Annotated in this window: 53 protein-coding genes; 29 read left to right on the plus strand and 24 right to left on the minus strand. The window is 56.7% G+C overall.

Annotation, left to right across the window (positions count from 1 at the left end; all coding sequences use genetic code 11):
• From HK23_RS11905 to HK23_RS11930, 5 genes are all read left to right on the plus strand, one after another.
• A partial coding sequence (locus tag HK23_RS11905; RefSeq protein ID WP_306300690.1) for a His/Gly/Thr/Pro-type tRNA ligase C-terminal domain-containing protein occupies positions 1-345 on the plus strand: 345 nt, incomplete at its 5' end.
• Complete coding sequence (locus HK23_RS11910; protein WP_025829281.1) at positions 342-545, plus strand: hypothetical protein; 204 nt, start codon at positions 342-344, stop codon at positions 543-545. The genes HK23_RS11905 and HK23_RS11910, both read left to right, overlap by 4 nt.
• 262 nt (positions 546-807) lie before the next feature.
• A complete protein-coding gene (locus tag HK23_RS11920; protein ID WP_020936718.1) occupies positions 808-1,197 on the plus strand; it encodes a hypothetical protein in 390 nt (129 codons plus the stop codon).
• 70 nt (positions 1,198-1,267) lie between these two features.
• Positions 1,268-3,598: a TonB-dependent receptor family protein gene (locus HK23_RS11925; RefSeq protein WP_086654130.1), complete on the plus strand. Its 2,331-nt coding sequence runs from the start codon at positions 1,268-1,270 to the stop codon at positions 3,596-3,598.
• A gap of 11 nt (positions 3,599-3,609) precedes the next feature.
• Positions 3,610-4,962 carry a PepSY-associated TM helix domain-containing protein gene (locus HK23_RS11930; RefSeq protein WP_086654131.1) on the plus strand — a complete coding sequence of 451 codons (1,353 nt, stop codon included), beginning with the start codon at positions 3,610-3,612 and terminating at the stop codon, positions 4,960-4,962.
• Between the two features lie 2 nt (positions 4,963-4,964).
• On the opposite strand, the gene HK23_RS11935 is transcribed toward HK23_RS11930, so the two are convergent.
• From HK23_RS11935 to HK23_RS11955, 5 genes are all read right to left on the minus strand, one after another.
• The gene (locus tag HK23_RS11935) at positions 4,965-5,666 is read right to left on the minus strand and encodes an SCO family protein (protein WP_086654132.1); all 702 of its coding nucleotides are present in this window, start codon (positions 5,664-5,666) and stop codon (positions 4,965-4,967) included.
• A 234-nt stretch (positions 5,667-5,900) separates the two neighbouring features.
• Positions 5,901-6,958, minus strand: a protein-coding gene (locus HK23_RS11940; RefSeq protein ID WP_143217558.1) for an IS630 family transposase whose coding sequence is annotated in 2 segments (ribosomal slippage) — positions 5,901-6,466 and positions 6,466-6,958 — 1,059 coding nt in all. Because the reading frame shifts where the segments join, the coding sequence is not laid out codon by codon here.
• A 100-nt stretch (positions 6,959-7,058) separates the two neighbouring features.
• Positions 7,059-8,261 (minus strand): tyrosine-type recombinase/integrase, encoded by a 1,203-nt coding sequence (locus HK23_RS11945; RefSeq protein WP_063908848.1) that lies wholly within the window; start codon positions 8,259-8,261, stop codon positions 7,059-7,061.
• A gap of 179 nt (positions 8,262-8,440) precedes the next feature.
• Positions 8,441-9,181 carry a helix-turn-helix transcriptional regulator gene (locus tag HK23_RS11950; RefSeq protein ID WP_086654133.1) on the minus strand — a complete coding sequence of 247 codons (741 nt, stop codon included), beginning with the start codon at positions 9,179-9,181 and terminating at the stop codon, positions 8,441-8,443.
• Positions 9,182-9,244: 63 nt separating this feature from the next.
• A complete protein-coding gene (locus HK23_RS11955) occupies positions 9,245-9,823 on the minus strand; it encodes an acyl-homoserine-lactone synthase (protein ID WP_179193897.1) in 579 nt (192 codons plus the stop codon).
• Positions 9,824-10,172: 349 nt separating this feature from the next.
• Here HK23_RS11955 and HK23_RS11960 point away from each other — a divergent pair, with 349 nt between their 5' ends.
• On the plus strand, positions 10,173-10,496 hold the full coding sequence (locus HK23_RS11960) for a hypothetical protein (RefSeq protein ID WP_086654134.1): 324 nt from the start codon (positions 10,173-10,175) through the stop codon (positions 10,494-10,496).
• A gap of 50 nt (positions 10,497-10,546) precedes the next feature.
• On the opposite strand, the gene HK23_RS14380 is transcribed toward HK23_RS11960, so the two are convergent.
• A complete protein-coding gene (locus HK23_RS14380) occupies positions 10,547-10,744 on the minus strand; it encodes a hypothetical protein (protein WP_143217559.1) in 198 nt (65 codons plus the stop codon).
• A gap of 390 nt (positions 10,745-11,134) precedes the next feature.
• Between HK23_RS14380 and HK23_RS11970 the strand changes: the two genes are divergently transcribed.
• On the plus strand, positions 11,135-11,635 hold the full coding sequence (locus HK23_RS11970; protein ID WP_086654136.1) for an RcnB family protein: 501 nt from the start codon (positions 11,135-11,137) through the stop codon (positions 11,633-11,635).
• Between the two features lie 130 nt (positions 11,636-11,765).
• On the opposite strand, the gene gabT is transcribed toward HK23_RS11970, so the two are convergent.
• Entirely contained in the window at positions 11,766-13,052 is a 1,287-nt protein-coding gene (gabT, locus tag HK23_RS11975) for a 4-aminobutyrate--2-oxoglutarate transaminase (protein WP_086654137.1), read from the minus strand.
• Positions 13,053-13,197: 145 nt separating this feature from the next.
• On the minus strand, positions 13,198-14,133 hold the full coding sequence (locus HK23_RS11980; RefSeq protein WP_086654138.1) for a LysR substrate-binding domain-containing protein: 936 nt from the start codon (positions 14,131-14,133) through the stop codon (positions 13,198-13,200).
• A gap of 477 nt (positions 14,134-14,610) precedes the next feature.
• Between HK23_RS11980 and HK23_RS14800 the strand changes: the two genes are divergently transcribed.
• The 4 genes from HK23_RS14800 (at position 14,611) to HK23_RS11995 (ending at position 17,614) form a co-directional block, all read left to right on the plus strand.
• Entirely contained in the window at positions 14,611-14,742 is a 132-nt protein-coding gene (locus tag HK23_RS14800; RefSeq protein ID WP_256940178.1) for a hypothetical protein, read from the plus strand.
• A gap of 287 nt (positions 14,743-15,029) precedes the next feature.
• Positions 15,030-15,584, plus strand: coding sequence for a DUF1643 domain-containing protein (locus HK23_RS11985; protein WP_086654139.1), 555 nt, complete (start codon positions 15,030-15,032; stop codon positions 15,582-15,584).
• Positions 15,585-15,734: 150 nt separating this feature from the next.
• Entirely contained in the window at positions 15,735-17,012 is a 1,278-nt protein-coding gene (locus tag HK23_RS11990) for an aminopeptidase (protein ID WP_086654140.1), read from the plus strand.
• Between the two features lie 47 nt (positions 17,013-17,059).
• Complete coding sequence (locus tag HK23_RS11995; RefSeq protein WP_256940179.1) at positions 17,060-17,614, plus strand: hypothetical protein; 555 nt, start codon at positions 17,060-17,062, stop codon at positions 17,612-17,614.
• Positions 17,615-17,662: 48 nt separating this feature from the next.
• Here HK23_RS11995 and shc read toward each other — a convergent pair whose 3' ends face one another.
• The 5 genes from shc to HK23_RS12020 form a co-directional block, all read right to left on the minus strand.
• On the minus strand, positions 17,663-19,744 hold the full coding sequence (gene shc / locus HK23_RS12000; protein WP_086654141.1) for a squalene--hopene cyclase: 2,082 nt from the start codon (positions 19,742-19,744) through the stop codon (positions 17,663-17,665).
• A 43-nt stretch (positions 19,745-19,787) separates the two neighbouring features.
• Positions 19,788-20,354 (minus strand): TetR/AcrR family transcriptional regulator, encoded by a 567-nt coding sequence (locus HK23_RS12005; RefSeq protein ID WP_063907188.1) that lies wholly within the window; start codon positions 20,352-20,354, stop codon positions 19,788-19,790.
• Positions 20,355-20,496: 142 nt separating this feature from the next.
• On the minus strand, positions 20,497-21,411 hold the full coding sequence (locus HK23_RS12010) for an EipB family protein (RefSeq protein ID WP_179193898.1): 915 nt from the start codon (positions 21,409-21,411) through the stop codon (positions 20,497-20,499).
• Between the two features lie 64 nt (positions 21,412-21,475).
• Positions 21,476-23,272 carry an aspartate--tRNA ligase gene (gene aspS, locus HK23_RS12015; protein ID WP_086654143.1) on the minus strand — a complete coding sequence of 599 codons (1,797 nt, stop codon included), beginning with the start codon at positions 23,270-23,272 and terminating at the stop codon, positions 21,476-21,478.
• A 71-nt stretch (positions 23,273-23,343) separates the two neighbouring features.
• Positions 23,344-24,402 carry a threonine aldolase family protein gene (locus HK23_RS12020; RefSeq protein ID WP_373270331.1) on the minus strand — a complete coding sequence of 353 codons (1,059 nt, stop codon included), beginning with the start codon at positions 24,400-24,402 and terminating at the stop codon, positions 23,344-23,346.
• A gap of 196 nt (positions 24,403-24,598) precedes the next feature.
• Between HK23_RS12020 and HK23_RS12025 the strand changes: the two genes are divergently transcribed.
• From HK23_RS12025 to HK23_RS12055, 7 genes are all read left to right on the plus strand, one after another.
• The gene (locus HK23_RS12025) at positions 24,599-25,219 is read left to right on the plus strand and encodes a 50S ribosomal protein L25/general stress protein Ctc (protein ID WP_086654168.1); all 621 of its coding nucleotides are present in this window, start codon (positions 24,599-24,601) and stop codon (positions 25,217-25,219) included.
• Between the two features lie 85 nt (positions 25,220-25,304).
• Positions 25,305-25,886: an aminoacyl-tRNA hydrolase gene (pth, locus tag HK23_RS12030; protein ID WP_086654145.1), complete on the plus strand. Its 582-nt coding sequence runs from the start codon at positions 25,305-25,307 to the stop codon at positions 25,884-25,886.
• On the plus strand, positions 25,886-26,980 hold the full coding sequence (gene ychF, locus HK23_RS12035; protein WP_086654146.1) for a redox-regulated ATPase YchF: 1,095 nt from the start codon (positions 25,886-25,888) through the stop codon (positions 26,978-26,980). The genes pth and ychF overlap by 1 nt, the downstream gene beginning before the upstream one ends.
• A gap of 85 nt (positions 26,981-27,065) precedes the next feature.
• Entirely contained in the window at positions 27,066-28,334 is a 1,269-nt protein-coding gene (locus HK23_RS12040; RefSeq protein WP_086654169.1) for a glutamate-5-semialdehyde dehydrogenase, read from the plus strand.
• A gap of 8 nt (positions 28,335-28,342) precedes the next feature.
• On the plus strand, positions 28,343-29,005 hold the full coding sequence (locus tag HK23_RS12045) for a nicotinate-nucleotide adenylyltransferase (protein ID WP_086654147.1): 663 nt from the start codon (positions 28,343-28,345) through the stop codon (positions 29,003-29,005).
• An 89-nt stretch (positions 29,006-29,094) separates the two neighbouring features.
• Entirely contained in the window at positions 29,095-29,547 is a 453-nt protein-coding gene (rsfS, locus tag HK23_RS12050) for a ribosome silencing factor (protein WP_063907192.1), read from the plus strand.
• Between the two features lie 89 nt (positions 29,548-29,636).
• Entirely contained in the window at positions 29,637-30,092 is a 456-nt protein-coding gene (locus HK23_RS12055) for a 23S rRNA (pseudouridine(1915)-N(3))-methyltransferase RlmH (protein ID WP_061491445.1), read from the plus strand.
• Between the two features lie 24 nt (positions 30,093-30,116).
• On the opposite strand, the gene HK23_RS12060 is transcribed toward HK23_RS12055, so the two are convergent.
• The 5 genes from HK23_RS12060 to HK23_RS12080 are packed head-to-tail and all read right to left on the minus strand — an operon-like array spanning position 30,117 to position 35,479.
• Positions 30,117-31,031, minus strand: coding sequence for an N-acetylmuramic acid 6-phosphate etherase (locus HK23_RS12060; protein WP_086654149.1), 915 nt, complete (start codon positions 31,029-31,031; stop codon positions 30,117-30,119).
• 18 nt (positions 31,032-31,049) lie between these two features.
• Positions 31,050-32,354, minus strand: coding sequence for an exo-beta-N-acetylmuramidase NamZ family protein (locus HK23_RS12065; RefSeq protein WP_086654150.1), 1,305 nt, complete (start codon positions 32,352-32,354; stop codon positions 31,050-31,052).
• Complete coding sequence (locus tag HK23_RS12070) at positions 32,351-33,838, minus strand: sodium:solute symporter (protein ID WP_086654151.1); 1,488 nt, start codon at positions 33,836-33,838, stop codon at positions 32,351-32,353. Before HK23_RS12070 ends, HK23_RS12065 begins: the two co-directional genes overlap by 4 nt.
• A complete protein-coding gene (locus HK23_RS12075) occupies positions 33,835-34,566 on the minus strand; it encodes a copper homeostasis protein CutC (RefSeq protein ID WP_086654152.1) in 732 nt (243 codons plus the stop codon). Before HK23_RS12075 ends, HK23_RS12070 begins: the two co-directional genes overlap by 4 nt.
• Positions 34,553-35,479: an ROK family protein gene (locus HK23_RS12080; protein ID WP_086654153.1), complete on the minus strand. Its 927-nt coding sequence runs from the start codon at positions 35,477-35,479 to the stop codon at positions 34,553-34,555. Before HK23_RS12080 ends, HK23_RS12075 begins: the two co-directional genes overlap by 14 nt.
• Positions 35,480-35,662: 183 nt before the next feature.
• Here HK23_RS12080 and HK23_RS12085 point away from each other — a divergent pair, with 183 nt between their 5' ends.
• From HK23_RS12085 to HK23_RS12105, 5 genes are all read left to right on the plus strand, one after another.
• A complete protein-coding gene (locus HK23_RS12085; protein ID WP_086654154.1) occupies positions 35,663-36,802 on the plus strand; it encodes an ROK family transcriptional regulator in 1,140 nt (379 codons plus the stop codon).
• A 197-nt stretch (positions 36,803-36,999) separates the two neighbouring features.
• Positions 37,000-39,426 carry a TonB-dependent receptor gene (locus tag HK23_RS12090; RefSeq protein ID WP_086654155.1) on the plus strand — a complete coding sequence of 809 codons (2,427 nt, stop codon included), beginning with the start codon at positions 37,000-37,002 and terminating at the stop codon, positions 39,424-39,426.
• Positions 39,427-39,515: 89 nt separating this feature from the next.
• A complete protein-coding gene (gene gluP / locus HK23_RS12095) occupies positions 39,516-40,817 on the plus strand; it encodes a glucose/galactose MFS transporter (protein WP_306300691.1) in 1,302 nt (433 codons plus the stop codon).
• Between the two features lie 6 nt (positions 40,818-40,823).
• The gene (gene nagB / locus HK23_RS12100; RefSeq protein ID WP_086654156.1) at positions 40,824-41,618 is read left to right on the plus strand and encodes a glucosamine-6-phosphate deaminase; all 795 of its coding nucleotides are present in this window, start codon (positions 40,824-40,826) and stop codon (positions 41,616-41,618) included.
• Between the two features lie 63 nt (positions 41,619-41,681).
• Complete coding sequence (locus HK23_RS12105; RefSeq protein ID WP_256940180.1) at positions 41,682-43,877, plus strand: beta-N-acetylhexosaminidase; 2,196 nt, start codon at positions 41,682-41,684, stop codon at positions 43,875-43,877.
• A 43-nt stretch (positions 43,878-43,920) separates the two neighbouring features.
• Here the strand turns inward: HK23_RS12105 and HK23_RS12110 are convergent, their stop codons facing one another.
• Positions 43,921-44,856 carry a LysR family transcriptional regulator gene (locus HK23_RS12110; RefSeq protein WP_062248457.1) on the minus strand — a complete coding sequence of 312 codons (936 nt, stop codon included), beginning with the start codon at positions 44,854-44,856 and terminating at the stop codon, positions 43,921-43,923.
• 116 nt (positions 44,857-44,972) lie between these two features.
• Between HK23_RS12110 and budA the strand changes: the two genes are divergently transcribed.
• From budA to HK23_RS12140, 6 genes are all read left to right on the plus strand, one after another.
• Complete coding sequence (gene budA, locus HK23_RS12115; RefSeq protein ID WP_086654157.1) at positions 44,973-45,755, plus strand: acetolactate decarboxylase; 783 nt, start codon at positions 44,973-44,975, stop codon at positions 45,753-45,755.
• A 57-nt stretch (positions 45,756-45,812) separates the two neighbouring features.
• The gene (gene alsS, locus HK23_RS12120; protein WP_086654158.1) at positions 45,813-47,501 is read left to right on the plus strand and encodes an acetolactate synthase AlsS; all 1,689 of its coding nucleotides are present in this window, start codon (positions 45,813-45,815) and stop codon (positions 47,499-47,501) included.
• A 277-nt stretch (positions 47,502-47,778) separates the two neighbouring features.
• Positions 47,779-49,476 (plus strand): thiamine pyrophosphate-dependent enzyme, encoded by a 1,698-nt coding sequence (locus tag HK23_RS12125; RefSeq protein WP_086654159.1) that lies wholly within the window; start codon positions 47,779-47,781, stop codon positions 49,474-49,476.
• Between the two features lie 27 nt (positions 49,477-49,503).
• Complete coding sequence (locus HK23_RS12130; protein WP_063907202.1) at positions 49,504-50,247, plus strand: (Fe-S)-binding protein; 744 nt, start codon at positions 49,504-49,506, stop codon at positions 50,245-50,247.
• Complete coding sequence (locus HK23_RS12135; RefSeq protein WP_063907203.1) at positions 50,244-51,653, plus strand: lactate utilization protein B; 1,410 nt, start codon at positions 50,244-50,246, stop codon at positions 51,651-51,653. Before HK23_RS12130 ends, HK23_RS12135 begins: the two co-directional genes overlap by 4 nt.
• Positions 51,653-52,240, plus strand: a complete 588-nt coding sequence (locus tag HK23_RS12140) for a LutC/YkgG family protein (RefSeq protein WP_061506107.1) — start codon at positions 51,653-51,655, stop codon at positions 52,238-52,240. Before HK23_RS12135 ends, HK23_RS12140 begins: the two co-directional genes overlap by 1 nt.
• A 94-nt stretch (positions 52,241-52,334) precedes the next feature.
• Here the strand turns inward: HK23_RS12140 and HK23_RS12145 are convergent, their stop codons facing one another.
• From HK23_RS12145 to HK23_RS12165, 5 genes are all read right to left on the minus strand, one after another.
• Entirely contained in the window at positions 52,335-53,405 is a 1,071-nt protein-coding gene (locus HK23_RS12145) for a hypothetical protein (protein WP_086654160.1), read from the minus strand.
• Positions 53,406-53,630: 225 nt separating this feature from the next.
• Positions 53,631-54,893: a UDP-N-acetylglucosamine 1-carboxyvinyltransferase gene (gene murA, locus HK23_RS12150; RefSeq protein ID WP_062141957.1), complete on the minus strand. Its 1,263-nt coding sequence runs from the start codon at positions 54,891-54,893 to the stop codon at positions 53,631-53,633.
• Positions 54,894-54,897: 4 nt separating this feature from the next.
• Complete coding sequence (gene dcd / locus HK23_RS12155; RefSeq protein ID WP_043550190.1) at positions 54,898-55,452, minus strand: dCTP deaminase; 555 nt, start codon at positions 55,450-55,452, stop codon at positions 54,898-54,900.
• Positions 55,443-55,721 (minus strand): hypothetical protein, encoded by a 279-nt coding sequence (locus tag HK23_RS12160; RefSeq protein ID WP_086654161.1) that lies wholly within the window; start codon positions 55,719-55,721, stop codon positions 55,443-55,445. Before HK23_RS12160 ends, dcd begins: the two co-directional genes overlap by 10 nt.
• Positions 55,722-55,880: 159 nt before the next feature.
• A complete protein-coding gene (locus HK23_RS12165) occupies positions 55,881-57,602 on the minus strand; it encodes a carbohydrate porin (RefSeq protein WP_086654162.1) in 1,722 nt (573 codons plus the stop codon).
• Positions 57,603-57,671: the final 69 nt, after the last annotated feature.

Raw genomic sequence — 57,671 nt, forward strand, 5'->3', positions numbered from 1 at the left:
CATGCAGGCCATCTGCCGTTCTGGCTCGCACCGGTGCAGGTCGTTGTCGCGACGATCACAGAGGAGGCTAATATCCATGCCGGAGACCTCATCAAAACACTCGAAGACCATGATATCCGGGTTCTTCCTGACCTGCGCAATGAGAAGATCTCCTATAAAATCCGGGAACATAGTCTCGCCAAAATACCTGTCATGCTGGTCATCGGGAAAAAAGAAAAAGAAAACGGAACCGTCTCCATCCGGGAATATGGAAATCCGGCTCGACCAACAATGCAGGACGAAGAAGTCGTCAAAGTGTTGGCAACCGCCTCCCGTGATCGACTGCTACGGGTCTTTGACGCATGAAGAACGTTCGCGCCGCTTTCGACGATTTATGGTATCTCAGCCGGCCCTATTTCACGTCTGAAGAAAAGAAGTCCGCGTGGGTGTTACTGACTGCGGTGCTGCGTCTGACCCTGCTGCTAGTTGGAGTGGGCGTCCTGCAAAAGCAGATTTACCAGTCCGGTGTTTTTGTCGCTTTCAAACACCTCTCAATGCTCTCATAATGTTGTCCACACATCAGATTTTTGATGGGTTGGTAATGACGTGCTTCCCGAAAACACGTTCGTTTGGAATTGGATTTTTCCACGCAGGACTCCGTAAGCTGGACGAGGAGAGTTTCATGACAGCGGCTGCAATGCTTGAAGACGTGAAGGCCAGTCTTAAACGGGTTATAACGGGGCTGTTTTTCGATAAGGCTGTGCTGTGGGACGTGGCATTAAAAAACATAGACTGGTTAACAGAGAGAACTTGTTGTAACGGTGACACATGACTCCACGTGCTCACAGTCCAACTTACCTGCTGGCCTTCTGGCCTCTCGTATTGCTTGCACTGATTGCACGCCTGACATTTGGCGGAATTGCTTCCCCTGCGACACTAATCGACGATCCCCTCAACACCCTTACAAAGCTGAGCATTCTTTGCGACGATCTAAGCACTTCGTCTGATCCAGACGGACAGCACCATCGCTCAACTGCCCCCGATGATGACGGCTTTCTTCTGTCCGAAGCATTGGACCTGCTCGTTGTAGGCATCGTTTTCTGTCTTTTTGTGGGATTATGTGTTGCTGCCATTCGTCAGTCATGGATGTTCACATTCATCCGGGGGCCGCCAACACCAAAACGGACTTCTCTCTGCCCGCAGGGACCTCCTGCCTGATCTGAATTGAAAGAGCCGCTGACCTGCCATGCAGGTGAGCATTTTGTGCTGTCTCTTCAGGTCCCTTCACATGTTTCGTATTGTTTATTTTTCACTCCCGTTTTACGGGACAATGGTCGCTGCCGCCATTTTCTCGGCTACCACTACCTACGCTGCCGTCGGCACAGAGAAGCCTCGCCCACCTTTGAGCAACCGTGTTCTTCCTGCGTCCAGAACCAAAAAAAATCCCGTCAAAACAGAACAGATTCTTGTAACGGGATTAAGTCGATCCTCTGCCCTTACGCGTCCCGCGGGCCAGACGACTTATAGTTCCGACAGAAATAGTTTCGCGAACCAGGTTAGCCAAAGTGTTGCCGATATGGTGGTGACTATTCCTGGCGTCAGCTTCACTCAAGGGAATGGCCCTCGCGATACGAACGTGTCCATTCGTGGCTCAGGAGATCGTCAATCATGGGGACTTAAAAATATTCAGGTTCTGGAAGATGGGTTCCCCATGACCCAACCCGATGGGACCGCCCGGGCCGATTTGATTGATCCTCATGCCTATCAGGGTGTGGATGTTTTCGAGGGGCCTGCCTCAACGCTGTATGGTAATTACGCCATTAATGGTGCCATCAATTTCCGCACGCGAAAGGGCACAGACATCCACGGACTGGAACTGGGCTCCGATTTCGGCAGTTTCGGGATGTTCAACAATTATGCAACGCTCGGTTTTGGCAATAGACACTATGATCTGATGATCTTTGGCAGCGATGTGCGTGGAAACGGCTTCATTGCCAATAGCCGTTATAATACCTCGACAGAAAATATGCGGCTGCGTGTCAATCTGACGTCATCGGATCGTCTTATCCTGAAATTCGTCAACAACGTCACGGATGCTTTTCTGCCAGCAAGATTGTCACTCAACCAGTATCGGGCCAATCCCTACCAGCGGGGGTGCACCAATGCGTCCAGTGCGGCGGCCGGTTGTGCGTCTGTCAATCTGTTGGCCAATGGCCGCTATGGCGCGAAGGTTGCCATGAGCCCTGAAGAGGCAGGGTTGGGGCGCTTTGACCGGCGCACGGTGGTTGGTTTGCGCTGGGAGCATGATTTCAACAGCTACACAACGTGGCGAAACCAGTTTACCTACGATCAGCGCCATATCGACCAACCGACGTCGCCTATGGCGTATGTCGGTCCTTATAATTCCTATAATGTCAGTAGCGACATCACCAACCACGCCGAACTTGCTGGCAGAGCATTGGAAACGTTTGCTGGCGTCAGTTTTGACTATCTCGATTTTGGTTCGCAGACTTACAACGTCATGCCCCTTGGCGGAGCAACACGAGGGGCAATGAGTTCCGAAAGCTACGGGCACCAGTGGAATCTTGGCGCGCGCTTTCAGGAAGACTGGCATTTTGCACCCGACTGGCACATCGTCGCAGGGCTTGGCGGCACATATTCCGATATTGGCGCAACCGAAACACTCTATGGCTACTCCGCGATGGGCAGAAGCCAGCGGGCCATCACAGCCAACCGTTTCTATTTCAATCTCGCGCCAGAAGGCGCGTTGATTTATACGCCGTCAAAAAACTGGACACTGCATACCCGTGTCGGCACAGCCTATGGCACCCCATCCTCTCCCAATCTTTTCATTACCCCACAGGGGGAATACGGGAACAATACACAGCTGAAAAGCCAGACAAGCGTCGGCATTGATCTGGGCGCTGACTGGCACCCATCTTCTGCCATCAGCATTCAGGCAACAGGTTTTTACGAGTTTTATAAAAACGAGTTGGTCAGCCAGTCTGCCGGGGTCAACACCGTTGGCTCCTACACTTTCAACGCACCTGCGTCTGAACATCGTGGTGTTGTTCTTGGTGTGGAGTGGAAGCCGTTGCCAAAAATGCTTCCTGGTGGTCGGGTTAAGCTGAGTTATACCTATGATAATCAGGTTTATACCAACTACACCGAGGTTCTTTCCAATAGCACGCTTTCACGCAGCTTCAGCCGTAAAGGGCATTATATCCCCGGGGTCATTCCCAATTTCCTTAATGCCCGCTTTCTCTATGATCAACCTGACGGCCTACTGGAAGGGCTGGGCGGATATGCGGAAGTCACGTGGCGTGATTCTTACTGGCTCGATAACGCCAATCGCCTGAAAGCGCCGGGATATGCGTTGCTTAATCTTGAAATGCATTATGATCCACCGGCCAGGTTCGGCTGGGCACATCGTCTGCACTGGTATTTCGAAGTACAAAACGTGGCTAACCAGACCTATATCGCGGGGGCCACTAACATCAGCGACAAGCTGCAATCAGATGGACAACAGGCTGGTGCAGCCACACTCATAAACAGCACAGGTTCCATCTACGCAGGTTCGCCCCGTGCGTATTTCGGTGGTGTGCGGATCAGGTTTTGAGGACTATTACCATGACCATACACAGTGCCACTCTCTGGCCAGACCGTCGCACGCTCTGGCGCTGGCATTTCTTCTCAGGGCTATTCTGCCTGCCTTTTGTGGCTTTTCTCTCGCTGACCGGGGCTGTTTATCTCTTCAAACCTCAGATTGATGACTGGATTGACTGGCGATATGACCATTTGCCCATAGTCCTGTCGCCCTCTCCCGAGCAGGACGTTCAGACAGCCGTAGCAGCCGTGCCGCAGGGGGCTTTTCTGGCTTATGAACTTCCCCGGACTGTGCAGAGTGCTGCGCGTGTTCTTGTTAGTAGGCCAGACGGCGAAGCTGTGCGGGTCTATGTGAACAGGAACACCCACACTGTTGTGAAAACTGTTCTGGAAGAAAGCAGATTTGAGCGGCTGGTTTTCCGGCTGCATGGGCAGTTGCTATTGGGCAATGTGGGGTCTGTCATTATGGAAATGGTTGCATCATGGACCATTGTGCTCATCGTGACAGGCGTGCTGCTCTGGTGGCCGCGCCATCAGCGCGGGCTGGCAGGCATTGTCTATCCACGCCTTGGAACAAAGGGACGAACCCGCTGGCGGGATATCCATGCTGTCACTGGTGTCTGGACGTCAGTCTTTCTGGTGCTGTTTCTGGTATCCGGTCTACCGTGGTCCTTCGTCTGGGGACACACTCTACAATCGGTCGAAAACACGCTTGGTCGTCTGACCTCTGTCAAGGACTGGGAAATTGGCGCTGTGCCAGCCGCAGCTGTCATTGCCGGGCACCCGCTCGGACAACCACAGAAGCTTCCCGCAAAAGAGAATATGGATATGCCCGGTATGGACATGCCAGCCGCTTTAACCTCTTTTCCGAAAGGAGATTTGCTGAGTAGTTTGGATACTGTTGTAAAGACTGCGAGCGCTCTTTCCCTGCCAGCTCCGGTAATCATTACACCGTCTGGCTCTCTATGGACTGTGCGTTCCGACACACAAAACCGACCTTTGCGGGAAAGTGTGACAGTAACACCCGACGGCCATGTGATGACACAGGAAACATTTGCCGAGAAAGGTATTATCGATCGGGTTATTGGCTACGGCGTTGCGGCGCATGAGGGCCAGCTTTTTGGAAAGATGAACCAGGCCATTAACCTTTTAGTGGCAGTCGGCTTACTGATGATGAGCTGTGCCGCAACAGTGTTGTGGCTTAAACGCAAACCTGCGGGTTCCTTGGGGCCTCCACCTGCCTTGCCCTCTCAAAAATATGGAATGGTTGGTATGACGACCCTTGTCATTCTGGGGCTGCTTCTACCAGAACTGGGGGCCGCATTACTTGTTCTGGTTCTCGCAAACCGGATGTTTGCGAGATTAGATCCGACCTGACATCACGGGGATGGCAAGAGGCGTCTGAGTTCGCTTGCAATCTGATGGGCACTGGCATCAACGGGGATCATGCCAACCAGATGGTTGTGTCCATCCATGAGATAAAGAAGTGAACTATGATCGACGAGATAGCCTGAGCCATTGGGGGCATGACGTCGTGCTGAGACATGAAAGGCCTTCATAACCGGCTGAAGCTGACTTTCGGATCCCGTCAGGCCGACAATATGAGGTGAAAAACGCTCAACATACTCCTGTAAAACTGCAGGAGTGTCACGTTCGGGATCAACTGAAATGAACACGGGAATAATATTTTGTCCCCGCTTACCAAGCTCATCAAGAGCGGCTGACACCGTCGCAAGTGTCAACGGGCAGACATCCACACAGTGCGTATAGCCAAAATACAGAAGCGTATAATGCCCTTCAAAATCCGCCTGACTGACGGTCTGCCCATGACCATTAACCAGAGTGTAAGGCCCGCCAATCTGTGTATGCTGCTGCGACGTCAGAAATAGTCTTAGTCCCGCAGCCCCAGAAAACAGAAATAAGACTATACCAAGCAAAGGAAATATCTTTTTCCACTCCTGCCATCTGGAAGGGGGCACTTGCTTGGTTAATGCAATCTTTATGGGCTTCTTGCGAGTCATCGCGCCATCATAGCAAACAGCATGCCGAACGACAGCAAGACATCTCCTTTCAATTTCCATGGCCGCTTTTTATTGCCTTCAAACATAAAGCCGACCTTCCGTTCTCCCCCGATAGTGTTGAAAAAGTCCCGCTGGAGTTTCTCATCAACATTTAGGTTCGATATCATAACGTATAGAGCGTTGTAATCATGGGGAATTTTCATTCCCAATTGCATACAAAATCCTGAGCGGACACCTCAATCTGACTTTTTCAACACAATCCCCCCAAAGCGGTATTATACCAATTTGCTTTTGCTATGACCCATGAGCCCAGTCGCGCAATCCGAGAGACATAATGCGCCATGGCTGGTCGGTGAGCTGGTTCCACGCATGGCAGGCGATATCGACGATATCGTCATAGGTTTTGAAGATTCTGTTTGAGAGCCATGTATTACGCATGAACTGCCAGACGTTTTCCACCGGGTTCAGTTCAGGTGACCGTGGTGGAAGCGGTAGGAGAGTGATGTTGGGGGGAACCGTCAGTTTCAGACTGGTATGCCATGCTGCCTGATCCAGGATGAGGACGGCGTGGCTTTGCGGTGCAACGGCCTGGGCGATTTCCTTGAGATGGAAATTCATCGCATGGATGTTGCACGAAGGAAGCACGAGGGCGGCCCCTTTTCCCTGAGCGGGGCAGATCGCTCCGAAAATCCAGGCGGATCGGGTCCGTAGGTCGGCTGTCGCGCGAGGGCGGGTTCCCCGCTTCGTCCACCGCCGTGTCAGCTTTGTTTTCTGGCCGATCCTCGCTTCATCCGTCCACCACAGTTCGATGTCTTCTCCGGGATGACAGGCGCTGATTGCTGCAAGGGCATCAGGGAAGTCTTTTTAAAAATGTCCTGGGCATCCGGGTTCTGGGCATAATGCAGTGGGCGGGCCGTCAGCAGGCGAAAATTCTCATTGCGGACAATCCTGCTCAACCACGATACAGACAGGCTGACCCCGTGCTCTTCATGGAGCCAGGCGCACAGATCACGCAATCGCCAGCGCACCACACCATGAGCCGCGGGAATGGGGCCATCTTCGATCCGCTGCGCCAGAGCTTCCATGACGGAAGGTGTGATGCGACGAGGAGTGCCCCCACCATGACGATCAATCAGCCCCGCAGGCCCTTGAGCGTTAAAGCGCAAAACCCAGTCCCGAACGATCTGTCGATCTGTTCCCGCAAGACGGGCCGCTTCACCACGTGTCGCCCCGTCATAAATCGCGGCAAGCGCCAGAAGGCGCCGGGACTGGGCGGCATGTCTGCTTCCTCGGGCCTGACTGCGCACCCTCGCTGCGTCATAATCCTCGCGGAGTGCGACTGCCTTGCTCATCAGAGATACCTTCCTTCAACAATGGCATCCTGTGAATCACATTTTTAAACCAATGGGTACCCCATGAGTCACAGCCTCAACAAATTAGTATTAGCTCTCTCTATCCATGCCCCAGGCAGAACGTCTCCCACTGCCTCATCATCTCTTGCCTCTTGCTGAACAGATCGCCCCGCCTGTAAGCAGCTTCGACTTTATCTCCAATGGCATGAGCCAGCGCCATTTCCGCCACCTCACGTGAAAAGTCAGTCTCCTCCGCAGCCCAGTCGCGGAAACAGGATCGTAATCCATGAATGGTTACGTCCTTTGTGCCAGCTGCACGATGGAGCGCCTTGGAAAGGGCAACATCGCTGAGCGGCGATCCGATTTTGCCCCCAGGGAAAACCAGACCACCTGTTGAAGCGGGCGATTTCAGTATCTTCATCCGCCGGAGCACATCAAGGGCACTGGCCGTCAACGGCACGCGATGCTCGCGCTTCGCTTTCATGCGCTCGGCCGGAACCACCCAGATTTGCTTCCCGAAGTCGATTTCAGACCACAGGGCATGACGCACCTCACCGGACCGGGCAGCCGTCAGGCAGAGGAAGCGGGCGGCGAGAGCGGCAGAGCCATCCTGTCGACCAAGCTGTGTAAACACAGCCGGCAGGTCACGATAGGGAATGGCCGCATGATGAACAACCTTGGCCACGGCCGTGGGTTTCGGGAGAATATTGGCCAGATGACCGCGCCATCGGGCCGGGTTGTCGCCTTCACGCCAATGATGGCTGTGAGCGTAGTCAAGAATGCGCTCGATCCGCCCACGAATACGGCTGGCTGTTTCAGTGGTAGTTTCCCAAATGGGGCGCAGCACGGACAGCACGTCTTCTGTCTGGACCTGGCCGATCGGGCGGCTCCCCATAAGGGGATAAACATGTCGACCGAGAGAACTGCGCCATATCGGCGCGGAACGCGGGTCTTTCCAGGCGGGTGTCTGTTCCGTGATGTAATGCTCTGCGACTTCCTCGAAGGTCCGTTCCCTGACGGCGCTACGCCTCTTTCTTGCCTGCTCCTCCAGAGGATCGATTCCCTCCAGCAGCAGACGTCTGGCATCGGTTGCCTTGGCACGCGCTTCGGAGAGCGATACATCACGAGCAGGTCCTAATCCCATTTCCCGGCGCTTGCCGGTCAGGGGGCTCTTGAAGCGAAATGTCCAGGCGCGTGTCTCGCCCCGGATCGTGATCCACAGATTTCCGCCATCACCATGGACTCCATCTTTCAGGCTGGCGATCTTGCGCACGGTCAATTGGTTCGGCGGAAGCTTGCTCATGGATTTTCAGTCCCATCTTAGATCCCATCTTATATCATGCGGTTTCGTGTGTCCATGTGCGTCGGCGTGCCTCGTCAATCCGAACTAATAGATTGTTTTTTAGGGTGAAATGCGCTCTAAGGTGTTTTTACGCGCCTTCAAATTGGCGGACATCCCCTCCGCCATTTCATTACTCCGCCTCATATAATTCCTAAACGGATAGCTTTAGCGACTGCGCCGCATGTGGTCTGGCTGCGTAATTTCGTACGTGCTGAAGACAGATAGAGACGTATTGCTGCTTCAGAAATGCCGAGCCTTTCACTTATTCTCTGGGCCATCAGGCCTTCTGCGCAGAGTGCAAGACAATCTTTTTCGCGTGCCGATAAACGCGGGATATCCTGTCTTGATCGCAGCCCGGCTTTGCGGGCCTGCCATTCGTGTAGATAAAGGCCAACCTGGCTGAATGTTCTTGCATAACAGCTTTTTAAAGGAGGATCGAAGGCGTTCTGGCCCGTTATCGTCAGTATGCCGAGTTCCCCCCGTAGTCCCCGGAGGGGAATAGTGAGCCCAGATTCCCCAACGCCATATTCCCGGGATAAATCCATTACGTGCTGTTCGCGGGGCGTACGACAGACGATTTTGGACCATTCAAAAGGTAAAGCGCTTTCAAAAATTCTGTTCACAGTAGGGTCGTCTTTTAGGAAGCCTTTGGAAAAATAAAGTTCCTGCCAGTTCTCATTATAAGTTGTAAGAATAGAGGGCGCCTTGCTTTGCTGCGGGATGGAAGAGAGCATGGCATAAGTGATGTTTTCAATACCTGAAGTTTTTTTGATTTCTTCAATAATTTTCAAAACATCATTTTGTGTTTCAGACTCGTATATATCATCAAAAAGACTATCGTTTATGGTGATGATCTGCGGGTCAAATTCTGAGTTCGTCATACAGCACAGACACCATTCAGAGGATGGGTCTGATACTGTACGAGCGAGGTTGAAGGGTGTCTATTATGCGGCGAGGGCGTATCGATGCGCGATGTCGTGCATGCGGGGTTCTGACATTTCAAACGTCCCCAGCACGATAGGTTTGCCATCCCATTCAGATGTTGTAACCGGGATAGGATCCCATCCTGAGCGCATCAGAATGCGATACATCGGTTTAAAAAATACACCAGTTACAATATCAATTCCTGCATCCAGGCATATTTCGGAAAGCTTTACAAAAAGTTCTCCAGTATAGGATGCCGGGTCTCCTTTCCGGTATGTTGCGCAATACCTCGTCACTTCCCAAATGTTTGCGCCGTAGATATCGGGGCAGTTGGGGAAGAAGCGATAGAAAACGTTTCGCAGCATTGTCGGGCCAGTTGTTGGCAGAAGTCTGATGGACGTAGCATGCGACCCGTCCGGACGTTCTACGACAATGTAAAGAGGATTATATTGCCGGTCATATTCATCTTCTTCTCTTTCATGTTCAACTTTCACATCCCAATTCATGCGTGTGTGAAAGACATCTGCCCGCGCCCGGACCATGTTTTCATAGGTTCTGTAATTTTTCATTCTTTCTGAGAATGTGAATACTTTAATCATGACACTATCCATTAGGTTGCGGATAATGAAAATTAACTTTCTTCGGAGAAACAAAAATATATCAATTGTAATATATTCATTTATATGCGGTTATTTTGTATCATGGTGGTCTTTCTGTCTTTCATAATTATTAACTATTTTACATGTTTATGCTGACGTGAATATTTGAATTTTCCATCCGACTAGGTGCGGAATTTTGGAAGCCGTTTGCAGATTTTGGGTGTGAGAGAAAACGAAGCGCTTTGCCAGGCGTTGAAGAGCACCTTAGGGAAGGGGCAGGTCGTTTTTTTTTAAGTTAGGAGAGAGTGGGCAAGAGTTCACTCTCTTTGAAAGATGAGGAAGCACAGGGATGGCAATTGAACACGATATCGCTCAGGAGATTAAGGACCGCGAAAGACGCATAGAACTCCTGGTCAAACGGTTACCCGCCCGCATGCAGGATGCTGTTCACTGGCTGCGCCGACCACAGGCGCGCTGGGTGCGTATGCCTGCGGGCGTGTTCTTTATTCTGGGTGGGTGCCTGGCTATTCTGCCTGTGTTTGGAGTGTGGATGCTGCCACTCGGTTTTTTGCTGCTGTCTGACGACGTTCCCCCGTTACAGCGTCTCACTAATAAAGCGTTGGCATGGGTTGAAGCCAAACGACCCCATTGGATGGGGTTGCCGAAATTGTAAAAAAGTCCAGAGCGGGGTCGGTTAGATTACAGGATTACTGCTACTTTGAGTTAACGAGCTTCTTCCATTTTAACATCGTCAGCCTTCAGATCTGGAACAATGTCTTTTTCCGGCTGACAGGGAAAAGAAGGACGTGTCACTTCAGGCTGTTCTTCCTGATCGGTTTTGTCCGCAGGGGGCTGGTGAGGGTGTGGGCGAAAGCCGTTCATGGCCTGCCGCATGCCCATCCCTGCTAATCCGCCTGCCATATTGCCTGCCCCCGGAATGACCCCAAGGCAGCGGGCAGCATTGTTTGCATGGCATTTCCCACCTCTATCCTGCCGTGGAATGCGCCTTGATGAGCAGGGACTGTGTTTTGGCAAGTGCTTTCAGCAGTTTTTTCTTTATGGCTGGCACAGCCCGTTATGCTGAGGCTGAGCACGACAGTGCCAATACGTAAACGTCTGATCATGGGAAACCTTTGTCATCAGGATCGTTTCATACAGGCCATGCGTGTATGAGCCTTTTCCATAAAGGTGATGATTTTTGCTTTGGGAAGAGGAGCTTTTCATTATTTCAAAAATGAAAAGAATGGAGCCCGGACAAACTTTTGCCACACCCCCGGCGGAACAGTGATCATGTTACAGATGAGGTCTCTTATGAAGACAAAATTTATCCTTGCTCTGGCCCTCGGGTGTTTTGCAGTAGCAGCCCCCCAGTCCTATGCTGACCCACGTGGTCAGGGCGGGCCGGGCGGCCATGGCGGGCCCGGTGGCCCCGGTGGTGGTGGCCAGCACGGAAACCGTGGTCCCAACATGGGCAATGGTCGCGGCGGCCCGCAGCAGGCTTATGATATGAACCGCAGATGGAGCCGTGGCGAACGCTATGATGGCCCGCGTGAAGCACGCTGGATGGTGAATGACTGGCGGCGTCAGCCTGGCCTGTGGGCTCCCCCGAGCGGGTATCAGTGGATGCGTTACGGAAACCAGTTCCTGCTGACGGCTCTGACGACCGGCATTATTGCGGGCGTCGTAAATGCAGGCATGACGGCGGTTACACCGGCTGTTCCCGTTGTTCCAGCTACCCCGATGGTGCCGGTTGCCCCCGGTTATCCTGTGCAGCAGGGCTATCCGACCGGGAACTATGGCAGCCCGTACTGAAGCACAAGCCTGAAAGACGTTTCTGAAAAAAACGGATTTCAGGGTGCGTCATCCGTCTATCCATAAAAAAGGGGATGCAGCCAGATCTGGCGCATCCCCTTTTTTGTAACTTCTCGGGCTCTGTCAGGCGTTATGCCTTCGCCGCTTCTGCCAGCGTCTGTTCAATCAGGTCCAGGCCTTCATCCAGCAGGGCATCAGAAGCGGTCAGGGGGGTAAGAATGCGAATGGTCGCGCCTTTCACACCACAAGCCAGCAGGATCAGCCCTTTTTCACAAGCCAGGGCACAGAGTTTGCCCGCAGCACCTGCGCGCTGTTCTGTGCCGCCGTGGGTTTCCAGAATATCAAACGCCACCATCGCTCCCAGCCCACGCGGCATGCTGACGGGCAGGAGATCGGTGCGTTTGTACCAGCTTTCAATGCGGGCGCGCAGGCGCTCACCCATGGCGTTGGCGCGGTCCAGAAGCTTTTCTTCTTCAATCACATCCAGCACGGCAAGGGCAGCGGCACAGGCCAGCGGCGCGCCAGCGTAGGTGCCACCAAGGCCACCGGGCGGAACGGAATCCATCAGGTCTGCGCGACCAATCACACCTGAAATGGGCAGGCCACCTCCAAGAGATTTTGCAACCGAGACCAGATCCGGCTCAACGCCGGAATGTTCAATGCCAAACATCTTGCCGGTACGGGCAAAACCGCTCTGCACTTCGTCGGCAATCAGCTTGATACCGTGTTCATCGCACAGGCGGCGCAGTTCTTTCAGGAGAGCTGTGGGGGCGACACGGAAACCACCTTCACCCTGCACAGGTTCAATAATAATGGCCGCGACCTGCGTGGGGGCAATATCCGCCGCAAATAGGAAGTGCAGCATTTTCAGGCTGTCTTCAACGCTCACATCACTGTCAGGGAAGGGGATGTGGTAAACCTGACCGGGGAGCGTTCCGAAAGGGGCTTTGTAAGGGAGCACTTTTCCTGTCATGGCAGAAGCCAGCAGGGTGCGGCCATGAAAGCCGCCACAAAATGCAATGACGCCATTTCGACCTGTTGCGGCGCGAGCAATTTTCACTGCGTTTTCCGTGGCTTCTCCACCCGTGGAGAAGAAAATGGTCTTGGCCGGGCCGGAGAAGGGCGCGCGTGCGTTCAGTTTTTCTGCCAGCTCAATATAGGACTCGTAGGGGGAAACCTGAAAAGCCGTATGCGTGAACCGCTCAAGCTGCGCTTTGACGGCGGCCATAACCTTGGGGTGACGGTGCCCGACATTCAGCACTGCAATGCCGCCGCCGAAATCAATATAACGACGACCTTCCACGTCCCACAGTTCCGCGTTTTCGGCACGGTCTGCAAAAATAGGGGTGGAAGAGGCTACGCCACGGGGCACGGCATTGGCCCGGCGGGTCAGAAGGTCCTTGTTTGTTGTGCTCATGCCGTCTGGCTCCTGAAAAAGAAGGCTGCGTAGAAGAAGCAACCCGACAGAATTGTTTCAATCTCGTAAGTGGTTTTCAGGTAGCGCGGGAGGCGATTTTTTCTTGCCGGCGTGGTGACCGATTGTCACCGTGTCTGCGGGCGCATCAGGACGCTAGTCTTTCTCTTGAGATTTCCTCCAGAAGCCAATCCCGGAACAGGCTCAGGCCCCGGTTTTCCCAGCCTCGGTCTGTGGTGCGCAGTACATAGGAGCCGAGGGGTATATTCTGGATGGGTGTCCGGGTTGGCTGGATGCGAATCAGGCGGCCTGTTTCCAGATCATCCCCCAGCAGGAACGGGTTGCTCAGGGCAATGCCTTCCCCGGCACGGGCGGCGGCCAGCGTAATATGCGCCTGCCAGAGGCGGCCTGCGCAGGGAATGGTTTTGGCTGGTACCTGCTGGGCCTGAAACCACAAACGCCATTCAGCTTCATCTTCCTCTTGCAGAAGGGGAGCGTGGAGCAGATCAGCGATCGTTTCTGGCTGGCCGCCGAGTGCAGCCAGACCAGCAGGGGAGATCACTGGAAAAACCGGAGGCCGCGCAATATCGACGCTGCACAGGCCCCGCAGGGTGAGAGCGGCATTCGTATCCCGTACATAGCAAATATCTGCATGCGTTTCAGCCGCAATGCCGGTGGCGTGAAAAGCGGTGTTCGCATCAATCGGGCGGAGCAGAAAATCCATGCGCGGATAGGTCCGGCGGAACGCGGCAAGGCGCGGTAATAACCAGTGATACGCAAAGCCGTGTACGCAGGTCACAGTCAGGCTGGGTGTCTGCTGCCGGATCTCTGCGGTTGCTCGTGCCAGTCCATCCAGATGAGGGAGAATCTGAGTGTAGTAGGTCTGCCCTGCCGGTGTAAGGCCGCCTGTGGTGCGATTGCGGAGCGGTGTGCCGAGTATCTGTTCAAGGTCGCGCACGTGTCGGCTCACGGCGGCGTGGTCCACGCGCAGTTCCGCAGCCGCACGCCGAATGCCCCCGGTGCGGGCAAAGGCAGCAAAAGCATTGAGGGCAGCCAGAGGGGGGATGCGGTATCGCTGGTCCATAGGGCGCAAGAGAACTGTTGAGCCTGCTACTTGGGCGCAAAATGGCTTGCGTGCAAGGGAATGGCGCGAGGGTGGGATGCGGTGCGACTCCCCACCTTTCCTGAGGGTAAGCATGGCCTGCAAAGCGCAAAGCAAAATTTTTTTGTGAAAAAAGAGCAAAAATCCCGGAAAACTGCCAGTTTTACATCACGAAATCGTCATGCCTGAAATTTAATCAATTGCTTTGAAAGTGATCTATTCGTTCGGCTGGAACACCTCCGCCGATCACGACTGCCCGTTTTTTATACTACAAATATTATCGGGGTATGGTGATAAAATACAGTGCTTGTTTGAAATGATTACTGGAAGATCAGGTTTTAAAAAGAGTGATTAACTCTGCATTTTCTGAATATCTGAGTTCTTTTATTTTCCTGTTGCGTCAGTGAAGGGAGGTGTGGTTTTAGCCGTCCACACGAAAACTCCATAGGAAAATACATAATGCTTATTCAGGTTGTTAATGACTCCATTTCCGCGGCCATGCAGGTTGCCCCGATGGCCCCGATGCTTGCCTTCCTGCCGATTGTTGCCATGCTGATGCTGGCTACTGCGTTTTCTGACCGTACAGCCTGAGCCGCTTACGCGTTTCAGTCTGTTTTCCCCTGTGTCATTCTGCTGTGGCGCTGTGCCACACTACTAAGGTGAACACAGGTGTCCGGACCGTCATTCCTGAGGGATGACGTCAGTCCGGGGCGGGCCGCCTGCCAGAGCAGAGCCCGACTTTGCTGCCCTGCGCAGCCTTTTCCCTTTTTGCAGCCGTACCCAGTGTCCTGCATCTTCCCTGACAGATGTTTCTGTTTAAAACCGGCTGATCCGTCTTTTAATTAAGGCGTGTTGTTCACCACGGCTCGGGGCTACACATGCAGGATCTTTTTAACGCGCATCATGTCGGGAATTCCCGACCGCTGGGTTTGTCTGACGACGTTGTCAGCACCGCAACCTATGGCGGCCCAGACCAGTGCTACCGTTATACGCTCAAACGTGTGTGGGATGCGTCGCGCCCCGTTGTGATGTGGCTAATGATGAATCCCTCCGTTGCGACGGAAGTGGGGGACGACCGCACAGTGGCCAAATGCCAGCGTTATGCCCGCGCATGGGGTTATGGCGGTATTCTGGTGGGCAATACGTTTGCCTATCGCTGCACCGACCAGAAGCGCCTGCTGGAAACGCCTGACCCGGTGGGACCGGAGAATGATGCCGCTCTTCTGGAGATGGCGCGCGAGGCGGACCTGGTGATTGCGGCCTACGGCTCCCCCCAGCATAAGGCCCTGCGCGACCGTGGCCCTGCCGTTGTGCATACGCTCCAGCAGCATGGCATTGCGGTGTATGCCATGAAAGTGGGGGTCAATGGTCGCCCCTGTCACCCACTTTATCTGCCCGCCGCCCTTAAGCCTGTACTGCTGCCTGCGTCCTGATCAGGGTTGCGTGGCGGCTCAGACGGTTGACGAAAGCCCGCCTTCAGTATCCGATCAGCAGGACGTAGGTCAGGCCGCACCACAGTCCATGCGGCAGGGCCGGGAATACGGCGAGGATGCATGCCTCGCACCTGTAAGGGAAGGATTGGAATGACTGGTTCGTCACAGGCGCAGACCGCCGCATCGGGAGAGAACACGCAGGCCAGCATGCTGGACCGGCTGGGAGAAGTGGCTGTGCGCACCGGCCTGAATGTGGCGCCGGGGCAGCAGGTGATTATCACTGCACCGCTGGATGCCGTGCCGCTGGTGCGGCGCGTGACAGAGCATGCCTATAAGGCCGGGGCATCGCTCGTCACCACCTTCTACGCGGATGAAGAAACAACTCTTGCCCGTTACCGCTTTGGGCATGAGGATACGTTTGATACCGCAGCCGACTGGATGGCCCGTGGCATGACGGAGGGGTTCCGTGCCGGGGCCGCGCGTCTGGCTATTACCGGGAGCAACCCGGCCCTTCTGGCAGGGCAAAACCCGGAGCATATTTCCCGCGCCAGCCGGGCTGCCTCGCGTGTGAACCGGCCTGCCATGGAGATCATCACGAATTTTGATGTGAACTGGAATATTGTCGCCACGGCGACGCCAGCATGGGCCAAAGTGGTGTTTCCTGATCTGCCGGAAGATCAGGCTGTGGCGCGCCTATGGGAGGCTATTTTTGCAGCCTCTCGCCTGACGGGGGCTGACCCGGTGGCAGACTGGGCGGAGCATAATGCCACGCTGCATCGTCGCGCTAAGTTTCTGAATGACGCCCGTTACGCCGCGCTGCATTTTGCCGGACCGGGGACGGACCTGATGGTTGGTCTGGCCGATGGGCATGACTGGGCCGGTGGGTCCGAAAAAGCGGGCAATGGTATTATCTGCAACCCGAACATTCCCACGGAAGAAGTCTTTACCACCCCGCACCGTCTGAAGGTGGACGGGTATGTGGCCAGCACCAAGCCGCTTTCTCATCAGGGTACGCTGATTGATGAGATCCGCGTGCGGTTTGAAGGCGGCAAAATTGTCGAGATGCACGCAGCAAAAGGGGAGGAGGTTCTGGCTCGTGTGCTGGATACGGATGAAGGCGCGCGCCGGCTGGGCGAAGTGGCCCTAGTGCCGCATTCCTCGCCCATCTCGCAGAGTGGAATCCTGTTCCAGAACACGCTGTTTGATGAAAACGCCGCGAGCCACATAGCCCTTGGGCAGGCCTATACCAAATGCATGCAGGATACGGCCGGGCAGGATGAAGCCGCTCTGGCTGCACGCGGCGCCAATAGCAGCATGATCCATATCGACTGGATGATCGGCTCGGGTGAAATTGATGTCGATGGCATTGATGCCAACGGGACGGCCGTGCCGCTGATGCGCAAAGGCGAATGGGCTATTTCAGTCTGATACGGGTTATGAAAAAAAGTTCTGTTGTGAAGAAGGATTGTGTTTTTATGAATGGAATAAAGAAGGTCGCTCTGGCTGCGGCTCTGGCCACTGGCAGTGTGCTGGCTCAGCCTGCTCTGGCACAGACCGCAGCACCGGCTCAGGCCCCTGCTCAGACGCAGGGCGCACCGGCTACCCGCCCCAACCTGACCCCGGAGCAGATTACCACTTTGCAGCGGGATATGACCACGGCGCTGCATTACAAACTGGCGTCCAATGTGGTGCCCCGACTGACCTCTACGCTTAAATCCATTCAGGCAGCTAAGATTCAGCCGCCGGGACGTTTCGGTATGTCTCTGGAAGAGCAGATTAATATGGTCGGAAAAGTGCCGGGTCTGGAACCGATTTTGAAAACAAACGGTTTTACGCCGCGTGAGTTTGTTATGAGCCTGACCTGTGTCGGTCTGACTGGCAGCCTGATGAATGTGCCGCCGGGGCAGGCGACCGGCAGTATCCCGACACCGGACGCGGCGAATGTCGCAATTCTGAAGAGCAATCCGCAAGAATTGCAGGAGCTGATTACTGTTTTGCGGGCTGAGCATCAGCCTGCGCCTGCACAGTAAGCATCAGACGGGCAGCATGTTCAATATGCTGCCCGTTTTTTATGAAGTTTACGCGACGGCTTCTGCCAGATTTTTTTTGGCAGCAGTGATCGCGCTCTCTGTTGCGGCATTCGGCGTGATCAGACGACTTGCCCGGCTCAGCGCCATGATGGGGAAAAACTGCCGATAGAGATCATACCGCAGCATGAATGCCCTCGAGAGTTCCGCGCCTTGTTGCAGACGTTTTGAGATTGCCGGATCATCCAGCTTAATGGTCTGGCCAACGCCGTAGCCGGGGAAGCCGGTGCCGGTATATTCTTCTTCAGTCCAGCTGCCATCGGGTTCCTGAAGATCAATCAGATAGCGGCAGCCTTTTTCAATAGCGGGATAATCCTGTGGGCGACCCGCGGCAATCAGCCCCATCAGCGCCCATGCGGTCTGAGAGGGCGTGGTTTTGCCACGGCCTATGGAAGAAACTTCCATATAGGATGCACAACTTTCACCCCACCCGCCATTCTCCTGCTGGTAGGCCACCAGCCAGTCACAGGCTTTGGTAATGTAGGGCTGCGTCATGTCCTCCCCAATGGCGGCCAGAGCTGGGAGAACGGCCCCGGTGCCATAGACGTAATTCACACCCCAGCGACCAAACCACGGCCCCTGCGGGTCCTGTTCGGCACGGACATAAGCCAGCGCGCGCTGAATGCACGGCAGATCACGCGGGAGGCCCAGAATGCCAAAGGCTTCCAGAATATGCGCCGTCACATCCACAGATGGCGGGTCCAGCGCTTCCCCAAAGTCACAGAACGGGATTTTTGAAAGGAGAGTCTTGTTGTTGTCCTTATCAAAAGCCCCCCAGCCGCCGCAGGAGCTCTGCATGCCGACCAGCCACCGCACGGCCCGCGCAATCGCTTCCTCAACACCGCGCTCTTTCCATTCCGGCTTGTGGCGGCAGGAAGAGAGGGCGATCAGGGCGACGGCGGTATCATCCGTATCCGGATAGAAGTCATTGGCATATTCAAAGGCCCAGCCACCGGGTTCCACATCCGGCAGTTTGATGGACCAGTCCCCCTTCACGCGCACCTGCCGGTCCAGCAGCCAGCCCAGAGCCTTGTCCATCTGCGGAGTAAAGCGCTCTTCGGCCCCGGCATCATGCAGGGCCATAATGGCCAGCATGGTATCCCAGACAGGGCTGTTTGTGGCCTGAATCCAGGAGGCGTCGCCTTTATCATGGCGCCAGCCGGGGTCATTCAGGGCATCAAGCGCCTTGGCCATGACGGGGTGGTGAAACTGGAACCCTTCTCCATGCAGCGCCATCAGGCCATAGACCCACGGCGGCTGAATACCGCCCCAGCCTCCGTCCGCATCCTGATGGCGGATAATCCATTCCAGCATGTGGCGGATGGCGGCTTCACGCATTGTGTTGCGTTTGAGAAATTTGGACTGGAGCCAGTGCAGGCCTTTATCCGTCGTGCGGAAAAAGTTTGACCAGAGATCCACCCCTTCCTTTTTGGGCAGCGTATAGTCAAAGTTCGCACGCCCTTCAGGGAAAAGAGCATTCAGGCGGTCCTGCGGGCGCAGAGGGCGGCTGGGGCGGCGGGCAGACAACACAGCCAGAGGCACCAGCGTGGCCCGCGCCCACTGCGCAAAATTATAGATGGAAAAAACAAACTTGTTGGGGAACCAGATAACTTCCGGCGGAAGGTTGGGGGTTTTCTCCCATGGCCATTCCCCGATCAGCGCAAGCCAGTAGCGTGTGAAAACACGGATGTTTTTCAGGCCGCCTTTCTGCGCAATCCACGTGCTGGCCTTGTGCAGAGCAGGATGATCTTCCGGATAGCCAAGGGAGCGTAACGCTGCATAAGCCTCAACCGTGGCATTGATGTCCCCATTGCCTGCGCCCAGATAAATCCCCCAGGAGCCGTCATCCCGCTGGGTTTGCAGCAGGGCATTACCCAGACGCGGGCGCAACGGATGGTCGTCCAGACCAAGAAACCACAGTGCCAGGCACCACTCGGCCTCCATGGAGGCATTGGACCCGACAGGCCCAACCCAGTGGCCATCGGGCTTTTGCTGGCTGATCAACCACTCACAGGCGGAAGACACAGTATGGGTCAGGCTGTTTCCCATACTTTTGAATAGTGGCATATTCATTCTATAAACACCTACAAAAAATAGAAGATCTTGTCTGGACGATTTAGGTTTTTGATGGTCTGGCGGCCTCTGCCGGTACCGTCAGTTTTTGAATATCCGCAAAGGCCGCATGCCACTCGGCGTCTGGCATGGTGATAAAGCCAAAGCTGCGGAGAAAAAAAGCACCTTCTGCGGCAAAAATCATGGTGCGTATCTGCCGTGCTTCATCAGAATGACAGACGTCATTCGTCAGCCAGCTGGCATACCAGTCTCGTATTTTCTTGAGATGATCGGGAGATTGCAGAAGAGTTATGAGCGTGCCCGCAATCCGGGTGCGGGTTGCATCATCAAGCTGGCCACAGGCCTGAACATACGCACGGGCCTTATCAGCAGGGCTGGCGTCTGGCGGTGTGTGCTTCTGCACTTCTGAATCGAATGCTGTAATCCAGCGGTCAATCAGGGCCGTAATCAGGTCGTCCTTACTGCCAAAGCAGTATTGCAACCCGCCCTTGGTAATCCCGGCTTCCCGCGCGACCGCGTCGAGTGTGAGGGCAATTGCGCCGTCTCTCTGGACAAGCTGCTCTGCACACTCCATGACCCGTTCCCGGTTGATGGTTCTGGGGCGTGCCATAACCTTCTCTTGCTCGCTGTTTCCGTCCAATCGGAATTAAACGAGATATTTTCCCCTTACAAGCCTGTTTTGGGCATACAGCCATGCCTGTTGCGTGGCCCTGTGGTGCGGTTCTCCCGCGTCTTACGAGGGGTTTGCGGCGTCAGCAGTGGGCTGCACGCGGCGGAAGGGTGAGGCTGTGCAGGGTGCCGCGAATGCGGAAATCGCCAAAATCCATATCCAGCATGTCAGAAACGCCATTTGCAAAATAGCGCATGCCAATCTCATAGTCTGGCAAGATGCTGTCCGGCGTGCGGCTGAAAAATGCTACATGCACGCGCCCGGCTGGTTGATTGGCCAGAGCGGGAGAGGTGACCGGGTCTTTCGGCGGCCCCCAGCCCAGAAGCGTGATGTACGTCTCCTGCGCCCCATCGGGGCCGGTGCCGTCAAACAGCAAAGGGGCGATATTGGGTGTGTGCTGCTGCGCTGCGGCAAGAATGGCGGCGGTGTGCGCCATGGGGAACAGCGTGCCATCCGGCAGCTTCAGCGTTTTTTTGATCGGCTTGTCATATTGCACAACACCATGCCCCTGTGCATCCACAGTGGCTTCTCCGCTGACAACCTGCAGCACGGCATCATTGGATTTCTGGACGGTGCGAAACACCAGATGCCGCCCATCCTTGCTTTCCAGCGTGGTGTAGTCGGACACCATGTTGACGGCGCCCCCATTCCGGGTCGCGCTTTGAATATCCAGATGCTGCTGAGTGGACCATGCCGAGCACGTATCACGCACCACGTAGGTCATGTTGCCGGTGGCCGAGAGGGTGTTGCCACTCGATTCTGCCAGGCTGAGGTCATAAAGCGCCCGTTGGCCAACCAGTGCGCTGGTGGCGGGTGTCGCGGCTGATGTGGGTGTGGGGGAGGTATGGGGGGCTGCTGCAAGGCAGGCAGAGGGCAGGGCGCTCAAAAGAAACGCCGAGGCCAGATAACCCCGGAAGGGGCGAACCCCGTCTGGTCGGGGTGCCGGGCGACTATGGCAGAGAGCCCGACGGGCATGGCGGCGGAGAAATGCAGTCATGCCTGTGAGAAAAGAGCATCCGGGGCGGGAGCGCAACCACCCCGAATGCGGCATCTGACGTGCGTTAGTCTTTTTTAACGGTCGGTTTCGGCTTGGGCAGGTCCAGAGCCAGAGAAAGCTCTTTCAGCCGTTCCGGCGGCACGGTAGCCGGTGCGCCCATCATCAGGTCTTCACCCTGCTGGTTCAGCGGGAACAGAATGACTTCACGAATGTTCGGTTCATCTGCCAGCAGCATGACAATACGGTCCACGCCCGGAGCAGAGCCACCATGCGGCGGTGCACCGTAACGGAAGGCGTTCAGCATACCACCAAACCGGGCTTCCACTTCGCTTTCCGGATAACCAGCAATCTCGAAGGCACGGATCATGACTTCCGGCAGATGGTTACGGATTGCGCCGGAGGATAGCTCAATGCCGTTACACACAATGTCATACTGGTAGGCGTTGATTTCCAGCGGGTCCTTGGTGTTCAGCGCCTCCAGACCACCCTGCGGCATGGAGAACGGGTTGTGCGAGAAGTCGATGCGTCCCGTTTCCTCGTTCATTTCATACATCGGGAAGTCGGTAATCCAGCAGAAGCGGAAAGCGTTCTTTTCAATCAGGTCCAGTTCTTCCGCAATGCGGGTGCGGACCAGACCGGAGAACTTGGCCACTTCATCGCCTTTACCAGCGGCAAAGAACACGGCATCGCCAGCGTTCAGGCCCAGCTTGGTGCGGATGGCTTCAACACGGTCAGCTTCCAGATTTTTGGCAATCGGGCCTTTGCCGCCTTCGGCCTCAAAAATGATGTAGCCCAGACCGCCAGCCCCGGACTCACGGGCCCAGTTGTTCAGCTTGTCAAAGAACGCGCGCGGCTTGTCACCAGCGCCCGGTGCCGGGATGGCGCGAATTTCGCCACCACCCGCAGCAATGCGGGCAAACAGGCCAAAACCGGAACCAGCAAACTCTTCCGTTACGTCAGAAATCAGCAGCGGGTTCCGCAGGTCCGGCTTGTCAGAGCCATAGACTTTCATGGCGCGGGCGTAGGGAATCCGCTCAAACGGGGCCTGACTGACGGTGCGGCCATTGCCGAACTCGGTGAACAGGCCGGACATGACGTCTTCCAGCGTTGCGAACACTTCATCTTGCGTGGCGAAGGCCATCTCGAAATCGAGCTGGTAGAATTCACCCGGAGAGCGGTCCGCGCGGGAGGCTTCATCGCGGAAGCAGGGCGCAATCTGGAAATAGCGGTCAAACCCGGCAACCATGGCCAGCTGTTTGAACTGCTGCGGAGCCTGCGGCAGGGCATAGAACTTGCCGGGGTGCATGCGGGCCGGAACGAGGAAGTCACGTGCGCCTTCAGGGGAGGAGGCGGTCAGGATGGGCGTCTGAAGTTCAATGAAGTTCAGATCCGTCATCCGCTTGCGCATGCTCTGGATCACGCGGGCGCGCAGCAGCATGTTGCTGTGCACGCTCTCACGGCGCAGGTCGATGTAGCGGTAGCGCAGGCGGAGGTCTTCTGGATAGTTCTCGTGGCCAGCGACCTGCAGGGGCAGGACGGCGGCGGCGGACTGCACCACAAACTCACGGGCGCGCACTTCAATGTCGCCGGTGGCCAGATCCGGGTTGCGGGTGGCTTCCTCACGGCGGACCACCTCACCCGTGACCGTAATCACGCTTTCAACGCGGGTGTTTTCAGCCAGCTCCATGGCCGGGTCACCCGCCGGGATCACAATCTGGGTGATGCCGGTTTCGTCGCGCAGGTCGATAAACAGCAGGCCGCCGTGGTCCCGTTTGCTATGGACCCAGCCGGACAGGCGCGCTGTGGTGCCGGCATCCTGTGCGCGAAGAGCCGAACAGCTATGGGTACGGTAAGGGTGCATTCTCTCGTCCTGAAATTGAGGGCCTGTGTTTCTATAACTGCGCGGGAGGAAGCCGGGGAGCCGCGCAGATGTCAAGGGAAAGACGTGGGATGCCGCGTCATGCAGGCGCGGATATCGGCTGCAAGCGCCTCAATGGCAGCACTTTGCGCATCCCACGCAAACAGGAACCGGGCCGCTGCGCCAAAAAAGGTATGGAATCGCCAGCCTCTGGCACGCAGGCTGTTCATGGCCTGCTCGGGCATGAGTAAAAACACGGCATTGGACTGGGCGGGCCATGCCAGTCGTACGCCGGGAATAGCCTCCACAGCCTGAGCAAACTGGCGGGCGCTGGCATTGGCATGGTCTGCATTACGCAGCCATGCGCCGCTTTTGATCAGGCTGAGCCAGGGGGCGGTGATAAAGCGCATTTTGGAAGCCAGTTGTCCGGCCTGCTTGGCGCGTTCGGCAAAGCCGCGGGCCAGAGAGCGGTCAAAAAATACCACGGCATCGCCCACGGCCAGACCGTTTTTGGTGCCGCCAAAGCTCAGCACATCTACGCCAGCTTCCCACGTCATGGCAGCCGGCGTGCAACCCAGTGCGGCGATGGCGTTGGCGAACCGGGAGCCGTCCATATGGAGTTTCAGTCCGCATTCCTTGCAGACTTCGGCCAGCGCACGGATCTCTTCCAGCGTATAAAGCAGGCCGTTCTCTGTCGGTTGCGTGATGCTGACCACGGCGGGTTCCGAGGCATGCGGGCTGCTGGCCTTGCGGCGGCACAGGCGGATGGCTTCCGGCGTCAGCTTGCCATCCGGGCAGGGCGGGGTGAGCAGCTTGCTGCCGCCGGAAAAGAATTCAGGCGCACCGCGTTCGGATGTTTCGATATGGGCAATGTCAGAGGCAATAACGCTGCAATAGGGCGGGCAGAGTGTTGCCAGAGCCAGTGCGTTAGCGGCCGTGCCCGTCAGGACAAAAAAGACAGAGGCCTGTGTGCCAAACAGGGTGCAGATGGCGTCTACCGCCAGACGGGTCCACGCATCATCCCCGTAGGCCGGGGCAGAGCCAGTGGCGGAAGCGCGGGTAATCGCCTCCAGTGCTTCCGGGCAGATGCCCGCATAGTTGTCACTGGCAAATTGCTGCGGCTTGTCTGACATCGGCATGGTCCGGGTTGGCGGGCGCGGGGAGGGGCTTCTATACCGCTTTCAGCCGGGGCCGTCATAGCCTTATTGCCGGGTTTTCTGCCCCGGAATGGTCGGAAGCATTGCTTTTGTCCCCCCATTCCGGTATGGCGACCGCACCGTGCAGGCACCCCTGGAGGCTTGCACGTTCTGGTTTTTAGGAGAATTCAACGTGTCCAAGATTACATCTATCGAAGCTTCGGCGCGCGCGAAAGCAGGTAAGGGGGCAGCGCGTGCAACGAGACGTGCCGGTCTGGTTCCTGCTGTGATTTACGGCGGCAAGAAAGAGCCGACTCTGATCGCTCTTGACCCCCGCATTGTTATCAAAGGGATTCAGGCTTCTGGCTGGCGCTCACGCGTTTACGAAATCAAGGTTGCCGGTGGTGGTACCGAACGCGCCCTGATTCGTGACATTCAGCTGCACCCGGTGAAAGACACCCCGGAGCATGTTGACTTCATGCGTCTGGCTGCTGGTCAGAAAGTGACTGTTGAAGTCTCCGTCCACTTCACGGGTGAAGAAAAAGCTCCGGGCATCAAGCGCGGCGGCGTTCTGAACATCGTGCGTCACACGGTTGAAGTTGAAGCGGATGCAGAACACATCCCTGAATTCTTCACGGTTGACCTGTCCGCTCTGGACATCAACGACAACGTGCGTTGGGAAGACCTGAAGGGCACGGAAAACGTGACCCCGCTGGTGCACATCCCGAACTTCGTGATCGCTACGATCGCCGCACCGAGCGTTGATGCAGCTGACGAAGCTGAAGAAGGCGAAGCAGAAGCTCCTTCTGCCTGAACGCCAGACAGGACGTTCTGAAAATTAGAGGATGGGGGCATGTGCGCAGCACGTGCCCCCAACTCACCAAGATGCAGGACCAGTGATGTTGCTCTGGGCCGGACTCGGTAATCCCGAGTCTTCGATGAGCCGACACAGGCACAATGTCGGTTTCATGGCAGTGGAAGCCATTGCCAGCCGCTACGGATTTTCTCCATGGCGGACCCGTTTCAAGGGACTCGTTTCGGAAGGCCGGATTGGCACGCACCGCGTGCTGTTGCTGCGCCCCATGACGTACATGAACCTGTCCGGAACAAGTGTGCAGGAAGCCGCGGCGTTTTATAAGATTACGCCCGACCATATTACCGCTTTTCATGACGAGCTGGATCTTGCGCCGGGTAAGGTGCGGGTTAAGCGCGGTGGCGGGGCAGCAGGGCATAACGGCCTGCGTTCCATGGACAAGATGCTTAGCACTCCGGACTACTGGCGTGTGCGGATTGGTATCGGACACCCCGGTGCCAAGGAGCGCGTGCATGGCTGGGTGCTTGGGAATTTTACAGATACAGACCGACAGACCTGGCTTGAGCCTCTGCTGGACAAAATGGCAGATGCAGCCCCTTTGCTGGCTGAAGGCCGGTCGGATCAATTCATGACGCAGGTTGCGTTGCCAGATGGGAGTAAAGGCTGATGGGGTTTAATTGCGGTATTGTCGGTCTTCCCAATGTGGGTAAGTCCACTCTGTTCAACGCGCTGACAGCAACAGCCACGGCGCAGGCGGCTAACTATCCGTTCTGCACCATTGAGCCCAACGTGGGCCGCGTGGCCGTGCCGGACCCCCGGCTGGAAAAGCTGGCAAAAGTTGGCAAATCCCAGAAGGAAGTGCCCACCAGTCTGGAGTTTGTGGATATTGCAGGCCTCGTGCGGGGCGCGTCCCGCGGGGAAGGGCTGGGTAACCAGTTTCTGGCCAATATCCGTGAAGTTGACGCTATTATCCACGTGCTGCGCTGCTTTGAAGATGATGACATCACGCATGTTGAAGGCGGCGTGGACCCCGTGCGTGACGCGGAAATCATCGAAACGGAACTGATGCTGGCAGATCTGGATTCGCTGGAAAAGCGTCTGCCTGCCCTGCAGAAGCGCGCCAAGAACCGTGATGCCGAAGCCATGGCGCAGGTTGAAGTCGTCGAGCCGCTGATCGAAGCGCTGAAGGAAGGCCGTCCGGCCCGCACCGCCATTCCGGCAGGGGCGGAAGAAGCTGTGCGTCGCCTGCAGCTGATGACCACCAAGCCCGTTCTGTATGTGTGCAATGTGGATGAAGACTCCGCAGCCACCGGGAATGATTTCTCCAAAAAAGTGCAGGCCAAGGCAGAAGCTGAAGGCGCTGCCGTGGTGATTGTTTCCGCTGCGATTGAGGCCGAAGTCAGCCAGCTTGCGGATGAAGAACGCCGCGAATTTCTGGAAGGTCTGGGCCTGAGCGATAGCGGTCTGGACCGTGTTATTGCAGCGGGTTACGGCCTGCTGGGCCTGCGTACCTACTTTACAGTGGGGCCGAAGGAAACCCGGGCCTGGACCATTACCGAAGGCACCAAGGCACCGCAGGCTGCCGCCGTAATTCACAATGATTTTGAACGCGGCTTCATTGCATGTGAAACAGTAGCCTATGATGATTACATCCAGTTCGGGGGTGAGGCCGGTGCAAAGGAAGCCGGTCGCCTGCGGATTGAAGGGCGGGATTACGTGGTGAAGGACGGTGACGTCCTGCTGTTCCGCTTTAACGTCTGAGCAAAACCGCACAGACAGTTTGGACAACAGAGAAACGGGGATGAAGGACGCCATCATGAAGGCGCAGGAAGACGGGCAACAGGGTATGGCACAGCAGACGGTTTCCGGGGCTGTGCCAGGCCCAATGGTAGCCCTGGCGCGTCGGGCCAGACTGGCGTCCCGCACTCTGGCACAAAGCCCGTCTTCTGCGCGGGACAGGGCCTTGTGGGCCGCTGCCGCAGCGATTCGTGAGGCCAGCCCGGCTATTCTGGCAGCCAACGCGAAGGATCTGGAAGCCTCAACGGCGCGCGATGCGTTCCGTGACCGTCTGACTCTTACCCCGGAGCGGGTGGAAGCTATGGCCGTCGGGCTGGAGGAGATGGCGGACCTGCCAGACCCTGTTGGCCGGATTCTGGAAGAATGGACGCGCCCCAATGGTCTGCGTTTCCGCCGTGTGGCGACACCGGTGGGCGTGATTGGTGTGATTTATGAAAGCCGCCCCAATGTGGGCGCGGACGCCGCGGGTCTGTGCATCAAGTCCGGCAATGCCGTGCTGCTGCGCGGTGGGTCGGAAAGCCTGCACAGTGCGCGGGCTATTCATGCAGCTATTCAGGCTGGTCTGCGCGCGGCTGATCTGCCGGAAGATGCTGTGCTGATTGCCCCGGATGCAGACCGTGTTCATGTGGCGGATATGCTGGGGGCTGCGGGTCTGGTGGACTTGCTCATTCCCCGTGGTGGCCGTTCTCTGGTGGAACGGGTGCAGCGGGAAGCGCGTGTGCCGGTTCTGGCGCATGCCGATGGCCTTTGCCACACCTATGTGCATTCCGCAGCGGACCCGAGCATGGCTCGCCGCATTGTGCTGAACGCCAAAATGCGACGTGTGGGCATTTGTGGCGCGACAGAAACCCTGCTGATTGATGCCGCGATTGCGCCTTCTCTGCTGCCGCAGATTGTGAGTGATCTGGCAGAATTTGGCTGCACCTTCCATGCGGATGCCGAGGCCCGGGCGATTATGCCGGACCTGCCTGCGGCAACAGAACAGGATTTCTCGACGGAATGGCTGGATGCCGTGCTGAACATTGCCGTTGTGGACGGTGTTGATGAGGCACTGGACCATATCCAGAAATATGGCTCTTCCCATACCGAGGCGATCGTTACGTCTGATGAAGCCGTCGCAACCCGTTTCCTGAACGGCACGGATAGCGCGGTGGTGATGTGGAATGCCTCCACCCAGTTCTGTGATGGGGGCGAGTTTGGCTTTGGAGCTGAAATCGGCATTGCGACAGGTCGTTTCCATGCGCGTGGGCCAGTGGGCGTGGAGCAGCTGACGACCTTCCGCTACGAAGTGATCGGCACAGGGCAGGTGCGGACCTGAAACCCGGCATGGTCTGGCGGGACACGATTCCTACCTGGGGTGACCGTCGCTATGCGCGGATTGGTCTGCTGGGTGGGTCTTTCAATCCCGCGCATGTGGGGCACCAGACCATTGCGCGCCGTGCGTTGGTGGCACTGGGGCTGGATCAGGTCTGGCTCATGGTCTCACCGGGCAATCCGCTCAAGCCTGCGGCCGGGATGGCACCTTTTGCCAGACGGCTGGCCTCGGCCGCTTCTCTGGCCGATGGGCACAGGCTGATTGCCACGGATATCGAAACCCGACTCGGCACACGCTATACGTTTGATACGCTGGGGAAGCTGCAAATGCGCTTTCCTAACGTGCATTTCGTCTGGCTGACTGGGGCAGATGGCTTTGTCACCCTGCCAAAATGGAAAGGGTGGAAACGTCTGCTGCATCGTGTGCCTGTGGCTGTCATGCCTCGTCCGGGGCAGAATATGCAGGCTTTACGGGGGGCTGCGGCGCATTATCTGGCGCATTATCGCCTGCCATCACGGCAAGCACGTCTGCTGCCCGATCTTTCACCCCCAGTATGGACTTTTCTTCCGGGGCGACAAAACGGTATATCTGCAACATCAATTCGTCAGCGGGGCGGCTTTGGGGATGGTGCGGGCCATGCCACCGTGCCCAATACGTTAAATTCAGGAGAATGATCATAACCAGCAAGCCACCCGCCGAAGCATCTGCACGCAGCAGGTCCTCCACGGCAGCCACCAAGAAGACAGCCCCTGCCAAACCGGCTCTGGCCGGTGCCGCCAAAGTTACGGGGTCTGTCCGTAAAAAAGCCGCTGCTGCCGGGCCTAAGGGCAAGGTCAAGCGTGAGGCCGCCTCTCCGGATGTCATCGCACAGTCGCTCGACCTCATCGTCAGCAGTCTGGAAGATGATAAGGGCGAGAACATCGTTGTTATCGATCTGACGGGCCGCGCGTCCTTTGCGGACCGTATGGTGATCGCCACTGGTGTGGCGGACCGTCAGATTTCCGCCATGGCCCAGCATATCGAGCGTAAGCTGAAAGATATCGGCATCAAGCGCGTTCTGGTTGAAGGCGCAAACGGGTCCGACTGGGTACTGCTGGATACGGGCGATATCGTTGTCCACATTTTCAAACCGGAAGCTCGTGAGCTGTATGGTCTGGAAAAAATGTGGGGCGCTGAGCTTGATGACGGGAATGAAGAGGCTGTGACGCCTGTCTGATCCTGTATCAGGTTTAAGATTTGCGCGTACGCAATGGGGAAGCAGCTTTTGCTTCCCCAATTTTTTTATAGCAAGGGGAAGAGTGGGGGATGAAGCTGATTGCTGTTGGGCGCATGAAGGACAAATCCGAACAGGCGCTTGTTGCACGCTATCTCAAACGCCTTCGCCCTAAGCTTGATATTGTAGAGCTGGCCGATGGTCGCGGTAGTCCGGACGAGATCAAACGGCGGGAGGCTCAGGCCATTCTCGCCGCCTGCCCGGATCAGGCTTTTCTGGTCGCACTGGATGAGGCCGGGCGCGCTTTTGACAGTCTGGCATTTTCCGCAGCCATAGCGGACTGGTCGGCTCTGGGGCGCCCGCTCTGCTTTGTGATTGGGGGCGCGGAGGGGCTGGATGCGTCCGTCATTCAGCGGGCCGATGCCAAACTCACCTTCGGCACACTTACATGGCCGCATATGCTGGTGCGGATCATGCTGGTTGAACAGATTTACCGCGCACAGGCCATTGCCGCAGGCCACCCGTACCATCGGGCTGGGCGGCCTTAAAAAGCGGACAATACAAAAAGCCGTTTAGCGGTTTTTCAGCACTGTGCGCAGGTTGCCAGCGTGTTGTTTTAAAAGAGCGCGGCCTTCCGCCGGGGCAAAACCAAAACAGACCAGAACGGCCAGTTTGATGCTGCCTTCAGCTTTTTCCAGAGCATCTTTGGCTTCGGCTTCCGTGCAGTCCGTCAGCTGTTGCACCATGCGGTGAGCGCGGCGTACCAGCTTGGCGTTGACGATTTTCATATCGACCATCTGCCCGCGCCATGTGTGGCCAAGCCGGACCATCAATGCAGTGGAAAGCATGTTGAGTGCGACCTTCTGCGCGGTGCCAGCTTTCATGCGGGTGGAACCGGCCACCACTTCCGGCCCGGTTTCAATCAGCAGGCCCAGCTCAGCATCCTGCAGGAGGCGCGTGTTCGGACTGCACGACAGGCCAATGGTCAGGCTCCCAGCGGCACGGGCACAGGTCAGCGCCGCGCAGGTGTAAGGCGTGCCACCACTGGCCGCGACGCCAATCACCACATCATCCGGGCCAGCCTTATGCGTTGTAATGGCGGTGCGGGCAGCCTCTTCATCATCCTCGGCACCTTCTACAGGCTGGAACAGGGCGGCATCGCCACCTGCCAGCAGCAGAACCAAACGTTCTTCCGGCCAACCATAAGTCGGGATGAGTTCTACGCCGTCCTGCAAACCAATGCGGCCAGACGTCCCTGCGCCCACGTAAAACAAACGCCCGCCACGCTGCAGGCGGGGCAATGCCGCCGTAATGGCCTCTTCCATGCCCGGCAGCGCTGCTTTGACTGAGGCCACGGCCCCAAGCTGGCTTTCCAGCAGCGCGTCCAGCAGCGTGCCAGTCGGCCAGAGGTCCAGCGCTTCATACCGGGAATCATATGTTTCGGTTTTGGCCGGAACACCGGCGGAGGATGGAACCTGCTGGGTCATACAACAAAAATCCTGTGATTAGTACAAAAGAAACGTCTGGCGCAGGGCGCGGAAAGACGCGAGGTCTTTTTCCCACAGAGCCGCCAGAGCGGGAACGTCGGCGCCTTTGTCCAGCAGGGTGCGGATGTGTGTATTCCCGCTGAGCTGATCAAAGGTTTTACCAGTACCCCGCCAGAAAGAGGGGCCGGCCAGATGACGCCCCGTGCTGAGGAGTGTCATGCCCGTAGCAATCGGGTCAAAGCTGGTGCGGTCGGTGACTGCACAATGCAGTCCGTGCAACAGCGTGTTTTTAAACGGGTCAACAAGAGACGTGAACCATACATCCCGAAAGGCCGTGCCGGCACATTCGGCTTTTGTGGCTTCTTCTGCCCAGACCCGACCATCTACGGTGGCACTTCCCAGGTAGAGAAAAGGCATCGTGGTGCCTCGTCCTACCGAAAAGCTTGTGCCTTCAAACAGGCAGGTTCCGGGATAGACTAATGCTGTTAACGGGCTTGGCATATTGGGGCTGGGCGGACACCATGTCAGGCCGGTATCTTCAAAAAACATGCTCCGCTGCCATCCATCCATCGGCACGATGTCGAGCGGGGCTTTCCGGCCAGTTTGTTTCGTCACAAACACAGCGTTGAACAGACGCGCCAGTTCCGCAACTGTCATGCCGTGGCGCAGAGCAATGGGCGCACGACCCACAAAAGACGATAGTCGTGGGTCCAGGACCGGACCGAATGCGTCCAGCCCGGAAATAGGGTTGGGGCGGTCCAGCACCAGCAGGGGGAGCCCCAGCTCTGCACAGGCCATCATGCAGTCAAACAGGGTCCAGATATAGGTGTAGAAGCGGGACCCGGTATCCTGAATATCAAAAACGAGAAGCGTAATGCCTGATTTTTTGAGAATGCTTTTCAGAGCGTCTCCGGTTTTGGTGTAAATATCATACACCGTGCAGCCCGTTTCCGGGTCCTGCATTTCCGGTTCTGAAAAGCCTTCCCGCATGGAACCCCGAAACCCATGCTCCGGCCCAAAAATGGCCTGTAACTGCACGGAAGGAGCCTGATGCAGACAGTCTACGATGGATGTCAGGCTGTTATCCACGCTGGCGACATTGGCGATCACACCAACCTTGTGACCCAGAAGGGGGGCGTAGCCTCCGTCTCGCATTTTCTCAAAACCAATTTTGACACGGCCTGTTAGCGGTTTCTGGCATGGCGTGACCGCCTGCGCAGGAGCTGCCTGTGCCGGAACACGAGCCACAAGCAGGGCGCCACCTATTCCAAGAAGAGCCTTGCCCGTTTGGCGCGCCAGAGTACGGCGGGGGAGTTGGGTCATGCGTCAGGTTTCCGTTCAGAGCGGGGCAGGATGCTGCGTGCCAGACGCAGACTGATCGCAAAGAAAAACAGCAGACAAATGCCTGTCAGAATCAACCAGGGAAAAGCCAGAGGGTGACCGCCGGGGCGCAGGCCGACCATGGCCAGCAGCACGAGCGGCACGGTCAGGCAGAAGGCCGGGATCAGTTCCGCCGCACGGGCAGAGGGGATGGCCATACCTGCCAGAAATGTACCCAGCATGGGGCCATAGCCGCAGGCTGCAATGGAAAAGCCCAGTAGCACGGCGGACTGGCTCCCCTGCGCAAACAGCAAGGAGCAGCCAACAAGAATGACACTCCAGAACACCGTCAAGGCACGTGCCAGACCAAGCTGGCTCAGGGAGAGCTTCCGGCTAAGCCATGCGCAGAGAGAAGAGAAATCTCCAACAGTAGCGGCGGTCATGGCAGAGAGGGTGGAGGAGAGGGACCCCATGGTGGCCGCCAGAATGGCCGCAACCATCAGGCCGCGCAGGCCGGCAGGCAGACCATGCACAATGTAGTCAGGAAAAATGGCGTCCGGTGAGGAGAGCCCGGTTGCCTGTAACGGCACCTGACCATGATACAGCCAGAGCAAAATACCAACACCAGACAACAAAAAGAACAGAGCCGTGACACCAACAGCGCTGCCCATCAGAGCCATGCGGGCTTCTTTCAAACTCCGGGCTGCCAGCACACGCTGTACCATCAACTGGTCGGTGCCGTGGGAGGCCAGAGTCATTAGCGTCCCACCCCCAATGGCGGCAAGAGGAGTGAAGGCGCTGCTAAAAGGGGAGCTGGCATGGGCAAACAGCACAAATTTTCCAGCGTGTTGTAAGGCGCTGAAGCTGCCTGCAGGCAGGCCGTGCATCAGCAGGGCTGCACAGATGGCCGAGCCTCCCAGATACAGGCAGAACTGAATAGCGTCAGACCACACCACAGCGCGCAGGCCACCGCACAAGGTATAAAACAGCGTGATGCCCACAACACCTGTCAGCAGCACAAAATGTGGTACGGCCATATGCGTGGCAGCGAGCATAGCCGTCAAAGGCAGCATGCCAGCAAACAGCCGGACTGCTTCCGCCAGTACGCGTGTGCCCAGAAAGGTGGCGGAGGCAACCCGCTGCATGCGGGCGCCAAAGCGCTGGCCCAGATAGTCATAGGCGCTCAGCATGCGGCCCGAACAGTAAAGAGGCAGGAATTTCCACGCGACAATCGCCCGGCCCAACAGATAGCCCAGCGCCAGCCCGACAAACACCATCCCATTCCCAAACGCGACGCCGGGAACACTGATAACTGTCAGGGTTGAGGTTTCTGTTGCCACCATGGAGAGGCAGAGTGCCCACCAAGGCAGATCATGCCCACCTTCCAGATAGGCTGTGGTGGAAGATTGCCGACCGGACAGCATGACAGCCAGCAGAGGCATCCCCGCCAGATAGGCCAGCATGACAGTCAGGTCGAGAAAGCTCATGCGGGCTGGTTCCGGTCAGTCTGTCCTGCAGCGGCAATCAGGGCACGAATGGCGTCCGGGTCCGTGACAACTGGTTGGGAACCAAAACCAAAAGCAGCATCGTCTGCGATGGGAACAGCAGGTTTTCGGCAGGAGGCATGCACTTCCGTAACACCTGTCTGGCTTATCAAAGGGCCGACATTTTGAGCGTTTACGCCGCTGCCAGCCAGAATGATAATCCGGCCTCGCGCCTGCTGCTGCAAACGGGCGAGGCAGTCAGCCCCGTCCGGTGCGGAGGGTTTCTGGCCGGATGTCAGAATGCGCGTAAAGCCCGCGGAAATTGCAAATTCCATCTCAGCAAAAGGATCTTGCGTCAGATCAAACGCGCGGTGCAGCGTGCGTTCCATGTCGCCACATGCGTCTGACAGGCGGAGAAGCAACTCATGGTCCAGATGCCGGTCAGGCCGGAGCGCCCCCAGAACCACACCCGCCAGACCGGCCGCACGTGCGGCACGGATATCATCCTGCATGACGGCGGCTTCATCCGCGTCAAAAATAAACGTCCCCGCACGCGGACGGATCATGGCGAGGGCAGGCAGAGGCCGTTGAGCGGCATACTGCATCAGACCCATACTGGGGGTCAGACCGCCAACATCCAGTGAGGCACAAAGTTCAAGCCTGTCCGCTCCAGCTGCATGGGCGGCTTCAATGCCTTGCGGTGTTTCTAAGCAGATTTCAACACGGATCATAACAAAGCTCCGGCCCAAGGCAGGCAGCACCCAGAATTCCGGCGTCTTTTCCAAGAATGGCGCGCCGGAGGAGGGGCTGTGTGGTGGGGGAAAGGATACGGTCCCGCACAGCGCGGTCCAGTGTCTGAACAAGCAAGGCGGAATTACTCAGCCCACCAGCAACAGGGACAACTGTACTGCCAATGACATTAAGGATGTGAGCCAGTGCTGCACTGGTGTACGTCATCCAGACAGACATGGTTTTTGCGGCCTGCACATCCCCATTTTCCCAAAGTTTGAGAATGGTGTGGCTTGTTTCAGCCTGACCACCCGCCCAGAGATGCAGGCGCTCAAGAGCGCGGGCACCGGCAATGGTATCAAGGCAGCCTGACTGGCCACACCCGCAGCGGAAAAGCGGCACGGTTGCGCGGATCTCATCCGGGTCTTTCAGGAGCGGGGGGGCGATAACAACCGGCGCATGACCCAGTTCCCCCGTTATACCGCCCAGTCCCGGCACAATCTGGCCGTCCAGCACAAAACCGCCCCCAATGCCGGTCCCCAGAATAAGCCCGAAGACATTCCGATGTCCCTTGGCCGCGCCAAAGCGCGCTTCAGCCAAAGCAAAACAGTCTGCATCATTCCCGATCCGAACAGGACGATGTGTGCGCAGGCTCAGTTGCTCTCTGAGCGGTATGCTGCAGATTCCAGGAATGTTGGCGGCGTGCACATGGCCGGTCTGCGGGTTTTCTACGCCGGCAATGGCGATATGCAGCGGCACACCCGGATAAGGCGCGCAAAGTGTTTGCAGAGTGGTGATGAAGGTCTCGGCGTCGTTAATCGGCGTTGGCACGGCATGGCGCTGTTCCAGTCTGCCATCAGGATGGACGAGAGCAAAATCGATAAACGATCCGCCGATGTCTGCACAAAGAAGCATAAGGACATCCGTGATTGTAACGCGCTGGAGAACACGATGCGCAAAGAGTGCGCCTCGTTAAGCCTATAGTCTTCTGGGTTAATGTTTCAAAAGGAGTTTGTAAATAACATTCCACCTGTTTGCGGGACTTGTTTCATGCCATAAATTATCTTTCCGTGCGTTTTTGCAGGTAAAGGGCAGACCATGCTGTCTTCGGGCCATTATCAAATTCTCAGCGTTCTCAGTCGCAGCGGGGCAAAAAGCCGGACAGAACTTGCGGTGGAACTGAGGCTGAGTAAGGCGGCTATTTCTGCACTGGTCCGTGATCTTCTGGATCAGGATATTTTAAGTGAGCAGGACCCGGTTTATGGAGCGGGGCGTCCTTCCGTGCCGCTGGTTGTCCGGGCGAATGCGGCGTCGTTTGTCGGGATTTCGCTACAGGATGACCCGGCTGTTGTGGTGCTGACGGACCTGCATGGAACAACGCTGAACAGGATTGAAGTGCCCCGCCTTGCAGACCCGGAGGCCTGTGTGTCGCTTCTGGTCAAAACGATCAAAACTCTGCGGGCGTCTCTGGGTAAGGAGCGCGGGACGCTGTCTGGGATAGGCCTTGCTCTTCCGGGGTTTGTTGCCCGGGACCGTCAGACCTGTCTGGCCTGTACGGCGCTGGGATGGCGGAATATCAAGATAGGAGAAACACTGGCAGAGCGAGCAGGCCTGCCTGTCTGGGTCGAAAATGATGCCAAGGCGCTGATTCTCGGGGAGCAGCTTTTTGGCCCCCTCAAAGGCAGCCCGGATTTCAGCATGATTTTTGTCAGTCATGGCATAGGCTGTGCTCACATTGTTAATGGTCGGCTATTATGGGGAAATGCTGGTGGTGCTGGTGAAATTTCCCATGCGCCCATCACGGTGGACGCTCAGAAGGCCCTGCCGTGCCGCTGTGGGAATCGCGGGTGTCTGGAGACTGTGGCCTCTCTTCTTGCCATCGGTAATGCGGCCAGACAGGCTGGTTTGCCAACCAATACGCAGGATCTGACGCGTCTTGCTGCGGAGGGGCATGCAGATGCCTTAAGTATTCTGCACAGGGCCGGGTCCGCCATGGGGATAGCAACAGCCCAGCTGATTCAGATGCTTGATCCCAGCCATGTTGTTGTGATGCTTGACCCGGCTTTAAAAGACGGCGTGTACGGGCACGCCCTGCAATATGAGGCCGAATCTCATATCCTGCATCGCACAAATGCCCACACTATGATCAATTTTCGTGATTTTGAGCCAGATAGTTTTGCTAGGGGGGCGGCCAGCCTTGCTGCCCGTTACTTCATATTTGGGCATGGTGGGGTCTGAAATCCATTCAGACCGAACCCGGAATGTGTCATTTATGCAACGATATCGCGGAACATGCGGCAAAAGGTTTGTTTTCAATATGAATTAAATCGTTCTCCTTGAACCCCCATTGCATACTAACAACGGAGTTTGCAGGATTATGTTTCTGTTTGGGAATGAAGTGGGCATTCCCATGATCCGGGGAGGGGGTTGTTATCATGCGTCTTTCACTACGTCAGCTTTCAGTCTCCTGTGTTGCGCTGACGGGGCTTCTGGCCGCTTCAGCGCATGCACAGTCAGCACCAGCATCGTCATCAGGCAGTCAGGTCAAAAAAGTTTCCAAACCTGCTGGTCCGGCACGGAAAAAATCCTCTTCCGGGAATGGACTGAGTTCTTCCGTTCTGGGGCAATATACAGGTGGAACAGAAGAAATTTCTGTGACCAGTCATTCCGTCTCTTCCAACGGTGTGACCAACCGTACGCCCGGTGGCGGCTTGATGCCTCATCAGACGGCACCGCGTTCGCAAAGTGGTGTGACGCGTGATTTTATTGCCAAGCAGGCCCCTTCTTCAAACATTACGTCTCTGGTTGCAGATTTACCAGGTGTGACCGTTACCAGTCAGGACCCGTTTGGAATGACGGGGGATCATCTGCAGGTGCGCGGCCTGAATGAAACGCAGATGGGTTATCTGTTTGAAGGCGCGCCGCTGGCTGACCCGATCAACTACGCCCCCTACACTTCAACGCTGGTTGATTCTGAAAACCTGGGGTCTGTAACAGTTTCACAGGGTTCCCCGGATCTGAACGCTCCGTTTTATAATGCTGTCGGCGGCCAGATTACCGCTACGGCGCTTAATCCCTCACATCGTGCGGGTGGGTTTGTTGATCTTGGTGGTGGCTCTTACAGCTATAATAAAGAATTTATCCGTCTGGATACCGGGGATATCGGCAATTCCGGCGTGCGGGGTTATGTCTCTTTCTCGCACACAGGGTATGACAATGGAGCGCGTGGGCCGGGGGGGCTGCTCCGGTATCATGTGGATTCAAAATTTGTAAAAGAATGGGGTGATGGCAACAGCATCTCCGCAATTTTCTCTTATAACAAGCAGTCAGCAACATCCTGGCGCTCCCCCACAAAGGCGCAGTGGGATCAGTATGGCGTCGGTTTCTCCTATGCCAAACATTTTGCGCCGGGTGAGTCTACCTATTACAAGCTGAACCAGCAGAACCTGAATCAGCAGCTTGTTGTTCTGCCTATGCATTTTACGCTGGCGGATAACCTGCATCTGCATGTTTCGCCTTATTATGTGCATCAGTTTGGCCCGTCTCTTGGTGGTGAAAATATTCCAGCATCAGGTGGATATTTCGGAACGCAGCAATATGGGGACCTCAATGTTGGCACGCCGGTCAACGGCAGCATTCTCACATCCAGCCGCGATCCGTGGAACCAGAAAACCGGCGGTGTGAATGTCTCAGCCGACTGGCGCCTTTCCAAGAGCAATACACTCTCTTTCGGGTGGTGGTATGCCTATACCACGCATGAAGAACTCTCTGATTTCCGTCCGGTTTATGCCGATGGAAGCGGGTGGTCTGGTGATGTGATCCGCGTAGGTGGAAAAATTCTTACCGGGTATGACCTGAACTTCATGCAGCAGGTTAATACGCTCTTTATTGCTGATACGCAGAAGCTTTTGAATGACAAACTGACCCTGAGTGCAGGCTTCCGTGTTGCCATGGTCTCCCGTCAGGGCACCAACCTTGTGCCCGGTGCAGATCCCTATAAAATGCAGGGAAATTATTTTGAGCCGCTCCCACAGTTTTCTGCGAGCTATATGATTACGCCTAAAGATCAGATTTATATCAACGGCACGACGTCTTTCCGTGCACCGGAATCTGTGGAAGCCTATTCTCAGATTTTTGATCCAAATTCTGCGCATGCAACCATGCAGCCGCAGAGCCTTAAGCCGGAATATTCCATCAGTGAGGAAATCGGTTATCGGCATCAGGGGAAATTCTATAATTTCTCAATGTCTCTGTTTAATATCAATCTGACCAACCATCAGGTGACGTCCACAGGCTATATTCCCAACACGAATATGATGGTGGCTTCTCCTATCAACATTGGTGGCCAGACATCCCGGGGTGTGCAGGCGGAATTCGGGCTGGCGCGCTGGCATCATTTTAGCCCCTATCTGTCCGGGCAGTTCCTGCATTCCACATTTGATAACAACTTCAATACCGGAAGTGGTTATCTGCCAACGGCCGGGAAAACGGCGGTGCAGGCTCCCAAATTTACCGGTGCCATTGGCCTGAGCTATGATGATGGTCGGTTCTTTGGAAACTTTGATCTGCGCTATGTAGATACCCAGTATACCACCTTCATGAATGATGAAAAAATGCCAGCCTATGTCACATCAAACCTGACGCTGGGTTATCGCATGAAGTCATTTAGTTATTTGAAACATCCGCAGATTCAGCTCAATCTGACCAATATTGGTGATAACCACTACCGGTCCGGTTCAAGCTATACGGCCAATGCGCATCCGCACGTAACCTCCACCGGGGCTATCGCGGCGGGGAGTGCGCCGGTCTATTATGTGGGTGGCGTTTTTGCCGCTATGGTCTCTGTCTCTTCCGGGTTCTGAAGAGAGGTAGCAGGGCAGAACGCCTTGCTTGAAAAACAGGTCGATTGGGGCCGGAGTTCGTCTCCGGCCCGTTGCTGAAGGAGTGCGGCGTGCTCAGGTTTCCGATTGCAAGTCCGGCAGGTGCATATGGCTGGCGCCCCGTGCTGATTATGGCGGCCCTGTTTTTCAGTATCGGTTTTGTCACCTGGCTGAATGGACCGCTGATCACCTTTGTTCAGATTGCTTTTAATCTGAGTGACGTGGCCTCCTTTCTGGTGCCTGTCTGCTTCTATCTGGCCTATTTAGTCTTTCCGCTGCCTGCTACGGTGCTGGCCCGGCGGATTGGTCTGCGGCGCGGACTGGTCGTCGCCCTTGCGATCATGGCTGCTGGTACGTTGCTGTTTGGGGAATGTGTCAATGGTCGCTGGTATGCCGGGGCTCTGAGCGGGCTGAGTGTAATTGGGGCTGGCCTTTCCCTCCTGCAAATTACGGTTAATCCTTACGTCAGCCTCCTCGGTGACCATGACCGTGCTGCGCAACGCATTGCCATTATGGGGATTGCCAACAAATTTGCCGGGATAGTTGCCCCGGTTTTATTCGCGCTGATTGTCATGCCGGATGTAGGGCAGGTGGTCGCCAATATCAGAAACACGCCTGCAGGCCCGGTGCGGGATGCCGTTCTCACGCAGTTTACGCATGCGGTGCACGTGCCCTATCAGGTTATGGCGGGGCTGCTGGTGCTGCTGGCCATTCTGGTAGCGCGAGCACCGTTGCCGGAGATTACTCTTGAGGCAGCCGATCCGCAGAATGCGCCAGTGCGTAAGGCTCAGCCCGGCTGGCTGATTACCGGTGTGTTCGCCATGTTCCTCTATGTTGGGGTGGAGGTTATGGCCGGGGACGCTATTGGCCTGTTTGGTCATGCTTTTGGGTTATCTCTGGATGTTACCAAATATCTGACAGCTCTTACGCTGGCCTCCATGATGCTGGGCTATCTGGCGGGCATGCTCATTGTACCGCGCTTCATCAGTCAGGATGGGTATATGCTCACCTGCTGTGTGCTGGGTATTCTCATCTGCCTTGTGGCTTTGGTAGCACCCGGTCTTATCCCGGTTTTTTGTGTCGCCTTGCTGGGTTTTGCCAATGCCATGATCTTGCCCGCCCTTTTTCCCATTGTGCTGGCCGAGGCCGGATCGGATGGGGCAAAGGCAACTGCTTTTCTGGTCATGGCCTATTCCGGTGGTGCTGTGCTACCGCAGATTTTTGTCCATATTGCCCCCATGCTGGGGAATTTACATGCCTTTATGGCGCTGGTCATTCCGGCGTATCTCTTTATTGCCTGCTGGGCCATCGCCCTGCGTGCCAAGACCGGTGCGCGTGCTCCAAAATCATTGATCACTTCGGTTGGAGACTGATTTTTTATGAAAATCGTCATATGTCCCGATGCAGCCCAAACACGACGGCTGGCGGCACAGGTGCTTGCAGAGCAGGTTAAAAGCAAACCGACATCCGTTCTGGGGCTCGCAACAGGCCGCACTATGGAAGCAATTTATGCCCAGCTGGTGGAAACGGCGCAGCAGCAGGCTCTGGATTTCAGCAGTGTCACCACCTTTAATCTCGATGAATATATCGGCCTGACGGCGGATCATCCTCAGTCCTACCGTTATTATATGCAGACCCACCTGTTTCAGCGGATCAATATTCCTACGGCTAACACGCATGTGCCGGACGGAGCCGCTGCGGATGTTGAAGCGGAAGCGCGCTCTTATGAAAAGCGGATTTCTGAAGCCGGCGGTATCGACCTCCAGCTGCTGGGATTAGGGGAGAATGGGCATATCGGGTTTAATGAACCGCTTTCTGCTCTGAACAGCCGTACGCATGTGGTGACGCTGGCGCAAGCCACGCTCAAACAGAACGCCGGGATGTTTAATAATGACATGGGGCAGGTGCCAGCACGGGCGCTGACCATGGGAACCGGCACTATTCTGGATTCACGGGAAGCGCTTCTGGTCGTCACAGGGGAGGCGAAAGCCGATATCGTGGCGCGGGTGATTGAAGGGCCCGTTAGTGGGCTGGTTCCGGGCTCTGCCCTGCAACTCCACCCGCATTGCCTCGTGCTGCTGGATGGGGCCGCGGCTTCGCGCCTAACGCAGCGCGAGGCTATTTTCTGGCAGATGCAGCATGATCCGGAGCTGCGCACATTTCTTTCTGCGTAAGGCAGTATACGACACACGCACGGCCCTCTTTCAGTGCCGTTGCTCAAAAGAATAGGACGCAGCATGACACAACAGAGTTTTTCAAAATTTCGTCGCGTGCTTTTGGGCAGCGCCGCTGTTCTGATACTTGCTGTGGCTCCGGCCTATGCTGCAACGCAGGGTGTAGCGCCCGTTGCGGTCTCGGCCGGTGTTACGACGGCAACTCCCTCACTGATGCCGGTTCCGGCTTCGGTCTCTTTGCCTGTGGGCGCGTTGCCGCTGAGTGGTGGCATGACCATTCTGTGGGACCAGAAGCCGTCAGCCCTGCTTACCCGTGCCGCGGACCGTTTTACACATCGGATTGATGCCCTTGCCGGGCGTGTCCTTCCGCAGCAGAAGGATCTGGCTGGACCTGTTACCAGTATTCCCGTGCATATTCAGGTGGGTGAAGACCCGGATGCACTGACGGTCCACGCCAAGGAAAAATACAGTCTGCAAGTGAATGCGTCCGGTGTAACGCTGACGGCAGAAGGCCCGGATGGTGTGCTGCATGGTCTGGCAACGCTGGCGCAGCTCGTCACGCGCGGGGAGAACGGACCGCAGCTGGCATTTGCGGAAATTACCGATAGTCCGCGTTTTCCCTGGCGCGGCATTATGATTGATACATCCCGGCATTTCATGGCGGTTTCAACGCTTCAGCGGCAGCTGGACGCTATGGAATTGCTCAAGATGAACGTACTGCATCTGCATCTGAGCGATGGCACCGGGTTCCGGGTTGAGAGTAAGAAATTCCCGGAACTGACGGAAAAAGGCTCGCACGGCCAGTATTACACGCAGCGAGAGTTGAAAGATCTTGTGGCGTACGCGGCTGATCGCGGAATTCGTATTGTGCCGGAGTTTGACGTGCCGGGGCATGCGCTGGCCCTGCTGCTGGCGCATCCTGAACTGGCGGCGCAAAGCCCGGTTAATCCGGAGCCCAAAAATAAGAATAATGCCGCGCTGGACCCGACGGTGCCTGGCACGCTGCGTTTTGTCCGCAAGTTGTATGCGGAAATGGGTAAATTGTTCCCGGATGCCTACTTCCATTCCGGTGGGGATGAGGTGGACCCCAGAGAATGGATGAAAAACCCAAAAATTGTTGCTTATATGAAGGATAATGGCTTTGCCACGCCGCAGGCTTTGCAGGCGCACTTTACGGCAGAGGTTCAGAAGGTTCTTGCCGATCAGGGCAAAGTCATGGTTGGCTGGGATGAGGTGAGTGAAGCGCCTATTCCCAAAGAAGTCGTTGTGGATGTCTGGAGAAGTTCAAAATTCCTGGCGTCGGCTTCGGCCGACCATCACCCGGTCATTGTCTCGGCCGGCTATTATCTCGATCTGCTCCAACCTGCCTCCCAGCATTATCTGGTAGACCCGTATGACCCGGCCGCAAACGGCATCACGCGTGAGCAGGCGGATAAGCTGCTGGCTAAAGGCGGACGGCCTGATCTGGTCAATGCCTTCCTGAAAGAACCCGCCCCGGCTCCTCTGACGGACGAGCAGAAGCAGTATATTCTGGGCGGGGAAGCGCCTCTGTGGTCCGAACTGGTCACGGACGAGATGCTGGATGCCCGTTACTGGCCACGCGCTGCGGCCATTGCCGAGCGATTCTGGTCGCCTGCCTCTGTGCGGGACGTGAACGATATGTATCGTCGTCTTGCTGTGGTGGACACAGAATTGCAGATTACCGGCCTGCAGGCGCAAGCCAACACGCACCGGATGGCGCTGCGGCTCTCACCTGCCAATGCCGACCCGGTGGAATGTCTGGTGAGTGCCACGGTGCCTCTGCGTAACTACGTCATGAACCGCTATGTCAGCCATCGTGACAATGCGCTGGATGAGATTGGAGAAGTGACGTCACCCGATCCGTTCGCCGCTGTGCGGTTCAGCATGCTGGTTGATCAGTATGTTGCCGGGGATCATTCCGTGGCACCGGCTCTGAAAGCCCAGATGCAGGTCTGGCGGGATAATGATGCCGCGTTCCAGCAGGTGGCGACTGTGCGCGGCCTCTCAGAAGCTGTGCCGACGTCTCACAATCTTGCTGTTATGGCTGGGGCCGGGCTGAATGCGCTCAACGGTCATAAAAAGAAACTTTCCTCAGAAGATAGGAAGATTTTTGATCAGGAAGAAACGCTCATTAACAGCTCGGCAGATGTGTCAGGGTCTTTCTCCGGCACCAGCTTTCCGCCGGGTGGGCTGATGATTATTGCTGAACCGGCTCTCAGGAAACTTGTCGGCCTCTAACGTCGGTTTTCCGGGCTTTGCTACACGGCAAGGCCCGGAGACATTATACGTCAGCTGCGGGAAACTGATCTTCCAGGCTCATATTTTCCCATTTACGGCAGGCTGTGCGGAGAATTTTCACAAAGCGTGATACCAGCGGCATGTTCTGGCCGGAGCGAATGGCAACGGCCAGTGTGGCGCGTGGCGCAGGTTCGCTCAGGGTGTGGAATGTCACACCCCCCGCATGAATCTGGCTGAGCGAGCGTGGCACAACAGACACGCCTAGTCCCGCTGCAACCAGTGGCACTGTGCCAGCAATCTGTGGGGCCTGCTGGCCCATGGGGGGCGTGACTCCGGCCAGCTGGTAGGCGGAGAGAATGGCGTCATGAAACCCCGGACCCAACTCACGTGGGAAGATAATCAGCGGGTCTTTGGCGACCATATCCAGACTGATAACCGGCTGATGCGCCAGCCGGTGCCCACGGGGCAGGGCGATCACGGTAGGCTCATCCAGCAAATGAAAAACAGAAAGACGCGTCGGGTCCGGCACGGGCGGCCGGATAATGGCCAGATCTGTACTGTGGTCATGCAGCGCGGCGCATAGCGCAGGCGTATTACTTTCTTCCAAAGAGAGTGTGACATCCGGCGCGCTTTCCCGAAAGCGGCGAATGGCCAGCGGAATAAGGGGCAGAAGCGGCACAGCGCCGGCCAGCCCCAGCCGGATATGCCCCAGCTCACCCCGGGCCAGCCCGTGGGCTGTCACCAGAAACTGCGCCTGCAGGTCCAGGATGGTCCGGGCGCGGGGCAGGAGGGTGGCGCCAATTTCGGTCAGCTTCACACCACGCGTCTGCCGCTCAAACAGGGCCACGCCCAGTTTTTGCTCCAGCTGCTTGATCTGCTGGCTGAGGGGCGGCTGTTCCATCCCCAGCTCTTCCGCAGCACGGGTAATACTGCCGTGGTCCGCCACGGTTACAAAATAGCGCAAGTGTCTGATATCCATGAGCCATATTTATAGGATATGGATAATGCGTTCAATATATATTGGAAGACTAGATGCTGCTGTAATAACGTCTGTGCATTGAGATCAGCAACAATGAGTTTGAAACAGTGCGCAGCATGAAGAACAGCCCGGTGGCAGACATGGACGTTCGGTCTTCTGCACTCGGAAACGGTGTGGGTAAGAAACCCGTCGCCAACCGTCTTTACCAGACCTCCACGATGGCCGCTCTGCTGGATGCCGTGTACGATGGTGAAACCACGCTGGACGAAGTGCTGCACCATGGCAATTTTGGCCTCGGCACCTTTAACGCGCTGGATGGCGAGATGATTGTGACCGATGGTGTCGCACGCCAGTTCCGCGCAGAAGGGCAGGCTGCCGAGGTTCCTGGTTCTCTGAAAACGCCTTTTGCCTGCGTGACATATTTTGAGCCCGAAAAAACGCTCAATATTGATACACCGCAGACAAAGGAAACGTTTGAAGCACTGGTCGATCAGCTTGTGGGTAACCCCAACCTGTTTGGTGCCGTACGATTTACCGGGCAGTTTGAGCGGGTGGATACGCGCACGGTGTTCTGCCAGTGCAAGCCCTATCCGCACATGCTGGACGTTGTGAAAAAGCAGCCCACCCTGACCATGGAATCCGTGACCGGCACCATGATTGGCTTCCGCACCCCGGTTTATATGCAGGGCGTGAACGTGGCGGGTTACCATCTGCACTTTCTGATGGAAGACCAGAAACGCGGTGGTCACGTGACGGAATACCGGCTGGTCCGTGGCCAGCTTGAGATTGCCGTGATCTCCGATCTTGAAATTCAGCTGCCGCGCACAGAGCAGTTTGCAAAAGCAAACCTTAATCCTGAGCATCTGAGTGAAGCCATTCGGATTGCCGAAGGCGGCTGAGGCTTTTTTTGACCACTGCGCCCCGTGTGCAGTGGTCTTTTTGCAGGACTTAAAGAAATGACCAAGCCTTCTGATCACGCCGCACAATGCGGTGCGGAGCTTATTGTCAAAAATCTGGTGGCACATGGCGTAACCCATGTTTTTGGGATCCCCGGAGCCAAGGTTGACCGTCTGTTTGACGCGCTGGTTGATTCCCCCATTGAGACTGTGGTGACCCGGCACGAACAGAACGCAGCCTTTATTGCCGGTGGCCTTGGGCGTCTGACGGGTAAGGCAGGTGTGGCGATTGCAACATCTGGTCCCGGTGCTTCCAATTTTGTGACAGGTCTGGCAACGGCAAACTCAGAAGGTGACCCGGTACTGGCCATTGGTGGTGCGGTGAAGCTGGCTGACCGCCTGAAGCTGACGCATCAGACCATGGATACCGTCAGCCTGTTCAAGCCGATTACCAAATACAGTGTGGAAATTACTAACCCGCTGGCAATTTCTGAAGTGATGGCCAATGCCTTCCGCTTTGCAGAAAGTGGCCGTCCGGGTGCGTCTTTTGTCAGCACGCCAATGGATGTGCTGTCCATGCCGGCTGATGCGCCTGTGCTGGCGGATCGCGCTGTCCCGAAATCTGGTCCCGCTTCCACGGATGCGATTGCAGAAGCGGCTAAACTGCTGAAAAACGCTAAGCGCCCGGTTGTTCTGCTGGGTCTGCTGGCCAGTCGTCCGGATGTGGCGGAGGCGGTTCGTGCTTTTGTAGCCACCACGGGCGTCCCGGTTGTTGGCACCTATCAGGCCGCTGGTGCGGTTTCTCACGAATTGGTGGATCGGTTTGGTGGTCGCGTTGGCCTGTTCCGTAACCAGCACGGGGACCAGTTGTTGCATGAAGCCGATGTGGTTGTGACCGTGGGCTACAACCCGGTGGAATATGACCCCTGGCTGTGGAACGTGAACGACGCCCGCAAAATCATCAATATTGATATTGTCGCGGCTGAACTCGATAACGCTTTTGTGCCGGTTGTTGAACTGGTGGGTGAAATTGCCCCTACGGTGAAGGCTCTTGCGCAGGAAGCTGGGAAGCTGGCCCGTGCGCCGGAACTGGAAGCCATTCTGGAAGGCTACAAGATTGCCCGCTCCGGTGCGCTGCGTGATGCCCGCAGCACGAGCAACACGGCTGTACATCCGCTGCAGATCGTGCGGGAGCTGGAACAGATTGTCACACCGGATGTCACGCTGTGTCTTGATATGGGCACGTTCCACATCTGGCTTGCGCGTTACCTGCTGTCCTTCCGTGCGCGCCAGGTTCTGATCAGCAACGGTCAGCAGACCATGGGTGTCGGCCTGCCATGGGGTATTGCTGCCAGCCTGCTGAACCCGGCTCAGAAAGTCATTTCCATCTCTGGGGATGGCGGATTCATGATGTCCAGCATGGAGCTGGAAACTGCTGTGCGCCTGAAATGTAACCTGATCCACATGGTCTGGATTGATCAGGCCTACAACATGGTGGAAATGCAGGAGAAGAAGAAATATGGCCGTGGGTCTGGCGTGGACTTCGGGCCGATCGACTTCGCTATGTATGCAGAAGCCTGCGGCGCCAAGGGGATTACCGTCACATCTGCTGATGGTGTGGGTAAAGCCCTGAAGGCCGCCATGGATATTGAAGGCCCGGTGGTGATTGCCGTGCCGGTTGATTACTCCCAGAACCACCTGCTGATGAAGCCGCTGGCCCAGCTTGGGGAAACATCCGCAGCAGCCTGATAACTTTCAGAGCAGAAATCTGTTTCTAACTGTTTTAATGTGGCGCTTTCTGTTATAACAGAAAGCGCCACATGCAGATTAAGGGCTGATTATGCAGGAAGATCATCATCTTTGCCGGACTGTCGGGCGTTTGTGCCTGTTGGCGGAGAGAGTCTGCGCTGTGTCCCGGACTGTTGGGAGCAGTTACCAGATGACAGATGGGGTGCCATAAAGGACGAGGCTGCCTGAGCGTTCAGGCAGACAGGTCTTTGCAGGGCACAACAGAAGGATAATCGGAATGCAGATTTCATCGCTTGATGCAGCCGGGCAGAATGGCATGCGGCGCGGGGCAGCTGTGCTGCTCGAAATTCTGCGCAGTGAGGGTGTGGACTATATTTTTGGCAATCCGGGCACAACCGAATTGCCGCTGATGGATGCCCTGCTGGAAGTACCGAACGTCTCCTATATTCTCGGCCTGCAGGAGGCCAGTGTTGTGGCCATGGCGGATGGCTATGCGCAGGCCGCCCGTAAGCCCGGTTTCCTGAACCTGCACACTGCTGGCGGGCTGGGGCATGGTATGGGCAATCTGCTCAATGCCAGTGTTTCCCAGACGCCGCTGGTTGTGACCGCGGGCCAGCAGGATTCTCGCCATACAATTTCCGACCCGCTCCTGTTTGGAGATCTGGTGCAGATTGCCCGTCCCGCCGTAAAATGGGCGCAGGAAGTGGCGCATGCGGACCAGTTGCCCGTTCTGCTGCGTCGCGCTTTTCACGACTCTATGGCGGCGCCAGCTGGGCCGGTCTTCCTCTCCCTGCCTATGGATGTGATGGAAGAAATGAGCGGGGTGGATATCGGCACGCCGTCCGTCATCAACCGGTCCTCTGTAGCGGGCGGGTTGGACGATCTGGCCAAAGCTCTGACCAGCATCGCACCGGGGCGGATTGCCCTGATTGCGGGTGATGAAGTCTATGCGTCCGATGCTGCGGCAGAAGTGGCTGCCGTTGCGGAATGTCTGGGTGCGCCAGTCTTTGGATCGTCCTGGCCGTCCCGCGTGCCGTTTCCCACGGCGCATCCGCTCTGGTGCGGAAATCTGCCCACGCAGGCGACAGCGATTGCGGAACGTCTGGGGGCCTATGATGCAATTTTTGCACTGGGAGGCAAATCGCTTATCACCATTCTCTACACGGAAGGCCCCGCTCTGCCGTCTGGTTGTGCTGTGTATCAGATGTCGTCCGACGTGCGCGACCTTGGTCGCACCTTTAATACGCCGCTTTCTGTCGTGGGGGATATCAAGGCCTCCCTGCAGGCGTTGCTGCCGTTGCTTCAGAAGGCCGCAAAGCCGCATCAGGCAGATTACGCGGCGCAGGCCGCGCTGGTGACGCAGGCGCGGCGTGCCCAGCGGGCCGAAGCTGTGGCGGAAGCCAAAGCCCGGCGCAATGAGGCCGCTATCCCGCCGCGAGTGGCGGCATGGGAGGCTGTGTGCGCCATTGGCCCGGACGTAGCGATTGTGGATGAGGCCATTGCAACCTCCTCCGATGTTCGGCTGTTTCTGGAAAGCACATGGTCGGGCCAGTATTCTTTTTTGCGTGGCGGTGCGCTCGGCTGGGGAATGCCCGCAGCCGTTGGGGCTTCGCTGGGGTTAGGGCGGGATCGTGTGGTCTCGCTGGTGGGGGATGGGGCTGCGCTCTATTCTCCGCAGGCCATCTGGACCGCCGCGCATGAAAAACTTCCTGTAACGTTCGTAGTGATGAACAACCAGGAATACAACGTTCTCAAAAACTTCATGAGACAACAGAAAGATTACCTTTCTGCACGTGAGGGAACATATCCGGCAATGGATATTGTTAATCCGAGTATCGATTATCAGGCCATGGCGAAATCCATGGGTGTGCCATCCTGCCGGGTGACGCGCGCGTCTGATATCGCACCCGCCATTGAGGCTTCGCTGGCTTCCGATGGCCCCTCTCTTGTTGAGATCATGATTACAACAGGCTGAAAACCTGTTCTACCGTCGGGGGTTTGCATGAAAATAGGTCTTTTTATACCGTGTTATATTGATGCGTTTTATCCAAACGCGGGGATTGCCACGCTGGAACTGCTGGAAAAGCTGGGGCAGGACGTGGAATACCCGATGGATCAGACCTGCTGTGGTCAGCCGATGGCCAATTCCGGCTGTAATTCGGACGCTGCTGCGGCAGAAGCCCTCTTTGTACGTAATTTTGCCAAGTATGATGCTATTGTCATGCCGTCCGGCAGCTGCACGCACCATGTGCGGGATAATTTTGACGCCATCCCGCAGACGGAAGAGGTCAAGCACGTTCGTAAAAACACGTTTGAGCTGGTAGAATTTCTGCACGATATTCTGAAGGTTGAAGAATTCCCCTGGGCGGAGTTCCCGCACAAGGTTGGCCTGCACAACAGCTGCGGCACCCTGCGTGCTCTGCGCACGGCGAGCATGTCCGAGCTGGGTGAACCGTACTTCTCCAAGCCGATGGACCTGCTGAACAAGGTTAAAGGCATTTCCTTCGCAACCCCCAAACGCCCGGATGAATGCTGTGGCTTTGGCGGCACGTTCTCTGTCACGGAAGAGGCTGTGTCCGCCCGTATGGGGCTGGATAAGGTTAAGGACCATCATCAGGCCGGTGCGGAATATATTGTCTCGGCTGATACGTCCTGCATGATGCACCAGCAGGGCTGTGCAGAACGTGGCGGTGTGCCCATCCGCTTTATTCATATCGCTGAAATTCTGAACGGAGCGCGGTCATGAAGGTCAAACCCGTCAATCACGCCAAGGCGGCGGAAGAGTTTCTGGATGATGCCCCGCATCTGACCTTCCATGATGAGCGACTGTGGGACATGCGCCAGAAGCGCGACCAGCAGATGCATCTGCTGCCGGAATGGCAGGAGTTGCGCAGCCGGGCGTCCGCCATTAAAGAGCATACGCTGGCCAATCTGCCCGAATATCTGGAGCAGTTTGAAGCGAATGCCAAAAAGAACGGCATTCATGTCCACTGGGCAGCGGATGGCGCTGAACATAACCGTATCGTCGGCGAAATTCTGGAAAAGCATGGCGCAAAATCGCTGATCAAAAGCAAATCCATGGTCACGGAAGAGTGCGACATGCGCGCTTATCTGGAGCCGCGCGGTGTGACCGTGACGGAAACTGATCTGGGCGAGCGGATTCAGCAGCTTGATGACCAGATGCCGAGCCATATTGTGGTGCCCGCCGTGCATAAGCTGGTGCCGGACGTGGCGAAGATTTTTGCCAAAAACTATAATACCGACCCGAATGATGACAGCCCGCAGTCTCTGGCGGAATCGCAGCGTATGGCGGCGCGCCCGGTTATTCTGACAGCCGATGCCGGAATGACGGGTGGTAACTTTCTGGTCGCCGAAACCGGCACCTTTGTGGTCTGCACCAATGAAGGTAATGCGGACCTGAGCGCCACCGTGCCTAACCTGCATATTGCGACATTGGGGATTGAGCGCATTGTGCCCCGGATGGCGGATATGGGTGTCTTTATTCGTCTGCTGTCCCGCAGTGCTCTGGGGTCTCCCATCACGCAGTACACTACGCATTTCCGTGGCCCGCAGAAGGGTGGCGAAATGCATATTGTGCTGGTGGATAATGGTCGGTCTGCGCGTCTGGGGATGGAAGAGTTCTGGACGTCGCTCAAATGCATCCGTTGTGGCGCGTGCATGAACACCTGCCCGGTGTATCGTCGTTCCGGTGGTCTGTCCTACGGGGCCGTTTATTCCGGCCCGATTGGCGCGATTATCGACCCGACCTTTAACGAGCGGAAATACAGCACGCTGCCGTTTGCTTCCACCATGAACGGAAGCTGTACAAACGTCTGCCCGGTCAAAATCAATATTCACGAGCAGCTTTATAAGTGGCGTCGTGTGCTGGCTGAACATCATGAGCTGCCGTTTGTGAAACGGGAAATCATGCACATGGCTGGTAAGCTGATGGGGCAGCCAACGCTGTATCGTACGGCTATTAACGGCACTGAAGTCGCGCTGAGCACCCTGCCGCGCTTTGTGCTGTATAACTGGCTGAATCCGTGGGGCAAACATCGCGAGTTGCCGCATCCGGTCAAGCAGACCTTCCATAGCTGGTATAAGAAAAACCGCCTTAAAGACAAAAAAGAGTCACAGGGAGGGAAAGCCTGATGAGTTCCCGCGACACAATTCTGGCAACGCTCCGGGCCAACCGTCCGGACCCTGCCGCGCATGAACTGCCTCCCGTTGCTGTGCTGGGAGATATGGACGCCGGTAAAGCGCGTTTTGAAGATGCGCTTCAGCTTCTGGGTGGTCAGATCCTGCTGCCACAGGAAGGCGACACGCTGGCGACGGCTATTGCCCGGCGCTTTCCTGATGCCAAGATCATCTGTTCTGCTGTGCCTGATTTTGAAGGCACCATTCGGCTGGAAGATGTGACGTCTCCGCAGCAGGCGGCAGCAACGGATGTGCTGGTGGTGCGCAGTCCGTTCGGAATTTCAGAAATGGGCTCTATCTTTTTAAGTGAAGCCCAGCTGAACAGCCTTAATTCTGCGGCTCATCTGACGCAGCATATTGTGGTTATTCTGTCCGAGAAAAATCTGACAGCCAATATGCACACGGCTTATGTCGAACGGCCAGAATTCCATACGGCAAACTATGGTGTGCTGATGACAGGCCCGTCTGCCACGGCAGATATTCAGGGCGTGCTGATCCGTGGTGCGCAGGGCGTGCGGTCTCTGTCTGTCTGGTGGGAATAACACCAGTCTAAGTCTCTGAAAAAGCCGGATCGGGGGAGCCCCTGATCCGGCTTTTTTTTATGATATGGTGTTCAGGAGGTGCGCGCTGGTGTGCTTACCCATTGACGGGAATCGTGACGATCGTTCCCGGACTCTTGGTCGTTTTTGAGAGTTCGAGAAGAATTTGTAGCATTGTAAAAGCAAGTTTGCTGTCAAAGTCATTTTCAGAAATATAATAATACTGCTTGTCATAATGGACTGAGGCGAACGTGTTGTCTGGCACCGTTTTGCCAACATGCACAACCACAATGGGTTTTGTCTCGCGCCCGATAAGCTGAATTCTGGGCTGTGTGCGGCCGGACGTAATATCATCCTGCGGCACGTCAATCTGATAGGCAATCTGCCCCAGCGCGCCCAGCATGGTGCGGGTCAGAATACGGATCTGTCCGGGGCGCGGCTGGCCTGCCCCGTAGACGACTTCCACACGTTCATCTTTGGGCTTCATCTGGAAAAAACGGCGTGTTTCGTAAACGGTTTCTGCCAGAATAGGGTTATCTGTCGAGGAAACGTTGAGGAAAACCCGGTCAAAGGACGGCATTTTTCCGGGAATTTCAGCACTATGTTCAAGCTGAATGCCGAGCAGGCCCGCAACCTGTAACACGCGCAGGTCATGGATCAGTTCAAAAAATTCGGGAGACCCGCGCCCAACATCGCCCCCGATGGACCCGGCATTGCTGATGAGATTGACCGACTGCACCGCCAGCCGGAACAGCACATCAATCGGCAGCCCACCCATGGCCAGAGGAAGCAGGCTGCCAATCGGCATGGGGCGCAGGAAGCTTTGCGCATAGGCATCGCCCGTGACAGGCTGAAAGGTAAAGGTCGGGCTTTCCTGAAACTGAATCCCGGCATTGCCGCTGGGTCTCACGGGGCTTGCTGTCCCAACCCCCACAGCGAAACTACGTTGAAGCTGATAACCGGAAATAAGCTGCGTGGTATCCAGAAAACCCGGAGTGTCTGCATAACGCAGCCGGACAATATTTAGCAGTGTCTGGCGTTTGCCTGCGGTGATAAGAGCGAGGGAATAATCGCTCTGGTCCTGATCCAGCCGCCGGGACCCGATATTGTAACAGCCGGTTAAAAGCAGCAGGGCGCCAAGTAGGATTCTGGGAGCAGCTTTATACATAGAGCAGAGATCCGGATGGAGGGAATCGGGTCTTTGTTTCACAGCAGAGCTCAAGATGGGAAGCTCTTTGTAGTGTGTCACTGCGACGTAAAGGGAGCCTCTGCTGCGCTAAAGCCGGGTGGTCCTGCGTCCCTGACAGCAAGACCAAAAAGACGCGGGAGCTAAGAAGGGGAATGTCTGCTGCGAGGTGGCTGGCAAAATGCCACCAGCCTCGCAGCAAGAGGGTTAGCCTTTAACGCGTTCAATCTGGGCGCCACAGGCGGCCAGCTTGCGTTCCACAGCCTCATAACCCCGGTCCAGATGATAGACGCGGCTGAGGATGGTTTCCCCATGGGCGGCCAGCCCTGCCAGAATGAGGGAGAAGGAAGCCCGCAGGTCCGTTGCCATTACAGGTGCGCCAGACAGGCTGTGCACGCCACGGATAATGGCAGACGAGCCATGGACGTTAATGCGGGCACCCATCCGGTTGAGTTCCGGCACATGCATGAACCGGTTTTCAAAAATGGTTTCCGTAATCATGGACGCACCTTCCGCTACGGAAAGCAGCGCCATGAACTGAGCCTGCATATCGGTGGGAAAGCCCGGATAGGGTTCGGTCATGATATCAATGCCACGCAGCGCACCCGTGCGGCGCACCCGCATGGCGTCACCTTCCTGCGTGACCTCCACCCCGGCTTCTTCAAAAGCCCGTACTACTGCGCCCAGATGGTCCACGCTGCCGCCCACAAGGCGGAGGTCACCGCCCGTAATGGCTGCGGCGCAGGCGTAGGTGCCGCATTCAATCCGGTCCGGCATGATGCGGTGTTCCGCCCCGTGCAGGGCTTCCACGCCGTCAATAATGATGTGCCCTGTGCCCGCGCCGGTAATGCGCGCGCCCATGGCGTTCAGGCAGTCTGCCAGATCCACCATTTCCGGCTCACGCGCGGCGTTGACAATTTCTGTGCGGCCATGCGCCAGCGTGGCAGCCATCATCAGGTTTTCGGTCGCGCCCACGGAGGCAAATGGCAGCACAATCCGGTCACCCGTCAGGCCGTTGGGTGCGCGGGCGTTGATGTAGCCGTTTTCCAGCGTGATCTTGGCGCCGAGCGTTTCCAGACCTTTCAGATGCAGGTCCACCGGGCGGGTGCCAATGGCGCAGCCACCGGGCAGGGACACGCGGGCTTCCCGGCAGCGGGCCAGCAGCGGGCCGAGCACCAGAATGGACGCGCGCATTTTGGAGACGATATCGTAAGGCGCTTCCGTGCTGGTAATCTCACCACCAACGGAAAGCTTTGTCTTGTCACCGTCCACCGTTTCCACGGTCAGCCCATGCTGGCGCAGCAGAGCCTGCATGGTGGCGATATCGGCAATATGCGGCACGTTGGTCAGCACAAGCCGCTCGGAGGTCAGCAGACCTGCGACCAGCAGTTTCAGGCCGGCGTTTTTCGCGCCCCCAATGGTAATTTCGCCATGCAGGGGGCGACCACCCCGAATAATAAACCGATCCATGGGCTTACATACGCGGCGTGGCAACGCCACGCTGGCCCATATACTTGCCGGAGCGGTCTGCGTAGCTGGTCTCACACGGAGTTTCCCCCTTGAAGAACAGGAACTGGCAGATGCCCTCATTCGCATAAATGCGGGCCGGAAGCGGCGTGGTATTGCTGATCTCGATGGTGACCTGACCTTCCCATTCCGGTTCCAGCGGGGTCACGTTCACAATAATGCCGCAGCGCGCATAGGTGGACTTGCCGAGGCAGACCACCAGCACATCCCGCGGGATGCGGAAATATTCAATGGTGTGCGCCAGCACAAAGCTGTTGGGCGGGATGATGCATTCATCCGCCTTGCGGGACACAAAGCCATCCGGGCTAAAGTTTTTGGGGTCCACAATGGCGTTGTTCACATCCGTAAAAATACGGAAGTCATCTGCCACGCGGGCGTCATAGCCGTAGGAGGACAGGCCGTAGGAAATCACGCCTTCGCGCTTCTGGGATTCCACAAACGGTTCGATCATGCCGTGATCCTGCGCCATACGGCGGATCCATGTATCGGGCATCACTGGCATGGTGGCATATCTCCATTATCCGGGTCGTTTTGAGCGGATGAGGTCTGTCGGGCCGTACGTTCATCCGGCCCGGAAGGTGAGGAAGAGGCGTCCGGCGGACTGAGGGCGGCCTCGGCTTCCATCTCTTCTCTGCTGCGCGCCTGCTGTTTGCGTCTGCGCAGGTTGGCTCGCAGGGCGGCAGCCTGACGGGCTGCGCGCTCTGCACGCGCCGTCTCCGCTTTGGGAGACAGTCGGGTGCCGGACGAGGAGGAAGAAGGCGTATCAGTCATGCCAGGATCGCAGAAATGAACGTTCGTCCTGCTGAGTAGCAGAGCGATGCTGCCATGCCTAGGGTCCTGCCCGGGCATTCCCGGCACAAACTGGAATTCCGGCAGGAGGCAGTCTGTATCAGGCCTGCATCCTGCCCGTAGTCTTAGCGTTCTGGCTTATCAGAGGTTGGCGATCAGCTTCAGCCCCGCCATGGCGGCGTTGGGGATGCGGTGGGTCTCGCCGGGGTGGATCATGTACTGGAATTCCGGCTGGATCAGGATGCCGGGGAAGGCATCAATGCCGTAATAGGCCTCAATAATGTGAGAACTGTTCTGCACACCATGAATGCTGGACCCCAGTGGCAGACCGGCATCCTGCGCCAGTTGCTGGCTGAGCCGCCGCCGGTGGCTGACATGATACCAGGAGTAAAGCACCCCAAACCGGTCCGTCAGGCGGCCGGGGATCATACCGACCATGGAAAAGCCGCCATAGGCCTGATCGGAAATGTTCGCGACGCGGGGTGTGGTGTGGACGTAGCCCGCCATCAGATAGCCACCGGCCATCATGTTACGCCCGCCCAGACGATACACCATCTGGTCCGCCTCCACCCACATCATGTCGGCTGGCGCAGAGCGTGTGCCGCGCCGGACATCTGCCAGTTTTACCGGGTAAACCGAGCTGATTTTGTCGGCATAACGCGTGGTGTCATGCGCATAGCCGATTACGTAATGGCCGGGCATCCGGTTGCGGGTTAAAAACGGCTGCCAGGTGAATTCGATGGGCAGGGAAAGCCCGGTCGTGTTTTCCGCGCCCCATGACCAGCCGCTGGGGTTGTCCGTCAGCGCACTGACGGAATAGGCCCCTACCTGCACGGCGGTATCACGCGTGGGGCGGAAGCGCAGGCGGCCACCCCATGTGGCTTTAGGATACACACTCATGGCCGGATTCTGCTTGAGGCCAACAGGGGCTGAGCAGGTGACCATGAAGGAGCAGAGCAGGGGGGATGTTGCAAACACATGGGTGAGCGACATGCGGCCGAAGGTGAGGTCCAGCCGGTTCTGCATCATTTTCTTCTCGGCGTAGAAATCCACCAGATGTGCAGCCACGTTGCCGGAGAGGCTATAGACTTCCTGCAGGGCGACATAATATTCACCCACGCGCCCGTTCTGGATGGCCTTCCCGGCACGTTCCATCACCAGCGTATGCACGGACCAGCCGTTTAGCCCGGCCATCTTCTGGAGATCGAAAATGGCCTGCAACGTGAGCTCATGCACATAGCTCATGCCTTTTTCGATGCCGCCGCTCATCAGTCCCATTGCTTCCCCTTTGTAAGAAAAGGAGAAGGTAAAACCGCGCTTGCGCAGCCATTCCCGCATGGGGTCGATCGCCCGTAGCAGGTGCCCGGAGCCAGCCGTAGGCACGTAGTACGGGTCATTCAGGTCAGAGTCGCGCAGGGCGTCCAGGCGGGGCGGGAGCAGGGCGGAGGGGCCTTCGCTCGGCAGCAGTGCATCCAGCTCAATCTGATGGGCGGAGTTCTTGTCTTCCGACGGCATCAGAGGCGTGAAGCTCATGGTTGCAAAGCCAGCGGTTGGCAGCAACGGCACACCGCTTGGCGGAATAGGCGTATTGGGTGGCCGCCGGATGGCGGAGAGTTCCGGCCCCATGGCCTCTGCGTCCAGAGGGCGGTCCGACATGGGCGGATTAGCGCGTGCCTTGCTGTCCGGGCTGATGATGACGTCCGAAACAGGGGCAACCGGTGTTTGCGTGGCAAGGGGGGTGGCATACGCTATGGGAGCGCCAGCCTTCAGGCCCAGCAGGCCTACCAGCGTTGAGGCAAAACAGAACCGGGCACGCAGTGAGGCACGGCGCGGCGCAGGGCAGCGTGGTCTGTGTGAGATCATATCCGCATTCAGTCTTTTTGATTTTTATGGGGGATATGGACCGGACAAAAACGGCTAAAACCGAGAATG

Origin of the sequence: Acetobacter malorum (assembly GCF_002153605.1) — a bacterium.
GTDB classification, from domain to species: domain Bacteria; phylum Pseudomonadota; class Alphaproteobacteria; order Acetobacterales; family Acetobacteraceae; genus Acetobacter; species Acetobacter malorum_A.

Coding starts and splice junctions, on each gene's coding strand:
- HK23_RS12080 (WP_086654153.1), bottom strand. CDS start 35,479: ATGCTTCTTTGTGCAGACATCGGCGGATCGTTTATCGATTTTGCTCTC.
- HK23_RS11910 (WP_025829281.1), top strand. CDS start 342: ATGAAGAACGTTCGCGCCGCTTTCGACGATTTATGGTATCTCAGCCGG.
- HK23_RS12045 (WP_086654147.1), top strand. CDS start 28,343: ATGGTCTGGCGGGACACGATTCCTACCTGGGGTGACCGTCGCTATGCG.
- HK23_RS11950 (WP_086654133.1), bottom strand. CDS start 9,181: ATGACGAACTCAGAATTTGACCCGCAGATCATCACCATAAACGATAGT.
- HK23_RS12130 (WP_063907202.1), top strand. CDS start 49,504: ATGAAAATAGGTCTTTTTATACCGTGTTATATTGATGCGTTTTATCCA.
- HK23_RS12075 (WP_086654152.1), bottom strand. CDS start 34,566: ATGATCCGTGTTGAAATCTGCTTAGAAACACCGCAAGGCATTGAAGCC.
- HK23_RS11960 (WP_086654134.1), top strand. CDS start 10,173: ATGGCAATTGAACACGATATCGCTCAGGAGATTAAGGACCGCGAAAGA.
- HK23_RS12165 (WP_086654162.1), bottom strand. CDS start 57,602: ATGATCTCACACAGACCACGCTGCCCTGCGCCGCGCCGTGCCTCACTG.
- aspS (WP_086654143.1), bottom strand. CDS start 23,272: ATGCACCCTTACCGTACCCATAGCTGTTCGGCTCTTCGCGCACAGGAT.
- HK23_RS11930 (WP_086654131.1), top strand. CDS start 3,610: ATGACCATACACAGTGCCACTCTCTGGCCAGACCGTCGCACGCTCTGG.
- HK23_RS12090 (WP_086654155.1), top strand. CDS start 37,000: ATGCGTCTTTCACTACGTCAGCTTTCAGTCTCCTGTGTTGCGCTGACG.
- HK23_RS11920 (WP_020936718.1), top strand. CDS start 808: ATGACTCCACGTGCTCACAGTCCAACTTACCTGCTGGCCTTCTGGCCT.
- ychF (WP_086654146.1), top strand. CDS start 25,886: ATGGGGTTTAATTGCGGTATTGTCGGTCTTCCCAATGTGGGTAAGTCC.
- HK23_RS11990 (WP_086654140.1), top strand. CDS start 15,735: ATGACTGGTTCGTCACAGGCGCAGACCGCCGCATCGGGAGAGAACACG.
- HK23_RS12145 (WP_086654160.1), bottom strand. CDS start 53,405: ATGTATAAAGCTGCTCCCAGAATCCTACTTGGCGCCCTGCTGCTTTTA.
- pth (WP_086654145.1), top strand. CDS start 25,305: ATGTTGCTCTGGGCCGGACTCGGTAATCCCGAGTCTTCGATGAGCCGA.
- HK23_RS11980 (WP_086654138.1), bottom strand. CDS start 14,133: ATGGACCAGCGATACCGCATCCCCCCTCTGGCTGCCCTCAATGCTTTT.
- HK23_RS14800 (WP_256940178.1), top strand. CDS start 14,611: ATGCTTATTCAGGTTGTTAATGACTCCATTTCCGCGGCCATGCAGGTT.
- HK23_RS12110 (WP_062248457.1), bottom strand. CDS start 44,856: ATGGATATCAGACACTTGCGCTATTTTGTAACCGTGGCGGACCACGGC.
- budA (WP_086654157.1), top strand. CDS start 44,973: ATGAAGAACAGCCCGGTGGCAGACATGGACGTTCGGTCTTCTGCACTC.
- HK23_RS12105 (WP_256940180.1), top strand. CDS start 41,682: ATGACACAACAGAGTTTTTCAAAATTTCGTCGCGTGCTTTTGGGCAGC.
- HK23_RS11985 (WP_086654139.1), top strand. CDS start 15,030: ATGCAGGATCTTTTTAACGCGCATCATGTCGGGAATTCCCGACCGCTG.
- HK23_RS12005 (WP_063907188.1), bottom strand. CDS start 20,354: ATGGCACGCCCCAGAACCATCAACCGGGAACGGGTCATGGAGTGTGCA.
- HK23_RS12010 (WP_179193898.1), bottom strand. CDS start 21,411: ATGACTGCATTTCTCCGCCGCCATGCCCGTCGGGCTCTCTGCCATAGT.
- HK23_RS12070 (WP_086654151.1), bottom strand. CDS start 33,838: ATGAGCTTTCTCGACCTGACTGTCATGCTGGCCTATCTGGCGGGGATG.
- HK23_RS14380 (WP_143217559.1), bottom strand. CDS start 10,744: ATGGCAGGCGGATTAGCAGGGATGGGCATGCGGCAGGCCATGAACGGC.
- gabT (WP_086654137.1), bottom strand. CDS start 13,052: ATGAGCACAACAAACAAGGACCTTCTGACCCGCCGGGCCAATGCCGTG.
- dcd (WP_043550190.1), bottom strand. CDS start 55,452: ATGCCAGTGATGCCCGATACATGGATCCGCCGTATGGCGCAGGATCAC.
- HK23_RS11925 (WP_086654130.1), top strand. CDS start 1,268: ATGTTTCGTATTGTTTATTTTTCACTCCCGTTTTACGGGACAATGGTC.
- HK23_RS12060 (WP_086654149.1), bottom strand. CDS start 31,031: ATGACCCAGCAGGTTCCATCCTCCGCCGGTGTTCCGGCCAAAACCGAA.
- HK23_RS11955 (WP_179193897.1), bottom strand. CDS start 9,823: ATGATTAAAGTATTCACATTCTCAGAAAGAATGAAAAATTACAGAACC.
- HK23_RS11945 (WP_063908848.1), bottom strand. CDS start 8,261: ATGAGCAAGCTTCCGCCGAACCAATTGACCGTGCGCAAGATCGCCAGC.
- alsS (WP_086654158.1), top strand. CDS start 45,813: ATGACCAAGCCTTCTGATCACGCCGCACAATGCGGTGCGGAGCTTATT.
- shc (WP_086654141.1), bottom strand. CDS start 19,744: ATGAATATGCCACTATTCAAAAGTATGGGAAACAGCCTGACCCATACT.
- HK23_RS11935 (WP_086654132.1), bottom strand. CDS start 5,666: ATGGAAATTGAAAGGAGATGTCTTGCTGTCGTTCGGCATGCTGTTTGC.
- murA (WP_062141957.1), bottom strand. CDS start 54,893: ATGGATCGGTTTATTATTCGGGGTGGTCGCCCCCTGCATGGCGAAATT.
- HK23_RS12140 (WP_061506107.1), top strand. CDS start 51,653: ATGAGTTCCCGCGACACAATTCTGGCAACGCTCCGGGCCAACCGTCCG.
- HK23_RS12055 (WP_061491445.1), top strand. CDS start 29,637: ATGAAGCTGATTGCTGTTGGGCGCATGAAGGACAAATCCGAACAGGCG.
- HK23_RS12065 (WP_086654150.1), bottom strand. CDS start 32,354: ATGACCCAACTCCCCCGCCGTACTCTGGCGCGCCAAACGGGCAAGGCT.
- HK23_RS12085 (WP_086654154.1), top strand. CDS start 35,663: ATGCTGTCTTCGGGCCATTATCAAATTCTCAGCGTTCTCAGTCGCAGC.
- HK23_RS12160 (WP_086654161.1), bottom strand. CDS start 55,721: ATGACTGATACGCCTTCTTCCTCCTCGTCCGGCACCCGACTGTCTCCC.
- HK23_RS12135 (WP_063907203.1), top strand. CDS start 50,244: ATGAAGGTCAAACCCGTCAATCACGCCAAGGCGGCGGAAGAGTTTCTG.
- HK23_RS11970 (WP_086654136.1), top strand. CDS start 11,135: ATGAAGACAAAATTTATCCTTGCTCTGGCCCTCGGGTGTTTTGCAGTA.
- HK23_RS12020 (WP_373270331.1), bottom strand. CDS start 24,402: ATGTCAGACAAGCCGCAGCAATTTGCCAGTGACAACTATGCGGGCATC.
- nagB (WP_086654156.1), top strand. CDS start 40,824: ATGAAAATCGTCATATGTCCCGATGCAGCCCAAACACGACGGCTGGCG.
- HK23_RS12040 (WP_086654169.1), top strand. CDS start 27,066: ATGGCACAGCAGACGGTTTCCGGGGCTGTGCCAGGCCCAATGGTAGCC.
- HK23_RS12125 (WP_086654159.1), top strand. CDS start 47,779: ATGCAGATTTCATCGCTTGATGCAGCCGGGCAGAATGGCATGCGGCGC.
- HK23_RS11995 (WP_256940179.1), top strand. CDS start 17,060: ATGAATGGAATAAAGAAGGTCGCTCTGGCTGCGGCTCTGGCCACTGGC.